41 protein-coding genes and 1 pseudogene are annotated in these 49861 nt (G+C 71.1%); 20 read left to right on the top strand and 22 right to left on the bottom strand.

The window, feature by feature from the left end; translation table 11 throughout:
- Positions 1-232 precede the first annotated feature (232 nt).
- Positions 233-595, top strand: coding sequence for a hypothetical protein (locus tag ABTU92_RS23260; RefSeq protein WP_408093998.1), 363 nt, complete (start codon positions 233-235; stop codon positions 593-595).
- 165 nt (positions 596-760) lie between these two features.
- A complete protein-coding gene (locus tag ABTU92_RS23255) occupies positions 761-1258 on the top strand; it encodes a DUF992 domain-containing protein (protein WP_408093997.1) in 498 nt (165 codons plus the stop codon).
- 638 nt (positions 1259-1896) lie between these two features.
- Here the strand turns inward: ABTU92_RS23255 and ABTU92_RS23250 are convergent.
- Complete coding sequence (locus ABTU92_RS23250) at positions 1897-2841, bottom strand: hydrogen peroxide-inducible genes activator (RefSeq protein ID WP_408093996.1); 945 nt, start codon at positions 2839-2841, stop codon at positions 1897-1899.
- 165 nt (positions 2842-3006) lie between these two features.
- Here ABTU92_RS23250 and katG point away from each other — a divergent pair, with 165 nt between their 5' ends.
- Both katG and ABTU92_RS23240 read left to right on the top strand, forming a co-directional pair.
- Entirely contained in the window at positions 3007-5217 is a 2211-nt protein-coding gene (katG, locus tag ABTU92_RS23245) for a catalase/peroxidase HPI (protein WP_408093995.1), read from the top strand.
- 374 nt (positions 5218-5591) lie between these two features.
- Positions 5592-6350, top strand: coding sequence for a carbonic anhydrase (locus ABTU92_RS23240; protein WP_408093994.1), 759 nt, complete (start codon positions 5592-5594; stop codon positions 6348-6350).
- A gap of 90 nt (positions 6351-6440) precedes the next feature.
- Here the strand turns inward: ABTU92_RS23240 and ABTU92_RS23235 are convergent, their stop codons facing one another.
- Positions 6441-8276: an ABC transporter transmembrane domain-containing protein gene (locus tag ABTU92_RS23235; RefSeq protein WP_408093993.1), complete on the bottom strand. Its 1836-nt coding sequence runs from the start codon at positions 8274-8276 to the stop codon at positions 6441-6443.
- Between the two features lie 303 nt (positions 8277-8579).
- Between ABTU92_RS23235 and rpmE the strand changes: the two genes are divergently transcribed.
- Positions 8580-8804 carry a 50S ribosomal protein L31 gene (rpmE, locus tag ABTU92_RS23230; protein WP_111360109.1) on the top strand — a complete coding sequence of 75 codons (225 nt, stop codon included), beginning with the start codon at positions 8580-8582 and terminating at the stop codon, positions 8802-8804.
- Positions 8805-9066: 262 nt separating this feature from the next.
- Here the strand turns inward: rpmE and ABTU92_RS23225 are convergent, their stop codons facing one another.
- On the bottom strand, positions 9067-9588 hold the full coding sequence (locus tag ABTU92_RS23225) for a DUF1465 family protein (RefSeq protein ID WP_408093992.1): 522 nt from the start codon (positions 9586-9588) through the stop codon (positions 9067-9069).
- 498 nt (positions 9589-10086) lie between these two features.
- Positions 10087-10281 (bottom strand): DUF1192 domain-containing protein, encoded by a 195-nt coding sequence (locus ABTU92_RS23220; RefSeq protein ID WP_408093991.1) that lies wholly within the window; start codon positions 10279-10281, stop codon positions 10087-10089.
- 245 nt (positions 10282-10526) lie between these two features.
- On the opposite strand from ABTU92_RS23220, the gene ABTU92_RS23215 reads away from it, so the two are divergent.
- Both ABTU92_RS23215 and ABTU92_RS23210 read left to right on the top strand, forming a co-directional pair.
- On the top strand, positions 10527-11525 hold the full coding sequence (locus ABTU92_RS23215; protein WP_408093990.1) for an NAD(P)H-quinone oxidoreductase: 999 nt from the start codon (positions 10527-10529) through the stop codon (positions 11523-11525).
- Positions 11526-11955: 430 nt separating this feature from the next.
- Complete coding sequence (locus ABTU92_RS23210) at positions 11956-14838, top strand: EAL domain-containing protein (protein WP_408093989.1); 2883 nt, start codon at positions 11956-11958, stop codon at positions 14836-14838.
- A 159-nt stretch (positions 14839-14997) separates the two neighbouring features.
- Here the strand turns inward: ABTU92_RS23210 and ABTU92_RS23205 are convergent, their stop codons facing one another.
- Both ABTU92_RS23205 and ABTU92_RS23200 read right to left on the bottom strand, forming a co-directional pair.
- The gene (locus ABTU92_RS23205; RefSeq protein WP_408093988.1) at positions 14998-15912 is read right to left on the bottom strand and encodes a DUF533 domain-containing protein; all 915 of its coding nucleotides are present in this window, start codon (positions 15910-15912) and stop codon (positions 14998-15000) included.
- Between the two features lie 289 nt (positions 15913-16201).
- On the bottom strand, positions 16202-16822 hold the full coding sequence (locus ABTU92_RS23200) for a YqgE/AlgH family protein (RefSeq protein WP_111360537.1): 621 nt from the start codon (positions 16820-16822) through the stop codon (positions 16202-16204).
- A gap of 183 nt (positions 16823-17005) precedes the next feature.
- Between ABTU92_RS23200 and ABTU92_RS23195 the strand changes: the two genes are divergently transcribed.
- Both ABTU92_RS23195 and ABTU92_RS23190 read left to right on the top strand, forming a co-directional pair.
- Positions 17006-17854 carry a protein-disulfide reductase DsbD domain-containing protein gene (locus ABTU92_RS23195; RefSeq protein ID WP_408093987.1) on the top strand — a complete coding sequence of 283 codons (849 nt, stop codon included), beginning with the start codon at positions 17006-17008 and terminating at the stop codon, positions 17852-17854.
- A gap of 183 nt (positions 17855-18037) precedes the next feature.
- The gene (locus tag ABTU92_RS23190) at positions 18038-18523 is read left to right on the top strand and encodes a peroxiredoxin (protein WP_408093986.1); all 486 of its coding nucleotides are present in this window, start codon (positions 18038-18040) and stop codon (positions 18521-18523) included.
- 224 nt (positions 18524-18747) lie between these two features.
- Here ABTU92_RS23190 and rnhA read toward each other — a convergent pair whose 3' ends face one another.
- The 3 genes from rnhA to ispH all read right to left on the bottom strand — a co-directional run bounded on the left by rnhA (position 18748) and on the right by ispH (position 21368).
- Positions 18748-19230, bottom strand: coding sequence for a ribonuclease HI (gene rnhA, locus ABTU92_RS23185; protein ID WP_408093985.1), 483 nt, complete (start codon positions 19228-19230; stop codon positions 18748-18750).
- A gap of 70 nt (positions 19231-19300) precedes the next feature.
- Entirely contained in the window at positions 19301-20269 is a 969-nt protein-coding gene (locus ABTU92_RS23180; protein ID WP_408093984.1) for a homoserine kinase, read from the bottom strand.
- 118 nt (positions 20270-20387) lie between these two features.
- Positions 20388-21368 (bottom strand): 4-hydroxy-3-methylbut-2-enyl diphosphate reductase, encoded by a 981-nt coding sequence (gene ispH, locus ABTU92_RS23175; RefSeq protein ID WP_408094001.1) that lies wholly within the window; start codon positions 21366-21368, stop codon positions 20388-20390.
- 247 nt (positions 21369-21615) lie between these two features.
- On the opposite strand from ispH, the gene ABTU92_RS23170 reads away from it, so the two are divergent.
- The gene (locus ABTU92_RS23170) at positions 21616-22323 is read left to right on the top strand and encodes a DUF1013 domain-containing protein (protein ID WP_408093983.1); all 708 of its coding nucleotides are present in this window, start codon (positions 21616-21618) and stop codon (positions 22321-22323) included.
- 417 nt (positions 22324-22740) lie between these two features.
- Here the strand turns inward: ABTU92_RS23170 and ABTU92_RS23165 are convergent, their stop codons facing one another.
- Positions 22741-23556: a response regulator transcription factor gene (locus tag ABTU92_RS23165; protein ID WP_408093982.1), complete on the bottom strand. Its 816-nt coding sequence runs from the start codon at positions 23554-23556 to the stop codon at positions 22741-22743.
- Positions 23557-24347: 791 nt separating this feature from the next.
- On the opposite strand from ABTU92_RS23165, the gene ABTU92_RS23160 reads away from it, so the two are divergent.
- A complete protein-coding gene (locus ABTU92_RS23160; RefSeq protein ID WP_408094000.1) occupies positions 24348-24779 on the top strand; it encodes an NUDIX domain-containing protein in 432 nt (143 codons plus the stop codon).
- Positions 24780-24798: 19 nt separating this feature from the next.
- On the opposite strand, the gene ABTU92_RS23155 is transcribed toward ABTU92_RS23160, so the two are convergent.
- Positions 24799-25782 carry a glutathione S-transferase family protein gene (locus ABTU92_RS23155; protein ID WP_408093981.1) on the bottom strand — a complete coding sequence of 328 codons (984 nt, stop codon included), beginning with the start codon at positions 25780-25782 and terminating at the stop codon, positions 24799-24801.
- 114 nt (positions 25783-25896) lie between these two features.
- Here ABTU92_RS23155 and ABTU92_RS23150 point away from each other — a divergent pair, with 114 nt between their 5' ends.
- Together ABTU92_RS23150 and ABTU92_RS23145 are read left to right on the top strand one after the other, a co-directional pair.
- Positions 25897-26403 (top strand): GNAT family N-acetyltransferase, encoded by a 507-nt coding sequence (locus ABTU92_RS23150; RefSeq protein WP_408093980.1) that lies wholly within the window; start codon positions 25897-25899, stop codon positions 26401-26403.
- Positions 26404-26465: 62 nt separating this feature from the next.
- Entirely contained in the window at positions 26466-27449 is a 984-nt protein-coding gene (locus ABTU92_RS23145) for a Bug family tripartite tricarboxylate transporter substrate binding protein (RefSeq protein WP_408093979.1), read from the top strand.
- Positions 27450-27712: 263 nt separating this feature from the next.
- Here the strand turns inward: ABTU92_RS23145 and ABTU92_RS23140 are convergent, their stop codons facing one another.
- From ABTU92_RS23140 to ABTU92_RS23115, 6 genes are all read right to left on the bottom strand, one after another.
- Positions 27713-28264, bottom strand: coding sequence for a sugar O-acetyltransferase (locus ABTU92_RS23140; RefSeq protein ID WP_408093978.1), 552 nt, complete (start codon positions 28262-28264; stop codon positions 27713-27715).
- A gap of 222 nt (positions 28265-28486) precedes the next feature.
- Positions 28487-29704 carry a LeuA family protein gene (locus ABTU92_RS23135; protein ID WP_408093977.1) on the bottom strand — a complete coding sequence of 406 codons (1218 nt, stop codon included), beginning with the start codon at positions 29702-29704 and terminating at the stop codon, positions 28487-28489.
- 360 nt (positions 29705-30064) lie between these two features.
- Entirely contained in the window at positions 30065-32137 is a 2073-nt protein-coding gene (locus tag ABTU92_RS23130) for a hypothetical protein (RefSeq protein ID WP_408093976.1), read from the bottom strand.
- A 148-nt stretch (positions 32138-32285) separates the two neighbouring features.
- Entirely contained in the window at positions 32286-35114 is a 2829-nt protein-coding gene (locus tag ABTU92_RS23125; protein WP_408093999.1) for a DUF4159 domain-containing protein, read from the bottom strand.
- Entirely contained in the window at positions 35114-36163 is a 1050-nt protein-coding gene (locus ABTU92_RS23120) for a DUF58 domain-containing protein (RefSeq protein WP_408093975.1), read from the bottom strand. Before ABTU92_RS23120 ends, ABTU92_RS23125 begins: the two co-directional genes overlap by 1 nt.
- Positions 36164-36167: 4 nt before the next feature.
- Positions 36168-37172: an AAA family ATPase gene (locus tag ABTU92_RS23115; RefSeq protein ID WP_408093974.1), complete on the bottom strand. Its 1005-nt coding sequence runs from the start codon at positions 37170-37172 to the stop codon at positions 36168-36170.
- A 391-nt stretch (positions 37173-37563) separates the two neighbouring features.
- Here ABTU92_RS23115 and ABTU92_RS23110 point away from each other — a divergent pair, with 391 nt between their 5' ends.
- The 4 genes from ABTU92_RS23110 (at position 37564) to ABTU92_RS23095 (ending at position 40537) form a co-directional block, all read left to right on the top strand.
- The gene (locus ABTU92_RS23110; RefSeq protein WP_408093973.1) at positions 37564-38184 is read left to right on the top strand and encodes a DUF1285 domain-containing protein; all 621 of its coding nucleotides are present in this window, start codon (positions 37564-37566) and stop codon (positions 38182-38184) included.
- Positions 38185-38206: 22 nt separating this feature from the next.
- On the top strand, positions 38207-38878 hold the full coding sequence (locus ABTU92_RS23105) for a CoA pyrophosphatase (RefSeq protein ID WP_408093972.1): 672 nt from the start codon (positions 38207-38209) through the stop codon (positions 38876-38878).
- Between the two features lie 115 nt (positions 38879-38993).
- A complete protein-coding gene (locus ABTU92_RS23100; RefSeq protein WP_408093971.1) occupies positions 38994-39257 on the top strand; it encodes a DUF6111 family protein in 264 nt (87 codons plus the stop codon).
- Entirely contained in the window at positions 39254-40537 is a 1284-nt protein-coding gene (locus ABTU92_RS23095) for a CCA tRNA nucleotidyltransferase (protein ID WP_408093970.1), read from the top strand. Before ABTU92_RS23100 ends, ABTU92_RS23095 begins: the two co-directional genes overlap by 4 nt.
- Positions 40538-40552: 15 nt before the next feature.
- Here the strand turns inward: ABTU92_RS23095 and ABTU92_RS23090 are convergent, their stop codons facing one another.
- From ABTU92_RS23090 to ABTU92_RS23075, 4 genes are all read right to left on the bottom strand, one after another.
- The gene (locus ABTU92_RS23090) at positions 40553-40909 is read right to left on the bottom strand and encodes a DUF1640 domain-containing protein (RefSeq protein ID WP_408093969.1); all 357 of its coding nucleotides are present in this window, start codon (positions 40907-40909) and stop codon (positions 40553-40555) included.
- A 53-nt stretch (positions 40910-40962) separates the two neighbouring features.
- Positions 40963-42135: an AAA family ATPase gene (locus ABTU92_RS23085; RefSeq protein ID WP_408093968.1), complete on the bottom strand. Its 1173-nt coding sequence runs from the start codon at positions 42133-42135 to the stop codon at positions 40963-40965.
- 50 nt (positions 42136-42185) lie between these two features.
- The gene (hemF, locus tag ABTU92_RS23080) at positions 42186-43136 is read right to left on the bottom strand and encodes an oxygen-dependent coproporphyrinogen oxidase (protein ID WP_408093967.1); all 951 of its coding nucleotides are present in this window, start codon (positions 43134-43136) and stop codon (positions 42186-42188) included.
- A 184-nt stretch (positions 43137-43320) separates the two neighbouring features.
- Positions 43321-43845 (bottom strand): tRNA (cytidine(34)-2'-O)-methyltransferase, encoded by a 525-nt coding sequence (locus ABTU92_RS23075; protein ID WP_408093966.1) that lies wholly within the window; start codon positions 43843-43845, stop codon positions 43321-43323.
- Between the two features lie 355 nt (positions 43846-44200).
- On the opposite strand from ABTU92_RS23075, the gene petA reads away from it, so the two are divergent.
- Positions 44201-44731, top strand: coding sequence for a ubiquinol-cytochrome c reductase iron-sulfur subunit (petA, locus tag ABTU92_RS23070; protein ID WP_111357433.1), 531 nt, complete (start codon positions 44201-44203; stop codon positions 44729-44731).
- A 42-nt stretch (positions 44732-44773) separates the two neighbouring features.
- On the top strand, positions 44774-46867 hold the full coding sequence (locus ABTU92_RS23065; protein ID WP_408093965.1) for a cytochrome c1: 2094 nt from the start codon (positions 44774-44776) through the stop codon (positions 46865-46867).
- 392 nt (positions 46868-47259) lie between these two features.
- Here ABTU92_RS23065 and ABTU92_RS23060 read toward each other — a convergent pair whose 3' ends face one another.
- Positions 47260-47676, bottom strand: coding sequence for a thioesterase family protein (locus tag ABTU92_RS23060; RefSeq protein WP_408093964.1), 417 nt, complete (start codon positions 47674-47676; stop codon positions 47260-47262).
- 280 nt (positions 47677-47956) lie between these two features.
- Here ABTU92_RS23060 and ABTU92_RS23055 point away from each other — a divergent pair.
- Positions 47957-49861 (top strand): annotated as a pseudogene (locus ABTU92_RS23055) (hypothetical protein); the annotation flags it as partial.

Raw genomic sequence — 49861 nt, 5'->3', positions numbered from 1 at the left:
CCTTCGGCCGGCCCGACGACAGGCTCCGCCGAACCCGGAATCCAGCCGAGCTTTCGGCGCTTGTCGCTGGACTCCGGGTTCGCGGCTTCGCCGCGCCCCGGAATGACAGCGGGCCGGTTCGCCCGGTCTGTGACGGAGCGCACGGTCGACACGTGGTATCTCGGTCCTTATCCTCCATCACGGCCGGTCTCGATCCTGCCCGGCCGTCCTGCCCCATGGAGAGATTCGAAACATGCGACGCACCCTCGCCGCGATCGTGATCGCGGGCGCCCTGATCTCCCCGGCCGCCGCCGAAACCCTGATGCTGGCCAAGAGCTATTCCGTCTCCGGCACCAACGGGGACGGGTCGTCCTATTCCGGCACGCTCGCCCTGCAGGTGATCTCCGACACCACCTACACGGTGCGCTGGTCGATCGGCGGCGACACCTACACGGGCTTCGGCATGCGGATGAACGACTACCTGGCCGCCACCTACACGATGGACGGCAAGCCGGGCCTCGTGATGTACAAGGTCGAGAACGGCGGCGTGCTGCGCGGCCTGTGGTCGGTGCGCGGCCAGAACGGCTCCGGCACCGAGACCCTGACGCCGCGCTGAGGCGGACGTCGCCGTCGGCCGGCCTCGCCGCCGGCCGGCGCGCGCATTTCTCGTCTTTCGCCTTTTCACCCGCCCGCCCAACCGCCCGCCCCGCACGGCGATTGCCGGGCCGGGCGGGCTCGCTGTATCAAGGCACCCGCCAATTCCGGCTGGAGGGGATATTCCATGCTCAAGACCTGCTCGACCCTGGCGGCGCTCGCCACCATCGCGGTGCTCGCCGCGCCGGCTTCGGCCCAGGCGCCCGGGTCCGCGTCGCGGTCCTGGACCCAGGTCGGCATGCTCGACTGCCGGGTCGACCCGAGCATCGGCTTCATCATCGCCGGCCACCAGTCGATGACCTGCCGCTTCTCGCAGAACGCCCCGATCCCGCCGCAGACCTATCAGGGCGCCATCAACACGGTCGGCATCAATATCGGCGTGTCGGCCGGCGGCCGCCTCGCCTGGGGCGTGTTCGCGCCGACCACCGGGGTGCCGGCCGGCGCGCTCGCCGGCGAGTATGTCGGCGCCAGCGCCGACGCCGCGCTCGGCCTCGGGGTCGGCGCCAACGTGCTGATCGGCGGCTCGAACCGCACCGTCGCGCTGCAGCCGTTGTCGCTCGAGGGCTCGGTCGCCTTCAACGTCACGCTCGGCCTCTCGGCCCTCAAGCTGCGCTACGTGAACTGATCGGGCCTTCGGCCGGTCGCCGGCGGCCGGGCGAGTGCCCGGCCGATACGGCCGGCCGCCCTCAGGCCGGTGGCAGGCAGAGCGCTCGGTCGCGGCACGCGTGAGGGCGTCCGAGGTGTCCGCATGCCGCGGTCGTCCCGCGGCGACGAACCGAGTGTCACCCGACACGATCTCGGTCTGGAAAGCCGCCGGTTGGATTCGAGTTGTTTGTGGTTGTAGTTTTATTGTTTTGCGGCTAAAAGCTGCATTGCGCAGCGAGGACGTCGTCGCGAGACTTGCGCCGCAGCCGCATAGTCGCGGGTCCAGATCCCGCCTCCTTCGAGGATGCCCGGCCCGCGAGACTCCAGTTTTTCCGGCCCGCCGTTGCGCCAGAGGCTGGAGATGCTCGGTTCTTTTATTCGTTCATTGCAACGCGCAATGGCCAAGTGGCGTGACCGAGATATTCCTTGGCACCATTACTCCACGTCGTGGGGTGAGATATTTCCGGACACGAATGTCGTCATGCGGCGCCGAATCGAGGGGCGCTGGGAGTACAGGCGCCTGACCGCGGACGAAGCCGAGGAATGGTTGAAGACCATAGCCTGGTGACGGCCAGCGCCGCTCGGACGGGCCGCCGCTCCGGCATGCGCGGCGTTTCCTCACGCCGGCACTGCGGCGCCGGCCCGGCAGGCCGCCGTCGGCAGCGCGCCGGCGTCGGAGACCCCGAGCGCCTCGGTGATGCGGCGGGCGAGAATGGAAAAGTCGGCCTTGCGGGGCGAGGTGCGGCGATAGGCGAGCGCGACCGTGCGGCCCGGCTCCGGCGCCGCGAAGCGCAACAGCTTTATGCGCGTGTTGTCGCGTTCCACCGCGGCGGCGACCTGCGGGAGCAGGGTCGCGCCGAAGCCGGAGGCGACGAGCTGCACCACGGTGGCGAGGCTGGTCGCGCCGAGCCCGCCGGCGTCGCCGCGGCCGTTGGCGCACACGGCGAGCGCCTGGTCGCGCAGGCAGTGCCCCTCCTCCAAGAGCAGCAGCCGCTCCTGCGCGAGCGCGCCCGCCGCGATCGGCGTCGCGGCGGAGCGCGGGTCGGCGGCCGGCACGGCGAGCACGAACGGGTCCTCGAACAGCGCCAGCGTCTCGATCTCGGGATGCTCGACCGGCAGCGCCAGCATCACCACGTCGATCAGGCCACGCCCGAGCTCGTCGACGAGGGTCCGGGTCTGGGTCTCGCGCAACGCCACGGCCAGCTCCGGATGGTGCCGCTGCAGGGCGGGCAGCACCTTGGGCAGCACATAGGGGGCGAGCGTCGGGATGACGCCGAGCCGCAGCGCGCCGGCGAGCGGGCCGGCGTGATGGCGGGCGAAGTCCTCCAGGTCGCGCGCGCCGGCGAGCAGCTCCTCGGCCCGGCGGGCGATCTCGACGCCGACCGGCGTGAGCGTCACGTCGCCGGGGCGGCGCTCGACCAGCTCGACCCCGAGCCGGGCCTCCAGGTCGCGGATCTGCATCGAGAGCGCGGGTTGGCTCACCGCGCACTCCGCCGCGGCGCGGCCGAAATGCCGGGTGCGTGCCACGGCCCCGAAATAGCGCAACTGCTTCAGCGTGATCATGTCGATAAGCTATCCTTATCGAGGTGTGCAGGCAATACGATTAGACCTGATCGAAAGAAGCTCCCATGGTGCCGCCATCCCGACGCCGAGGCGAACGCGAAAACGCGGGCCGCCGGCGCGAGACGAGCCGAAAGACCACAGCCCCACCCCCCGGGAGCGAGAGACATGGACGCGAAGACGGACGACAAGGGCGCGGGCAAGTGCCCGTTTTCGGGCGGCAGCCGCGGCCACCGGAACCGTGACTGGTGGCCGGAGGCGCTCGACATCGGCGTGCTCCACAACAATTCGAAGAAGTCGGACCCGATGGGCGACGGCTTCGACTACGCCGAGGCCTTCAAGAGCCTCGACCTCGCCGCCGTGAAGGCGGATCTCGCCACCCTGATGACGAGCTCGCAGGAGTGGTGGCCGGCCGACTGGGGCAACTACGCCGGCCTGATGATCCGCATGGCCTGGCACTCGGCCGGCACCTATCGGATCACCGACGGGCGCGGCGGCGCCGGCGCCGGCCAGCAGCGCTTCGCGCCGCTGAACTCGTGGCCGGACAACGCCAATCTCGACAAGGCGCGGCGCCTGCTGTGGCCGATCAAGCAGAAGTACGGCCAGAAGATCTCGTGGGCCGACCTGATGGTGCTGGCCGGCAACGTGGCGCTCGAGACGTCGGGGTTCAAGACGTTCGGCTTTGCCGGCGGCCGCAAGGACGTGTGGGAGCCGGAGGAGCTGTACTGGGGCCCGGAGGGCTCGTGGCTCGGTGACTCGCGCTACTCCGGCGAGCGCCAGCTCGAGGAGCCGCTCGCCGCCGTGCAGATGGGCCTCATCTACGTCAACCCGGAAGGCCCGAACGGCAAGCCCGACCCGGTCGCCGCCGCCAAAGACATCCGCGAGACCTTCTACCGGATGGCGATGAACGACGAGGAGACGGTGGCGCTGATCGCCGGCGGCCACACGCTCGGCAAGACCCACGGCGCCGGCGACCCGTCGCTGCTCGGCGCCGATCCCGAAGGCGCCGCGATCGAGGATCAGGGCCTCGGCTGGAAGAGCGGCTACGGCACCGGCTTCGGCGCCGACGCCATCACGGGCGGCCCCGAGGTGATCTGGACCCAGACGCCGACGACGTGGAGCAACCACTTCTTCGAGAACCTGTTCGGTCACGAATGGGAGCTCGAGAAGAGCCCGGCCGGCGCCTATCAGTGGCGCGCCAAGAACGCCGAGCCGTCGATCCCGGATCCGTTCGATCCGAGCAAGAAGCGTGTCCCGACCATGCTGACGACGGATCTCTCGCTGCGCTTCGATCCGATCTACGAGAAGATCTCGCGCCGCTTCCTGGAGAACCCGAAAGAGTTCGACGACGCCTTCGCGCGTGCCTGGTTCAAGCTCACCCATCGCGACATGGGTCCGCGGGTGCGCTATCTCGGCCCGGAAGTGCCGAGCGAGGTGCTGATCTGGCAGGATCCGGTCCCGCCGGTCGACCACGAGCTGGTCAGTCATCAGGACATCGCCGATCTGAAGGCGAAGATCCTGGCGTCCGGCCTCTCGGTGTCGCAGATCGTGTCGACCGCCTGGGCGTCGGCCTCGACGTTCCGCGGCTCAGACAAGCGCGGCGGCGCCAACGGCGCGCGCATCCGGCTCGCCCCCCAGAAGGACTGGGAGGTCAACCACCCGGACGAGCTCGCCAAGGTGCTGTCGACCCTCGAAGGCATCCAGGCGGGTTTCAACAACGGCCGGACGGACGGCAAGAAGGTCTCGCTCGCCGACCTGATCGTGCTCGGCGGCTGCGCCGCCGTCGAGAAGGCCGCCAAGGACGCGGGTGTGACCGTGACGGTGCCGTTCACGCCGGGCCGCACCGACGCGACGGCCGAGCAGACCGACGTCGAGTCGTTCAAGGTGCTGGAGCCGCGCGCCGACGGCTTCCGCAACTACATCGCCAAGCGCACGCAGTTCATGGCGCCGGAGGAGGCGCTGGTCGATCGGGCCCAGCTCCTCACCCTCACCGGGCCGGAGATGACCGTGCTGATCGGCGGCCTGCGGGTGCTCGGCGCCAACCATGTGCACACGACCCACGGCGTGCTCACCGATCGGCCGGAGCAGCTCACGACCGACTTCTTCGTCAACCTGCTGGACATGCGGTATCGCTGGGAGCAGTCGGCGACCGAGGGCGTGTTCGAGGGCCGCGACCGCAAGACCGGCGAGGCCCGGTGGACCGCGACGCGCGTCGACCTGATCTTCGGGGCGCATTCGCAGCTGCGGGCCTTCGCCGAGGTCTATGCCTGCGGCGACGCGCAGCAGAAGTTCGTGGCCGACTTCGTCGCCGCCTGGACCAAGGTGATGAACGCCGACCGCTTCGACATCGTCGGCGCCGGCACCCACAAGGCGGCGTGACGCCGCCCATGCGACACGACGGCGCCGACCCGATCTGATCAGATCGTGCCGGCGCCGAAAATCACCCCCGCCATCACCCCCGAACCCCCGCGTTCCGAACCCCCGCGGAGCGACCACGGAAGCGGCCGGAGCATTTGGGCTCCGGCCGTTTTCGTTCGTGCGGTCACGCGACGGGACGCCGACCTTCCGAACCGACTCGTCGGCAATTGACCGCGCGGAATTCTACAAAGTTCGATACGAATATTTATCGTCCATCAACGCGGACCGCGGACCCTGGGCCGGGGTGCCGTGTCGTGCCGACCGGTGCCCGTCCCCACCGACGCCCGGCCGTGCAGACGGCCCGACCAGCCCCGGCCCGAGAGGACGATCCTTTCATGTGTGACGACCCCCGCTGCACCCACGCCATGCCCTTCACCGCGCCGACCCGCCCTGCGCTGTCGCGCCGCGCCCTGCTCGGCGCCGGTGCTGCCACCGCGCTGGCGAGCGGCTTCGCCGCCACCGGCGTCGGACCCGCCTTCGCCCAGCCGGCCGCGACGCGGCCGAACGCCATCGGCCCGGACGCGGCGCTGAAGCGGCTCGTCGACGGCAATGCGCGCTACGTCGGCAACGCGATGGAGAACCGCGATTTCTCGGCCGGCCGCGTGGCGCGCGCGAGCGCCCAGTACCCGATCGCCGGGCTGGTGAGCTGCGCCGATTCGCGCGTCGCCCCCGAATACGCGTTCGATCAGGGACCGGGCGAATTGTTCGTCGTGCGGGTCGCCGGCAACTTCCTCGACGACCACGGCCTCGCCAGCCTGGAATACGGCGTCGCCGTGCTCGGCCTGCCGCTGATCATGGTGCTGGGCCACTCCGGCTGCGGCGCCGTCGACGCGACCATGAAGGTCATCAAGGACAAGACGGTGCTGCCCGGCCACCTGCCGCTGCTGATCGAGGCGATCCGGCCGGCGATCGAGACCGCCGAGAAGACCAAGGCCGCCAACCCGCTCGACGCGGCGATCGCCGAGAACGTCCGCTACAACGTGCGCCGTCTCGTCGACGCGAAGCCGATCGTCGCCGAGGCGGTGACGAAGGGCACGGTCAAGGTCGTCGGCGCCGTCTACGACATCGCCACCGGCAAGGTGGCGATGGTGTGAGCGCAGGCGACGTGCGGTCGCGCTGCGCCCGCGCTACGCCCGCGCTCCGGACGACGGAACGTGACGACGACGACGTGATCACGTCGCGCCTCACACCACCGGCACGGGCTCCGGCGTGGTGTCGAACTGCAGCCGGGCGAGGCGGGCGTAGAGGCCGCCCTGGGCGACCAGGCTGTCGTGCGTGCCCTGCTCGACGATGCGGCCCTGGTCCATCACGAGGATGCGGTCGCAGGACAGCACCGTCGCGAGGCGATGTGCGATCACCAGCGTGGTGCGGCCCTCCATCAGGCGGGAGAGCGCGGCCTTCACCAGGGTTTCGTTCTCGGCGTCGAGCGAGGACGTCGCCTCGTCGAGCAGCAGGAGCGGCGCCTCGCGCAGGATGGCGCGGGCGATGGCGAGGCGCTGGCGCTCGCCGCCCGAGAGCAGCACGCCGCGCTCGCCGATCTGCGTCTGCATGCCCTGCGGCAGCCGGGCGATGAACTCCGAGGCGGCGGCCAGCTCGGCCGCGCGGGCGACGTCGGCGTCGGACGCGCCGGGCCGGCCGAACCGGATGTTCTCGGCGATCGAGGCGGCGAACACGGCGGCGTCCTGCGGCACCAGCGCGATGCGCGAGCGGATGTCGCGCGGATCGGCGTCGGCGAGCCGCACGCCGTCGATCGTCACGGCGCCGGCCTGCGGGTCGTAGAAGCGCAGCAGCAGGTGGAACACGGTGCTCTTGCCGGCGCCCGACGGGCCGACGATCGCCACCTTCTCGCCGGGCCGCACCCGGAACGCCACGTCGTCGAGCGCGGTCGCGTCCTTGCGGGTCGGATAGGAGAACCGCACCTGCTCGAACGCGACGTCGCCGCGCGCCGGGGTCGGCAGCGGCACCGGATGTGCCGGGCGCTTGATCTCGGGCTCGATCGCGAGGAGCTCGTTGAGCCGCTCGGCCGCGCCGGCCGCCTGCGAGATCTCGCCCCACACCTGCGACAGCTCGCCGAGCGCGCCGGCCGCGAACACGGCGTAGATGACGAACTGGCTCAGCCGGCCGGCCGTGATGCGCTCCTCGTAGACGTCCTGGGCGCCGACCCACAGGATCACGACGACGCAGGCGAACACCAGGAAGATCGCGATGCCGGTGAGCCAGGCGCGCGCCATCGTGGAAGCGAAGGCGGCGTCGCAGGCGCGCGTCACCGCGCCGGCGAAGCGGGTCGTCGCCATCCGCTCGTTGGTGAAGGCCTGCAGGGTGCGGATCGCGCCGATCAGCTCGGCCGCGTAGCTCGACGCCTCGGCCAGCGTGTCCTGCGCCTCGCGCGAGCGGCGCCGCACCACCCGCCCGAAGGCGACCAGCGGCAGCACGATGATCGGGATCACGATCAGCACGAACAGCGACAGGCGCGGGCTCGTCACCACCATCATCAGGGTGGAGCCCATGAACAGCATCAGGTTGCGCAGCGTGATCGACACCGAGGCGCCGACCGCCGACTTGAGCTGGGTGGTGTCGGCGGAGAGGCGCGACACCAGCTCGCCGCTCTTCGAGGAATCGAAGAACGAGGCGGAGAGCCCGGTGAGATGGTCGAACACGCGGGTGCGCAGATCGGCGACGATGCGCTCGCCCAGCGTGGTGACGAGGTAGTAGCGCAGCGCGCTCGCCCCGGCGAGCACGGCGGCGAGCAGGATCAGCACCGAGAAGTACTGGTGGATCAGCCCGGCGTATTGCTCGGTGAAGCCGAAATCGATCATCCGGCGCACCGCCACGGGCAGCACCAGCGTCGCCAGCGAGGCGACCACCAGGGCGACCAGGGCGGCGAGCGCGCGGCCCTTGTAGCGCATCACATAGGGCACCACCGCGAGCAGCGGCTTGATGTTGCGCCGGTTGTCCTCCGGCTTCTGGCCGACCCGGGACGCGCTCGATCCGAGCCCGCGTCCGCCGCTGTCAAGATTCATGGGGCATCCCGCTCGACGTCGACACGACTGGAAAATCGATGAAACAGCAACTCGTCACGCGATCCAGCACCGGGCGGCGCCGTGGCTCGCGCGGCCGGACAATGACTCGCGCCGGCACCCCTGACAATGCGCGCAAAAGCCCGGATGCCGCCTTTTTGCGCTACCGTGGTTCGTGTCGGCACCCGGTCGGGCGGGGGCCGGCGCGCGGCCGGGGCAGGGCGGGGTGCCCCCGGCTTGTCTCGCCGGGGCCGCTGAGCTATAGACCCGGCAACTTCCGACAGATCGAGAATTTGGGATCGAGCGATGAAGGCCGACATTCACCCCGCGTATCATACCGTCAAGGTCGTCATGACCGACGGCACCGAGTTCGAGACCCGCACCACCTGGGGCAAGTCCGGCGACACGCTGCGGCTCGACATCGACCCGAAGTCCCACCCGGCGTGGACGGGCGGCTCGCAGCAGCTCCTCGACCGCGGCGGCCGCGTGTCGCGCTTCCAGAAGAAGTTCTCGGGCCTCGGCCTGAAGTGAGCCGGACGGCCGCGCGCCGTCCCGTCTCCTCGCCGCAGCATCGACAGGATCAGGCCGGGCCACCGCCCGGCCTTTCGGCGTTTTTTTCTCTTCGGCCGTTCGGAAAGCACTGCGCGCTCCCTCTCCCCGGTGGGGAGAGGGTTGGGGTGAGGGGGAAGCGGCGCTGATGAGTTGGGCCGTGAGGGGCGCACCCCCTCACCCGACGCGCTACGCGCGTCGACCTCTCCCCGCCGGGGAGAGGTGAAAGAGCCGGCGGCGCGGCCTAGTCGCCGTCGCGCTCGAAGGCGGCCTTCAGGAGGCCGAGCTGGCGCTCGAGCGGGTTGGCGACCGGCGGTGCCTCGGGCACCGGGGCGTGGATCGTCGCGTCGAGCCGGCGCACCTGGTCCTGCAGCTTGAGCGAGCGGTCGATCAGCGCGACCAGCGTCTCGGGCAGGAGCTTGAGGGTCTCCGGATCGGCCGGGTCGCCGATGCCGAGCTTCACCTTGGTCTTCTCGCGATTGGCCTGATCGAGGGACATCTCGCCCTCGTTGACGGCGCGGTGCAGCAGGAGCCACGAGGCGAGCTGCATCAGCCGGGTGGTCAGCCGCATGCTCTCGGTCGCGTAGGACAGCGCGGCGGTGCGCTCGAGCTGCTTCGACTCGCTGCGGCCGGGACCGTCCAGATAGGCGGCCGTCTCCTCGACCAGCTTCATGCCGTCGCTGAACAGCACCACGAAGGCCTGGGAGGATGCGAGCCGTGCGCCGAAGGACACCGGGCTCGCCATGATGGGCGATTGGTCGGACATGGGCACCCCTGTTGGCCCGAACTATGGCGAGGGGTGCGGGCGGAGTCCAGCCATCGCCGCGGCGCGAAATCGCAAGATTTCGCGACATAGTTTCCGCCAATTCGTCGCAACCGGGGCGGTGCGGTCGACACCACGATCGCGCAAGCCCCGCCACGGCCGTCGAAAAAAGGGGCCGCCACGAAGGCGGCCCGAAGTGTCAACAGGGAGGCGTCAAACAGAGTGGACAGGAGCCACTCGATGTCCACGAGGTGGACCTCAACAGTAATATTCGAGAAAGCTTAACGACCTCTTACCGGCCGGGTCGATCGGCGCGGGTCGGCCCTGCGGCCGGCGAGGAACGACCAGCGAGTAGCGAGTAGCGAGTAGCGAGTAGCGAGTAGCGAGTAGCGAGTAGCGAGTAGCGAGTAGCGAGTAGCGAGTAGCGAGTAGCGAGATCCCCCGCCCACGCTTCCTATTCGCTACTCGCCATTCGCTATTCGCCCGCGCGCAGCGCGCGCGTCACCGCTTGAAGAACAGGTCGGCGGCCGAGCGCGACGCTTGCTTGGAGGCGCGGGCCGCTTCCAGCCTTGCGATCTCGTCGCGCAGGAGGCCGATGCGCTCGTCGATCTCGGCGACCGACAAGAGCGCGAGGTCCTGGCCGATGTCGTGGGTGATCTTGCGCTTGGGCCGGTCGTCCTCGTCCGCGATCGCCATCCTGGTCCTCCGTCATTCCAGCCGCATTGCGCCGGCCGGTCCGGTGCGCGCGCCCGGCATGCGGGGCCGCGAAAACCGGATCCCTCTCGTCGGGATCATGCTCTAGTGTGCCGGCGGCCGATCCGCCGCCGTGGCGGGGCCGTCGCTGCTGCCGCGGCGACCATGCTCCTGCGACTCTCGGCCTGCAAGCGTCGCCGTCTCCCGGTGGCGCCCCGGACAATCTCGCTGACGGACCACGTGCTCCCATGACCGACCTGCCCGTTCGCATGACCGCCATCGGCATCTCGAGCCCCGGTGGCCCCGAGGTGCTCCGCCCCGAGGAGCGCCCCGTCCCGACGCCCGGCTCCGGCGAAATCCTCGTGAAGGTCGCCGCGGCCGGCGTGAACCGGCCCGACGTCGTCCAGCGCAAGGGCTTCTACCCGCCGCCGCCCGGCGCCTCCGACATTCCGGGGCTCGAGATCTGCGGCACCGTGGTGGCGCGCGGGCCCGACGCGACGAGCTTCGCGCTCGGCGACCGGGTGATGGCGCTGGTCTCGGGCGGCGGCTACGCCGAGTACTGCGTCGCCCACGAGAGCCACGCGCTCGCCGTCCCGCAGAACCTCTCGGACGCCGAGGCGGCCGCCATCCCGGAGACGCTGTTCACGGTCTGGCACAACGTGTTCGAGCGCGGCGGCCTGACCGCCGGCGAGACGTTGCTGGTGCACGGCGGCTCCTCCGGCATCGGCACCATGGCGATCCAGCTCGCCAAGGCCTTCGGCGCCAGGGTGATCGTCACGGCCGGCTCGGACGACAAGTGCGCCGCCTGCGTCAAGCTCGGCGCCGACGCCGCCGTGAACTACCGCACCCAGGACTTCGTCGCCGAGACCAAGGCGGCGACCGGCGGCAAGGGCGTCGAGGTGATTCTCGACATGGTCGGCGGCGACTACATCGACCGGAACTACGAGGCGGCCGCGGTCGACGGGCGGATCGTCCAGATCGCCTTCCAGGGGCCGTCCAAGGCGACCGTCGATTTCCGCCGCATCATGCTCAAGCGGCTGCACCACACCGGCTCGACGCTGCGCGCGCGCTCCGTCGCCGACAAGGCGGCGATCGTGGCGGCGGCCGGCAAGGCCGTGCTGCCGCTCCTCGCCGCTGGACGGGTGCGGCCCGTGATGGACACGAGCGTCCCGCTCGCCGAGGCGCCCGCCGCCCACGCCCGGATGGAATCGAGCGCCCATATCGGCAAGATCGTGCTGCTGGTCTGACGAAATCCCGCTCGTTCCCGCGACGGCGGGACCCCAGGGGCGCCACGCCGTATGGCTCTGGATGTCCGCTTGCGCGGGCATGAGTGGAGTTCGGGGCAGGCGATCGTGCTTCTGGTCTAGGCGCCGGGTGGCCGCGACGCAGGACCGCGGCGTGCGCGCCGGCGCGCTGCGGCGCGGCGCAATTACCGGTGGCGTTCCGGTCCCGGGAGTGGAATCCTTGCCCTCCCGGGCCGGCGCGGCTAGTGGAGGTCGGGGCCGCGCACCGGACCCGGACGGCATCACGGTGGGGCGCACCGTGGGGCCGGGCGGGCGTTTCGGTGCGGGCAGGCTCGACAGTGACGTCGACCGTGACGTCGAAACAACGATGCACGCGTGACGCTGCGGCCGGCCCTCGGACGGCGCGGCGCGCGACCACCGGGAGATCCACGTTTTGCGGACCTTGCGCGCGGCCTTTGCGGCGCTGGTGCTGGCGGGTTTCGCCCTCCTCGGCGCCGTTCCGGCCGCGCAGGCGGTCCAGGCCGTCAGCGTGCGGCCCGACATTCCGGCCATCGATCTCACCGAAGCGGTCGAGATGCAGCAGACCGACGGCGACCGCGTGCAGGTGTCGACCGCGCCGGGGCCGGACGGCATCGTCCGCCGCATCGAGGTGCGCTCGCGCGAGGGCGGCAGCAACTGGGCCGTGCTGGCGCTCGCCAACACCAGCGACGAGCAATTCGACCGGCTGATCGTCGTGCCGCATTATCAGATGGTCGGCTCCGGCCTCTTGTGGCCCGACCTCGGCCTGTCGCGCGTCGCCACCATCACGCCGAGCGTCGGCGATCGCCCGGACCGCCAGGACAGCGCCACGGCCGACATCTTCCGCGTCACGCTCGATCCCGGCGCCGTCGTCACCTATGTGCTGGAGTTGCGCACCAACCGCCTGCCGCAGGTCTATCTGTGGGAGCCGGAGGCCTACAAGGACAAGGTCAACTCCTTCACGCTCTACCACGGCATGGTGATCGGCATCGCCGGCCTGCTGGCGCTGTTCCTCACCATCCTGTTCGTCGTCAAGGGCAGCGTGATGTTCCCGGCCGCCGCGGCGCTGGCGTGGGCCGTGCTGGTCTATATCGGCGTCGACTTCGGCTTCTGGGGCAAGGTCTTCGACATGTCGGCCGGGGCCGAGCGCATCTGGCGCGCCTGCGGCGAGGCGATCCTGGCCGCCACCCTGGTCGTCTTCCTGTTCGCCTATCTCAACCTGTCGCGCTGGCACGTGCGCTACGCCCATGTGACGATCGGCTGGCTCGTCGTGCTGGCGGCGTTGATCGCCGTCGCGTTGTGGGATCCGGCGATCGCCTCGGGCATCGCGCGCCTGTCGCTGCTGCTCGCCGCGACGCTCGGCCTCGGCCTGGTGCTCTATCTCTCGACCCACGGCTTCGACCGCGCCGTGCTGCTGATCCCGACCTGGGTCCTCCTGGTCGTCTGGGTGGTCGCCGCCGGCATGACCGTCACGGGCGCCGTGACCAACGACATCGTCGGCCCGGCGCTGCTCGGCGGCCTGGTGCTGATCGTCATGCTGATCGGCTTCACGGTGATGCAGCACGCTTTTGCAGGCGGCGTGACCCAGGGCATTGTTTCCGACATCGAGCGCCGCGCCTTGGCGCTGACCGGCGCCGGCGACCTGATCTGGGACTGGGACGTCGCCGCCGACAAGGTGTTCACCAGCCCCGAGACCGAGCTGGCGCTCGGCCTCAAGCGCGGCACCCTCGACGCCCCCGCGGCGCAATGGCTCGAGGTGCTCCATCCGCTCGACCGCGACCGCTTCCGCGCCGCCCTCGACAGCGCCGTCGAGCAGCGCCGCGGCCGGCTGGTGCAGGACTTCCGCCTGCGCACCACCGACGGGCATTATCTGTGGTTCTCGCTGCGCGCCCGGCCCGTGGTCGGCTCCGACGGCGAGGTGGTGCGGCTGGTCGGCACGCTGACCGACGTCACCGAGTTCAAGACCGCCGAGGAGCGGCTCCTGCACGATGCCGTGCACGACAACCTCACCGGCCTGCCCAACCGCCAGCTCTTCCTCGACCGTCTGCAGAGCGTGTTCGCCTTCGCCAAGGCGGACCCGGCGATCAAGCCGACCGTCGTGGTGGTCGACCTCGACCGCTTCAAGCAGGTCAACGACTCGCTCGGCATGGCAGTCGGCGACTCGATCCTGCTGACGCTGGCGCGCCGCCTCGGCCGGCTGCTGAAGCCGCAGGACACGCTGGCCCGCCTCGCCGGCGACCAGTTCGGCCTGATCCTGCTGTCCGAGAAGGATTCGAGCCGCGCCATCGCCTTCGCCGAGGCGATGCGCAAGACCATCAACGCGCCGATCACCTTCAACGACCGCGAGATCATCCTGACCGCGTCGCTCGGCGTCGCGCTGCACGACGCCCAGGCGCCGCGCCCCGACGAGGTGCTGAAGGACGCCGAGCTGGCGATGTATCACGCCAAGAAGATCGGCGGCGATCGCGTCGAGATCTTCAAGCCGGCGATGCGGTCCCGCAAGACCGACCGGCTGACGCTCGAATCGGAGCTGCGCCGCGCGCTGGAGCGCGAGGAGATCACGCTCCTCTATCAGCCGATCGTGCGGCTGGAGGATCGCTCCGTCGCCGGCTTCGAGGCGCTGGCGCGCTGGGACCACCCCAAGATGGGGCGGCTGTCGCCGTCCGAGTTCATCTCGATCGCCGAGGAGATCGGCCTGATCGTCGATCTCGGCCTGTTCGCGCTGGAGCGCACCGCCCGTCAGCTCGCCATCTGGCAGCGCGCCGTGCCGACCCGCGTGCCGCTGTTCGCCAGCGTCAACGTGTCGTCGCGCCAGCTCCTGCGCCACGACCTGATCCACGACCTGCGCACCGTGATGGCGCGCTCCGGCCTGATGCGCGGGAGCCTCAAGCTGGAGATGACCGAGAGCCTGGTGATGGAGAATCCCGAGCTCGCCGCGCAGATCCTCACGCGGATCAAGGAGCTCGGCGCCGGGCTCGCGCTCGACGACTTCGGCACCGGCCACTCCTCGCTCGCCTATCTGCAGCGCTTCCCGTTCGACACCATCAAGATCGACAAGTCGTTCGTGCGCACGACCTCGAAGGGCACGCGGCCGGTGCTGCTGCGCTCGATCATCTCGCTCGCCCACGACCTCGGCATGGAGGTGGTGGCCGAGGGCGCCGAGACCGACTCGGACGCCGTCGAGCTCTATCAGCTCGGCTGCGAGTACGTGCAGGGCTACGTGTTCGGCGAGCCGATGCCGGCCGAGGCCGCCCGCGAGCTCCTGGTCGGTGACCGCCTCGCCCTGGCGCGGGGGTGAATTCCCTTTTTTGCTCGGTCGTCCCGGGTCGGCGCGCAAGCGCCGAGCCCGGGACCCATAGCCCCTGTCTGTCGTGAGTCACCTGCGCCGGGGATATGGATCCCGGGCTCGCGAACCTGCGGTTCGCGCCCCGGGATGACGTGAAGCGACGTCGACCGTCTACTTCTGCGCCGCAGCCGCCGCCGCTTCGAGGTTCTCCAAGAGCGCCGGGGCGAGCCTGAGGGCGGCCGCGAGCTTCGCCAGGAACGCCGTCTCGGCCGGGTTGTCGGGATTGATGGCGAGGCGGGCCGCCGCGTAGACCTGGGCGGCGACCGCCGGCGACGTCGCCTGTGCGGCCAGCGCCTCGGGCGGCAGCGGCTTGGCGAACGCGTTGACCAGGAAGGCGGTCGCGTCGGCGTCGAGGCCGGCCCTGGCGAGGCCGCCGACGATGTGGGTGCGCTCCGCCTCGTCGAGCACGCCGTCGGCCGCCGCCGCGGCGATCATGGCGCGCACCAGGAGGAGCGCGGTCGCCTGGTCGGTCGCCGCGTCGTCCGTCTCGCCGAACGGGCTCGCGGCGGGGGCCGGCGTGACGCCGCCGCCGAGATCGACCAGCGGCTTGCCGGCCTTGTAGGCCTCCAGCGCCCGGTAGGCGAGGCCGCCGATCATGGCGAGGCCGCCGAGCTTCGCCGCCGAGGCGGCGACGCCGCGGCCGGCGCCGGTGCCGAGCAGCAGCGCGGCGAGCCCGCCGAGCGCCGCGCCGCCGGCGAGCTGGTTGCCGGCGACCAGCTCGCGCGCCCGCGCGAGGAGATCGCCGGCGCTCGATCCGGTCGCCTGGGTGAGGGCCGCGTCCGCCTTGGCGCCGATGCCGGTGGAGGCCTCGACGTCGCGGGCCGCCTCCTGCACGCCGGTCTTGGCGGCGCCGAGGATCTGCCCGATCACGCTGGCGAAGCTGCCGGTGCCGACCGGTGCGCCGGCGGCGCCGTCGCGCATTCCGGCCTGCAGGTCGGTCGCAGCCTGCCCGAGCACGCTGCCGATTCCGCCGGCGGCGCCGTTCTTGCCGCCCAGAATCGTGTCGAGGATCGTCTTCGAATCCATGAGCTCAATCTCCTGTCGCGAGGTCCGGGCGCAGTGCTCTGTCCGGCGTGGTCCTGGCGCAAAAATCACCGCACGCTCGGCGGCGGCCCCACGGGCGTCGTCCGCCCGCAAGAAGGCGCCGCGCTGAAAACGACCGCGCGGGTGCCGGTAGTATAGGAAGATTTCAGCCGTTCGGCACGCGCCGCGACGCGCGTCCACACCCGGCGCATCTACACGCGCGCGACGCCGGACGCGGCGTGGCGACCGGGGTGGCAGTCGGGCTGGTCGGGAGAACGTCCGGGCCGACGCCTCAGGCGTGGCCGGCCTCGCTCGACAGCATGCCGGGCGGAATGCCGATCTTCTCCAGCGCGCGGTCGTACTTGCGCTCGGTGTCGGGGCCGAAGATCAGCTCCGAATCGGCGGCGCAGTGGAGCCAGCCGTTCGACTGGATCTCGGTCTCGAGCTGGCCCGGCGCCCAGCCGGCGTAGCCGAGCGCCAGCACGGCCGAGAGCGGGCCGTCGCCGCGGGCGATCGCCTTCAAAATGTCCAGCGTGGCGGTCAGGCAGATGCCGTCGTCGATCGGCAGGGTCGAGTTCTCGATGAAGAAGTCGGCCGAGTGGAGGACGAAACCGCGCCCGGTCTCGACCGGGCCGCCGCGCAAGACCTTCACGGCGCCGGCCCGTGGCGGCAGGATGATCAGATCGGAGGCGGGAATGACCTCGAGCTGCACCAGGAGGTCGGCGAACGAGATGTTCGGCGCCGGCTGGTTGACGATGATGCCCATCGCCCCTTCCGACGAATGCGCGCACACATAGATGAGGCTGCGGGCGAAACGCTCGTCGCGCATGCTCGGCATGGCGATCAGCATTTGTCCGTCGAGGTAGCCCCGCTTGGGCTCGTGCTGCTGCGCGATCTTCCGGGCGGCTTTCATCTCGGCGAGATTACTCCGAGGGGCGCGGGTTCGGCAACGCGGCTGGCCGTCGCCCGGGCCGCGACGCGCGCGCACCCCCTCTGCAGGACCTTTGAAATCCGGTCGGGCGTTCCGACCTTACGCGGGACACGAGACCAGGTGATGAACGGAGCGGCGACTCGCGCCATGCAGGCGGTCGGTTCCATGGGCAGATGGCTCGCACTCCTTCCGGCGCTGGGCCTGATGCTGGCTGTCGGGGCGGTGCCCGGACCGGCCGTTGCGGGCGGTGCCTCGGCCTCCGCCTGGGATGGCGACGATCGCGCCGCGGTTCGGCTCGTCGGCGGAACGCCGGGACCGGACCCGGCGTTCCTCGCGGCCGGCGCGGAAATCCGGCTCGCCCCCGGCTGGAAGACCTATTGGCGGTATCCCGGTGACTCGGGCGTGCCGCCGCGCTTCGACTTTTCCGCCTCCACCAACGTGCGGGCCGCCACGGTGCGCTGGCCGGCGCCGAAGCGGTTCGAGGACGGTGGCGGCACGGCGATCGGCTATTCGCAGCGGGTCTTGTTTCCGCTCGCGGTCGAGCGCATCGACCCGGCGAAGCCGGCGACCCTGGTGCTCGCTCTCGATTACGCGATCTGCGAGAGGCTGTGCGTCCCGGCCTCCGGGCGCGCCAGCTTGACGCTGCCGGCCGGCCCCGGGGAGACCGCCGCCGTAACGGCGGCCGCGGCGCCCGTGCCGGTACCGTCGACGGTCGGTGCCGACGGGCCGCTCGCGGTGCGCAGCGTGCGCATCGAGGGGGCGTGGCCGAAGCCGCGCGTCGTCGTCGCCGTCGCGGCGCCGGCCGGCACGACGCCCGACCTGTTCGCCGAAGGCCCGGGCGAGGACTGGGCCCTGCCGCTGCCCGAGCCGATGGGGGAGGGGCCGGACGGCACCCGCCTGTTCGGCTTCGCGGTCGACGGCGTGCCGCCCGGCACCGACCCGAAGGGCGCCACCCTGACCCTGACCGCGACCGCCGGCGACGCCGCCGTCGAGGTGAAGGCGCGGCTCGACTGACACGGCGTCTCGCCGCGGCCCGCCCGGGCCGCGCGTGAAAGGCTTGCGCCGTGTCGCACGGATGTTTCTATTCGCGACGTAACGGTATCGCGGCCCGGCGCGCCGGCCCGCGGCACCGGAATCCCCCTCCGGCCGGCGGTGCGTTCCGCTGCGCCGGGCCGCCCATCGAGGACGAGAGAGACCATGCCCATCACAGTCGGCGACCGCATCCCCGAGGCCAAGTTCCGCGTCATCACGGCGGAGGGACCGGCCTGGGTCTCCACCGACGAGATCTTCAAGGGCAAGACCGTGGTGCTGTTCGCGGTGCCCGGCGCCTTCACGCCGACCTGCTCCAACAACCACCTGCCGGGCTTCCTGCGCCACGCCGACGCCATCAAGGCGAAGGGCGTCGACACCATCGCGGTGACGTCGGTCAACGACGTCTTCGTGATGGAGGCCTGGAAGAAGGCGAGCGGCGCCGAGGGCAAGATCGAGTTCCTGGCCGACGGCAACGGCGACTTCGCCAAGGCGGTCGAGCTGACGATCGACATCTCGGCCGGCGGCCTCGGCGTCCGCTCCAAGCGCTACGCCATGCTGGTCGAGGACGGCGTCGTGAAGAAGCTGACGGTCGAGCAGGAGACCGGCAAGGCCGAGCTGTCGAGCGCCGATGCGCTCCTGGCGGCGATGTAGGACGGCGACAGTCGCGCCCGAGACACGACGTTCCCACGATCCGCAGCCTGCTCTCTCCCCCCTTGTGGGGGAGAGGTGGAGAGGGGGGTGAGCCGCGAACTCAGAGACCGTGGCTCACCCCCCTCCCTGTCCCTCCCCCACAAGGGGGGAGGGAACGCAGGAGGCGCGGCGCTTACCTAGAGAGCAGCCTAGTGATCGCGGCTGCGAGGTTCGAGGACGTCGCTCTACCCCCGCTCCGCCCGCTGGGCGGCGCGCAGCTCGGCGATCGCCTCGCGGGCGAGCGTGTCGGCGCGCTCGTTGAGGTCGTGGCCGGCGTGGCCCTTCACCCAGTGCCAGGCGACGTCGTGACGCCGGATCGCCTCGTCGAGGCGCTGCCACAGGTCGACGTTCTTCACCGGCTTCTTGTCGGCTGTCTTCCAGCCGTTGCGCTTCCAGCCGTGGATCCAGCCGGTGATGCCCTGGCGCAGATACTGGCTGTCGGTGTGGAGGTCGACCGCGCAGGGGCGCTTGAGCGTCTCCAGCGCGACGATCGCGCCCATCAGCTCCATGCGATTGTTGGTGGTCAGCGGCTCGGCACCCTTCAGCTCGCGGGTGCGCCCGTCCCACTCCAGGATCGCCCCGAAGCCGCCCGGCCCGGGGTTGCCCGAGCAGGCGCCGTCGGTGTGGATGATGACGCGCTTGCCTGCCGCGCCCGTGTCGTCGCTCACGCTCGTCGGCCTTGTCCTTGATGGAGCATGTCCTGATCGCAAAACCGGAGGCCACGTTTGCGGGACATGCTCACGCCGCGTCGACGCCGTAGTCGCGGGCGCAGCCCACCGTCTGATGGAAGCGGAGCTTGCGGTAGTATTCCATCGGGTCCTTCGGCTTGACCAACGCGCCGGCCGGCCTGGAAAACCAGTCGTACAGCCGGGTCAGCAGGAAGCGCAGCGCGGCGCCCCGGCACAGCACCGGGAGGGCGGCGCTCTCGTCGCGCGACAGCGGCCGCACCTTGCCGTAGCCGTCGAGCAACGCGCGGCCCTTGGTGACGTTGTAGGCGCCGTCCGGCTCGAAGCACCAAGCGTTGAGGCAGATCGCGACGTCGTAGGCGAGCGTGTCGGTGCAGGCGAAGTAGAAGTCGATCAGGCCCGACACCCTGTCGCCGAGGAAGAACACGTTGTCGGGAAAGAGGTCGGCGTGGATGACGCCGCGCGGCAGGGCGTCCGGCCAGGCGCCTTCGAGGCTCGCGAGCGCCGTCTCGACCGCCTCGGCGAGGCCGGGCGTCACCTCGTCGGCGCGCGCCTCGGCGGCCTCGAACAGCGGCCGCCAGCCGTCGACCGAGAGCGCGTTGCGCCGTTCCATCGGAAAATCGCGACCGGCGAGATGCAGGGCGGCGAGCGCGCCGCCGAGCGCATGGCAATGGGCGACGCCCGGCCGCCGCAGCCACATGCCGTCCAGGAAGGTGACGATCGCGCAAGGCCGCCCGGCGATCCGGCCGAGCGCCTGGCCGGCCCGGTTCTTCACCGGCTGCGGGCAGGTCAGTCCGCGCGCCGCGAGGTGCTCCATCAGGCCGATGAAGAACGGCAGGTCGGCTTCCGCGACCCGCTTCTCGTACAGCGTCAGGATGTAATGGCCGCGCGACGTGTGCAGGAGGAAGTTCGAGTTCTCGACCCCCTCGGCGATCCCCTTGCAGGACAGAAGGGAGCCGAGATCGTAGTCGGCCAGATAGGCCTGCAGCTCGTCGGCCGTGACGTCGGTGTAGACGGCCATCCCACCCCCAAAGAGCATTTGTCCGCGACATGGGCTGCGGCCCGTCGCGGAAAATGCACCCCCTTCGATACCACTCGGCCCGGCGCCGGCACCCGCCCGCCGCTCGCGCGGCGCGCCCTCACTCGGCGGCGGTGCCGGCGGCCTTGTCGAGCTCCCGGAGCTGCCGCGGCAGCGGGAAGAACATGCTTTCGGTGGCGCCCGACACGGTCTCGACCGCGACGTCGAAGCGCGCCGCGAAGGCGTCGATGATCTCCTCGACCACCACCTCGGGGGCCGAGGCGCCGGCCGTGAGGCCGAGCGTCCTGATGCCGCCGAGCTGCGACCAGTCGATGTCGGCGGCGCGGTCGACGAGCTGTGCATGCGGGCAGCCGTTGCGCAGGGCGACCTCCTGCAGGCGCTTGGAGTTCGAGGAGTTCGGCGAGCCCACCACGATCAGGGCATCGACGCGCGGCGCCACCGTCTTCACGGCCTCCTGCCGGTTGGTGGTGGCGTAGCAGATGTCTTCCTTGTGGGGCGCCGTGATCTGCGGGAAGCGCCGCTGCAGGGCCGCGATGATGCCGGTGCAGTCGTCGATCGACAGCGTCGTCTGCGTCACATAGGCGAGCTTCGCCGGGTCGCGCGGCGTGAAGGTCTCGACGTCCGCCACCGTCTCGATCAGCGTGATGGCGCCGGGCGGAAGCTGCCCCATGGTGCCCTCCACCTCGGGGTGGCCGGCATGCCCGATCAGCACGATCTCGAGGCCGCGCTTGTGGTGCACCTCGGCCTCGCGATGGACCTTGGAGACCAGCGGGCAGGTGGCGTCGAGGGCGAAGAAGTTCCGCTCGGCGGCGCTCTGCGGCACCGACTTCGGCACGCCATGGGCCGAGAACACCACGGGCGCCGTGGTGTCGGGGATCTCGTCGAGCTCCTCGACGAAGATTGCGCCCTTCTTCTTCAGGCTCTCGACCACGTAGCGGTTGTGGACGATCTCGTGGCGCACATAGACGGGTGGCCCGTACAGCGCCAGCGCGCGCTCGACCGTGTCGACGGCCCGCACCACGCCGGCGCAGAACCCGCGCGGCGAGCACAGCAGAATCTGCAGCGGCGGCTTGGTCTGCACGGCGGCATCGACGCCCGAAACGGCGTCCGTGGCGTCGGGGGCGGGCGGCATGGCTGGTCCGTGGCTCGTCATGTCGTCTCCTGATCCGTCGGTTTGGCCTCCCCCCGGAGCCCTGTCAAGGCAGGGGTCCGGGCGGGTTGCGCCGGGGCCGGCGTCTCGACTATATAGGTTCTGAATTCCGTCATTTCCTGAAATGACACAGGCTTCGCCTCCGAGGGGCGGGCGAGGCACAGAGGAGCTTTGACCCATGTCCACCCAGCCGCTCATGCCCAAGGCCACCGCCGTCTGGTTGGTCGAGAACACGGCTCTCTCGTTCGATCAGATCGCCGATTTCTGCAAGCTGCACCCGCTCGAGGTGAAGGCGATCGCCGACGGCGACGCCGCCCAGGGCATCAAGGGCCTCGACCCGATCGTCACCGGCCAGCTCAGCCGGGAGGAGATCGCCCGGGCCGAGAAGGATACCTCCATCCGGTTGCGGCTCGCCGAGTCGAAGGTGCGGGTGCCGGAGACCAAGCGCAAGCGCGGGCCCCGCTACACCCCGGTGTCGCGCCGCCAGGACCGCCCCAACGCGATCCTCTGGCTGGTGCGCAACCATCCCGAGCTGAAGGACAGCGCCGTGATGCGCCTGGTCGGCACCACCAAGGCGACCATCAAGGCGATCCGCGACCGGACCCATTGGAACTCGGCCAGCCTGACGCCGCTCGACCCGGTGACGCTCGGCCTGTGCTCGCAGATCGACCTCGACATGGAGGTCGCCCGCGCCGCCAAGGAGCGGCCGCCGACCGACACCGAGCAGGGCGTCACCCTGCTGCCCGCCGAGGTGACCACCGGGCCGGGCGCCGAGGAGGCCGACGAGGAGGAGACCCGGCGTCCGAGCGAGGAGCTCGACGTCGAGGCGGTGTTCGCCAAGCTCAAGCAGATCGGTGGCGGCAAGGCCGACGACGACGAGGATTGACCGACCCCGTGGGCGCCGGCTGCGGTCGTCGCCCGGTGGCGTGAGCGATGCCGGCGCTTGACGGCTGGACTTGCCCCCTGGACCTGCCCCTCGGTCTGGACTTGCTCCTCATGGTGACTTGCCCCTCACGGTGGTGAGGAGCGGCCGAAAGGCCGCGTCTCGCACCATGCGGCCCCTCGGGACGAGGTCGGAGCGAGCTGGCGACACTCCGACGTGAAACCACTCCGACGCGAAACGCGCGTCGCCGGTCGGTGAAAACGTTTCGGCCGACCGTCATGGTGTCTCGGGGGCCGCTCCTTGGCGTCCCCTTAATCGACAAGGAGGCCGAAACGACCGTCGCGGCGCCCGGTGCGGGACGCGATGCGATCAGGGCGGGGATCAGGGCCGCGACCAGGGCGGGGGATCAGGCTCGCGAGGTCAGGGGCGGCCGTCGGGGCTCGCCGCCTGCTTCTCGGTGCGGCCCTGGGTCAAGGCCCAGTGCACGGCTTGGGTGCGCGACGGCAGGCCGAGCCGGGCCAGGATGCCCGACACGTGGATCTTCACCGTGTTGGGGGATAGCCCGAGCTGGCGGGCGATCTCGACATTGGTGAGCCCGTTGGTCATCAGGGACAGCACCTGCCACTGGCGCTTGCTGAGGATCGGCTGGCGCTCGTCGCCGCTGTCGCCGCCGTGCAGGCGGTGGGCGAGGCCGCGGGCGGCCGGGCGCGGCGCCACCGCGCTCAGCACCGCCGCTTCGAGCCCGCCCGCGACGGCCGCGACCACGTCCGGCCGCTCGGTCCCGACATCCGCTGCTCCCGCGGCGTTCGGAGCCACGGCCGGGCCGCCGGCCCGCTGGGCCTCGGCCAGGGTGGCCGCCACCGCGGTGACGTCCACGTGCAGCAGGACGGCGCGGCTGCCGTCGGACACATAGGGCAGCCCGAGCAGCATGAGCGACGTGTTCTGGACCGGGGAGCGGCGTTGATAGACGATCGAGACGATATCGGTCTGGCCGGCGAGAAGCTGGGAGATGCCGGTGATCAGCCGAGGCGACAGGGGGTCCGCGAAAGCACAGAAGCGCAGATAGTTCTCGCCGATGCCGTAATTCGGTGGCGACCGATCCTCGAAGGGCAGCACCTGACCGCCGGCATCCACGAAGGATTTCCATTGCGGGTTGACCGCGAGAATGAACCCGAACCGATCCAGCAGCGCGGCGTAGACGGTCAGGTCGCGGAACAGTGCGTCGGAGGTGGTCACTCGCAATCCCCTACTGCGACTCGGGCTCGGCGATCCGTCGGGCCGGGAGACGACCCATGTCCGGGCCAATCCTCCGACCGCCGGGACAAGAAGTGTCACGTATTCGTGACACGCCCGGCGAGCGGAGCGTACTAGCCTCAAGTCTAATTCTCAATCGAACCCGTATTAGCCCGTCTGACTGTGCATTTTCGGACCTCGCCGACCGAGAACTTATTCCCTATAAACTTTAGGATGAGGGCGATATCGTTTCGATCTGCATGGGTGTACTTGTTTCGAAGCTACACAATCGCAATCCGCCACTCGAATCAATCCCGATCACCCACTAGAAAATCTGATTCAACCCCTCGTCTTCTCGAATTAGGAAACTATCTGTCACCTTTCTCTCCCAATCCTTGCCTGTGTCGCCGAGGAATGAGGTTTCAGGTCGTGAGCCCACGCGGGCTCACGTGATTGTGATCAGCTCGCCTCGAACGCGATGCGGGCGTTCTGCGATCGGTGCAATCGATCGCGCGCCGATCGGCGGGCCCGGTTCACGGTTCATCGCTGTTCGGCGGCCGTGACCTGGCCGCGGGCGACGCGGACGAATTGGCCGCGGACCGGCGCAGTTGCTAGCGTGCGCCGAATCATCGGCAGCACCGAATCATCGGCAGCCGAGCACAGCCATGGCGGAGCACGACTTGTCCCGATCCGGTCCGCCTTCGCCCCACGAGACGGGCGCCGGGCCGTCGGCTGCGCGGGAAAGCCGGGCGGCACGCCTGCGGCGCGGCGGTGAACGCGGCCTGCGCAGCGCCATGCATGTGTGGTGGCGGCTCAGCCGCGGCATGACCCTCGGCGTGCGGGCCATGGTGATCGACGGCGACGGCCGGGTGCTGCTGGTGAAGCACTCCTATGTCTCGGGCTGGTACCTGCCGGGCGGCGGCGTCGAGCCGGGCGAGACCCTGCACGAGGCGCTGGAGCGCGAGCTGCTCGAAGAGGGAAACGTCCGGCTGAACGGCGCCCCGGTCCTGCACGGCCTCTATCTCAACGCGCACGTGTCGCGGCGTGATCACGTCGCGCTCTACGTGGTGCGGGCGTTCGAGCAGCCGTCGGCGCCGATCCCGAACCGCGAGATCGTCGCCACCGGATTCTTCGCGCTCGACGCCCTGCCGGACGAGACGACGCGCGGCACCCGCGCCCGCATCGCCGAGGTTTTTCACGGCACTCCGGCGACCGGTCGCTGGTAGGGCGCGCCCTCCTGGATCCTCATCTCGCGAAGCGGCCGCGGTCGTGCGGGGCCGAGAAGTCGAGTTCCGGGCCGAGCGGCACGATGCCGGTCGGGTTGATGGTCGGGTGGCTGCCATAGTAGTGGCGCTTGATGTGATCGAGCGACACGGTCGCGGCGACGCCCGGCACCTGATAGAGGTCGCGCAGATAGTTCGACAGGGCCGGATAGTCGGCGATCCGCCGCAGGTTGCACTTGAAGTGACCGACATATACGGCGTCGAAGCGGATCAGCGTCGTGAACAGCCGCCAGTCCGCCTCGGTGAGCCGGTCGCCGACCAGATAACGTTGCACCGACAGCCGGACCTCGATCGCGTCGAGCGCCGCGAACAGCGCCCGGAACGCCTCCTCGTAGGCGTCTTGGGTCGTCGCGAAGCCGGCCCGGTACACGCCGTTGTTGATGTCGGCGTAGACGAAGGCGTTGATGCGGTCGATCTCGTCGAGCAGGTCGGCCGGCGCGTAGTCGTCCGTCACGTCCGTGAAGGCGTCGAAGGCGCGGTTCAGCATCCGCGTGATCTCGGCCGACTCGTTGTTGACGATGGTGGCCCGAACCGTGTCCCACAGCACAGGGACGGTCACGCGGCCGGAGTAGTGCGGCTTCGCCGCGACGTAGACGTCGGCGAGCGTGCGGGCGCCGAGGATCGGGTCGCCGGTCGATCCTTGCGCCGTGTCGAAGGTCCAGCCGGAGCGGCCCATCAGGGGCGACACGATCGACACCGCGACGACGTCGTCGAGCTTTTTCAGCGCCCGCATGATCAGGGTGCGGTGCGTCCACGGGCAGGCGAGCGACACGTAGAGCCGGTAGCGCCCGGGCGCGGCCGGGAAGCCGCCGTCGCCGCTCGGGCCGGCGGCGCCGTCGGCCGTCACCCAATGGCGGAACTGCGACTCGGTGCGGACGAAGCGTCCGCCCGTCTCCTTGGTGTCGTACCACTGGTCGTGCCAGATGCCGTCGACGAGCAGACCCATGCGTTTCTCCGCCTTCGCCTTCCCGGCCGCGCACGCTTCTCGGGCCGCCCGATGCCTGCTATCTAGGCGTCACGGCCGCGCCCGGCATCCCCTCCCGAGCCCGTTCCCAGTCGCATGACGGATCTGTCGCTCACCATCCTTCCCGAGACACCGGCCGACACGGCCGCGGTCGAGCGGCTGCACGAGCGCACCTTCGGCCCCGGGGCCTACGCCCGCACCGCCTACCGGATCCGCGAGCGGGCCGCGCATCACCGCGACCTGTCGTTCCTGGCCCGCATCGGCACCCTGCTGGTCGGCTCGGTGCGGCTCACCGCGATCCGCATCGGCGACACCAAGGCGCTGCTGCTCGGGCCGCTCACCGTCGAGCCGCCGTTCCGCGACCGCGGCATCGGCCTCGAGCTGATGGAGCGGGCGTTGGCCGAGGCGCGCGCCCGCGGCCACCGGCTCGTGCTGCTGGTCGGCGACGAGCCTTATTACGCCCGGGCCGGCTTCAAGCGCGTGCCGCGCGGCAGTGCCCTGATGCCCGGTCCGGTCGATCCCGCCCGCCTGCTCGTCGCCGAGCTCGAGCCCGGCGCCTTCGCCGGGGTCTCGGGTCCTGTCCGCCCGGACTGGGACGCCTGATCGGTCTGCGTCGTCGACGAGCGTCCACGAAGCCACGAAGAAGACTCGAACGAGGAGATCCCATGCTCGACCTGACGCGACGGCTGGCGACAGCCGCCACGGTGCTCGCCGCCAGCTTCGCTCTCGCGCCCGGCGCGCACGCCCAGGCGCCGGCCTATCCGGCCCAGCCGGTGCGCTTCCTGATCGCTTTCGCGCCCGCCGGCCCGGCCGACATCATCGGCCGCATCGTCGGGCTCAAGCTGCAGCAGCTCTGGGGCCAGTCGGTCGTCATCGAGAACCGCGGCGGCGCCGGCGGCAACATCGCGGCCGTGCAGGTCGCGCGCGGCCAGCCGGACGGCTACACGGTGCTGGTCTCGACCAGCGCCTTCGCGGTCAATCCGAGCCTCTACAAGAACCCCGGCTACGCCGGCGAGACCGACTTCAAGGTCGCCGGGCTCGCCGCGACGACGCCGAACCTGCTCGTCGCCGCGCCGGATCTCGGCGTGAAGACCCTGAAGGACGTGATCGCGCTGTCGAAGACCAAGAGCCTCGCCTTCGGCTCCGCCGGCACCGGCACGACACCGCATCTCTCGGGCGAGCGCATCTTCCGCTTCCTCGCCAAGGTCGACATTCCGCACGCGCCGTTCACGGGCGCCGGTCCCGCCCTCAACGCCGTGATGGGCGGCCACGTGGCGCTCGCCAGCGTCGCCATGCCGGCGGCGACCGAGCTCGCCAAGTCCGGCAAGGTGGTGCCGCTCGCGGTGACCAGCGCCAAGCGGGTCGAGGCGCTGCCGGACGTGCCGACCGTCGGCGAGGCCGGGCTCGAGGCGGTCGACGACGCCACCTGGGTGGCGCTGTTCGTGCCGGCCAAGACGCCGCAGGCCGTGATCGACAAGCTCAACGCCGACCTGAACACGGTGCTGAAGGAGCCGGATGTGAAGGAGCAGTTCGCCCGCATCGGCTTCTCGGCGCTGGGCGGCTCGCAGGCGGACGCCGAGCGCTTCGTCAAGGCCGAGATCGCCAAGTGGGGCGACGTCGTCAACCGCATCGGCCTGAAGATCGAGTGATCCGATCGGGACGGGGAAGGTCCCGACATCGCAGCGTCGTGCCCCGGACAAGGCGCAGCAGGCCGCAGGCGTGCTGCGCCGCGGAGCCGGGGCCCAGGGGCGCCACGGCACAGAGGCTTCGGCGCCACGGTAACGGTCGGGCCTGTCCGCAGGGCCCTGGGTCCCGGCTCGGGCCGCACCGCTTCGCGCTGCAGCCCGTCCGGGACACGGACGCAGCATGGCCGGGACAGGCCGGCGCCGACGAGCCCCGCTCTGCTTTCTGATCAGCGCCGCAGCACACGGGCCGGATTGCCGGCGACCGTGGCGCCTTCCGGCACGTCGCGCGTGACGATGCTGCCGGCGCCGATCACGGCGTCGTCGCCGATCGTCACGCCGGGCAGGATCACGGCGGCGCCGCCGATCCAGACGTTCCTGCCGATCACCACCGGCCGTCCGAATTCGAGCCCGGCGCGGCGCGTCTGCGGATCGCGCGGATGGTCGGCCGCGTAGATCTGCACGGCCGGGCCGATCTGCGTGCCGTCGCCGATCGTGACGGCGACCACGTCGAGGATCACGCAATTGTAGTTGAGGAACACGTCGCGCCCGAGCGCGATGTTGAAGCCGAAGTCGCAGAAGAACGGCGGCCGGATCACGGTCCCGTCGCCGACCGCGGCGAGCCTTTCACGCAGCACCGCGCGGCGCTGCGCCGCCGACAAGTCCAGCATGGCGTTGTAGCGCGCCAGCCAGGTCTTTGTCGCCGCCTGGTCGGCCTGGATCTCGGCGTCGCCGGGCCGATACAAGTCGCCGGCGAGCATCTTCTGCTTCTCGCTCCGCACGTTCCCTCGCCTTCTCTCGCGTCCTCTGACTACAAACAAAAGGGCCGCCGGTTCCGGCGGCCCTTTTTTTCCGTCATGGCCGGGCTTGTCCCGGCCATCCACGATCTTGCTGTTGCGAAGCATTCGGTTCGTGGATGCCCGCGACAAGCGCGGGCATGACGAGTCCGAGATTGTGACAGCTGGTATGACGGGTCAGAGTCCCGACGCTCGCCGGACGACGCCTCACGCCTTCACGGCCATCACGTCGCGGGCGATCTCGGAAAACTCCTCGTCCGTCACCAGGCCGCGCTTGGCGATGCCCTTGTCCTTCACCTGCTTCAGCATCTCGGCGACCAGTGCGTCGTCCGGAATGGGCAGGCCGAGCTTCTCCAGCGTGTAGGTGATCGACGCCTTGCCGCTCTTCTTGCCGAGCACCACGTCGCCGGCCCGGCCGGTGAGCGCCGGATGGGTGCCGAACATGGCGAGCGGCTCCTTCACGACGAGATCGACGCCGATGCCGGACTCGCGGGTGAAGTTCTTGGAGCCGAGGATCGGCTTGTTGGCGGCGATCGGCACGCCGGTGATGCGGCTCACGAGCGCGCCGAGCTCCGGCAGCTTGTCGAGCTTGTACTGCTTGTCGTAGCCGTACAGCACGTGCAGCGCGACCATCAGCTCCTCCAGGGCGGCGTTGCCGGTGCGCTCGCCGAGCCCGTTGGCGCAGGAGTGGATGCAGCTCGCGCCGGCCTCGACGCCGGCCAGCTCGGTCGCCACCGCCATGCCGAAGTCGTTGTGGGTGTGCACCTCCACGGGCAGGTTGGTGAGCGCCTTCACCCGGCGCACCATGTGCTTGATCGCCTCGGGCAGAGCGCAGCCCATGGTGTCGACGATGCCGATCGAGTCGGGCGGTGCCTCCTGCATCAGGCGCGTCAGCAGGTTCTCCAGATCCTCGGGCCGGGCGCGTGTCGTGTCGTAGGGGAAGTAGACGGCGTAGAGGCCGCGCTTCTTGGCGTAGTTGACGACCTCGATGCTCTTCTTGAGCACGTCTTCCCAGGTCCACTTGAACTGGTACTTGAGCTTCGGATAGCCGATCGGGATCTCGATGATCACGCCGTGGCAGCCGCAGTCGAGCGCCTTGTCGATGTCGACCGTGACGGCGCGCGCGAACGAGAAGATCTTCGACTTCAGCCCGAGCTTGGAGATCTCCTTGATGGCCGTGAAATCCATCTCGGAGACGGCCGGCATGCCGGCCTCGATGCGCTCGACCCGGACCTCGGCGAGCTTCTCGGCGATCGCCACCTTGTCGGCGACGTCCATGACGATACCGGGCGTCTGCTCGCCGTCGCGCAGCGTCGCGTCGTGAATCTCGACCTTGGCCGGGAGCTGTCGGGCCGCGACGACGTCGGCGGCGTTGTTGTAGGGGGAGACCCACCACTCGTTGTCGCGGATGTGAGTTTCGCTCATCGGATCACCTTGGTCGTCGAGGGTTGGTCGTCGCAGAGGCGCGAAGGATCGCAGATGCGCGCGTTCGTGCGACGGCACGATGCGGCGCGGAGGGAGACCTTGTGTTTAACGCGCGGCGCCGCGATCCGTCCATCGGGGCGCACGCAGGGCGGTTCCGCCGTTGCGACAGGAAGAACGGGGATGGCTCTTTCCCTCTCCCCGCGTGCGGGGAGAGGGTGGCTCGCCGCGCAGCGGCGAGTCGAGTGAGGGGGCCTCTCGTGGATACGGAAAACGCCCCCTCACCCGACGTCCGCGCTGATCGCGCGAACATCGACCTCTCCCCGCGTGCGGGGAGAGCGGAGAGCGGAGAGCGGGCCGAGCCTACCGTCCCTCGCGGGCCCAGGTCAGCGCGAGGCTGCCGACGAGGAGGAGAAGTCCCAAAAGGCCGGCGAACATCGGCAGCACGCCGACGCCGCGCACCACGCTGGCGTCGCGCATCCTCAGGCCGATCCACGAATCGCCCTTGAACGTCTCGGACGAGCGCACCGCGACGACGCGCGGCACGTCGATCTCGGCGCCGGCGCGCGCGGCGAGCCGCCGGGCGCTGCCGCCGGTCGCGTCGGTGAACGGCGCCATCACATCGGTCGTGGAGGTCACCTCGGCGAACTCGCGCGGGTTGGGTGGCCCGACATTCACCATCGCGGTGAGCGTGCCGTCGGACGCACGCCAGAGGCCGAGCTCGCTCGCCTCGATGCTCTTGCGCCAGACGCCGGCGTCGGCCGGGTCGAGCGCGAGCGTGCGGGTCGCGCCGGACGGCGCCGTCAACGTCACGGGCGCCGCCGTCTCGGCCATGGTCTGGCGCTGCACGACGATCTCGCGGCCGCGGGCGAACAGCCGCAGCGCCTCCTCCTCGAGGTCGGGCTGCTTCATCAGCCAGTGCGACAGCCGGCGCAGGAGGTCGATATGCGGCCCGCCGCCCTCGTAGCCGCGCGCCCACAGCCAGATGTGATCGGACAGCAGGAGCGCGACGCGGCCCTCGCCCTCGCGGGCGAGCACCAGCAGCGGCTTCTCCTCCGGCCCCTTCATCACCGTCATGCCCTCGATGGAGCGGGCGTCGACCAGGCGGAACCAGCGGCTCCAGGCCGGCGGCTCGGCGCCGGCACCCTCCAGGGTGCGGGTGACGGGATGGCGCTTGCCGAGGTCGGTCAGCGCGGCGTGGAACGCCTGCTCGGTGACGCGGCCGTTCGGCTCGGCCGGCAGGATCGCCTCGAGCGGCGTGCGCCACAGCGAGGTCTGGCTCGCATAGTCGGGACCGGCCGCGACCAGCACGGCGCCGCCGTCGCGCACGTAGCGGGCGATGTTGTCGAAATAGATGATCGGCAGCACGCCCTGGCGGGCGTAGCGATCGAAGATGATCAGCTGGAACTCGTTGATCTTCTGCTGGAACAGCTCGCGCGTCGGAAACGCGATCAGCGACAGCTCGTTGATCGGCGTGCCGTCCTGCTTCTCGGGCGGCCTGAGAATCGTGAAGTGGACCAGGTCCACGTTGGCGTCGGACTTCAGCAGATTGCGCCAGGTGCGCTCGCCGGCATGCGGCTCGCCGGAGACGAGCAGCACGCGCAGCTTGTCGCGCACGCCGTCGATCGAGACGACGGCGCGGTTGTTGAGCGGGGTGAGCTCGTCGAGGATCGGCGACGCCTCGATCTCGACGATGTTCTGGCCCGGATGCGGGATCGGCACCTGCACGCGCACCTGATCGCCCGACAGCACGCTACGCCGCTCGATGGTCTCGCCGTCGCGGCTGATCCGCACCTCGGCGGGGCCGCGCGGCGCGCCCGTGTCCTCGACCCGGAACGTGATGGTCTGCTGCTGGCCGACGATGCCGAAGCGCGGCGCCGAGACGAGCACGACGCGGCGGTCGCGCTCGCCCGGATGGCCGGTGACCAGCGCATGCACGGGCGCCGAGAAGCCGAGCGCGCCGGTGTCGGCGGGCACGTCGTGGACGCGGCCGTCGGTCAGCATGACGGCGCCGGCGACACGCTCCGGCGGCACGTCGGCGAGCGCCGCGCCGAGCGCGTCGAACAGGCGCGTGCCGTCGGTCTCGCCGTCGGCCTGGCCGGCCTCGACGGTGCGCAGCTCGAGCCCCGGGATGCGCGCCAGCCGCTCGGTCAGCGCGGCGCGCGCGGCTTCCGCCTGCTTGGCACGCTCGCCGAAGCCCTGGCTGGCGCTCTTGTCGACCACCATGACGGCGACCGACGACAGCGGCTCGCGGTCCTCGCGGGTGAAGGAGGGGTTCGCCAGCGCCAGCACCAGCAGCGTCAGGGCCAGCGTCCTGATCAGGGCGCCGCGCATGCGGGCGACGATCAGCAGGAGCGCGATCACGGCAGCGACGGCCGCGGCGACCCACACGACGTAATCAGGAACGAGCGGCGCGAACGAGAGGCCGAAGGTCATGCGGTATCCGGTGCTGCGACGTTTTCAGCGTCGTCATGCCCGGGCTCGTCCCGGGCATCCACGCCTTCGGCCGCTGTTGAACGCAACCACGTGGATGGCCGGGACGAGCCCGGCCATGACGGGCGAGACAGGTCGTCTAGTCCGTCTCTCATTGCCCCAGGCGCTCCAGCAGCGCCGGGACGTGGACCTGGTCGGCCTTGTAGTTGCCGGTCAGGGCGTACATCACGATGTTGACGCCGGCCCGGAAGGCGTGCTCGCGCTGGCGCGGCTCGCCCGGCACCAGCGGCAGCAGCGCCTGGCCGTCCGGCCGTGTCGCCCAGGCGCCGGCGAGATCGTTCGACGTGATCAGGATCGACGAGACGCCGTCGCCGGCGCGCGCCGGGCGGCGCTCGTCCGGCCCGTCCGGATCGGCGGCCGGCATCGCCTCGACCCATAGCCGCCCGGCCGTGAATCGGCCCGGGAAGTCGCGCAGCAGGAAGAACGTCTTGGTCAGCACGTGCTCGCGCGGGATCGGCTCCAGCTCGGGAATGTCGAGCGACGACAGGATGCCGCGCAACGCCACCATGCCGGGGCTCTGCGTCTCGGCTCCGGGCGCCGCTTCCACGGCGTCGCGGGTGTCGAACAGGATGGTGCCGCCCTGCTTCATGTAGGCGTCGACGCGGGCCAGCGCCGCCGCGGTGGGCTTCGGCGCGTCGGGCACGATCGGCCAGTAGATCAGCGGGAAGAAGGCGAGCTCGTCGCGGGCGATGTCGAGGCCGAGCGGCTCGCCGCCTTCCAGCGCGGTGCGCTGGCCGAGAAACACCGTGAGGCTCTGCAGCCCGGCCTTGCTGATCGCGTCGACCTCGGCATTGCCGGTCGTCACATAAGCGAGGCGGGCGCCCGAGGTCGCCTTGGCCGCGAAGGCGTCGGCCTGCGGGTCGGCGGGCCGCGGCTCGGCCGCCTGCGCCGGCGGTGGCGCGACGGTCGTGAGCGCCACGGCGAGGCCGACGAGGATCGCGGCCGGCGCGCGGCGCCAGCCGGTCAGGCGGGCGAGCCCGCCGGCGAGCCAGAACACGATCAGGGCGTCGACCAGCGCCAACGCCATGGCGCCGACGAGGATCGGTCCGCGCAGGTCCTGCGGTTCGGTCGCCCGGTAGGGCTCGGTGCGGGCGCCGAGCGGGGCGATGTCGAGCGGCTTCGGGCGGTCGGTGGCGAGGAGCGTGTTCACGGCGACGAGGCCCTCCGGCGGCCCGTAGAAGCCGGGCGGATTGTCGGCGGTGGCGCGGCCGGCGAAGCCCGCGGCCACCGGGCGGGCGGTCGGCGGCGGCGGGCCGAACACGCCGTAGCCGTCGAGCAGCCGGGTCGGCGCGACCGTGTCGGCGGTCCCCTGCGCCTTGGCGCCGGCCTCCGGCCCGACCGACGTGCCGGACAGGCCGACGACGCGGCGCAGCATCTCGACGAAGGCGCCGGACAGCGGCAGGTCGGACCAGCGGGTGTCGGCCGTGACGTGGAACAGCACCACCATCCCCTTGCCGCGCTTGGCGGCGGTGACGAGCGGCGTGCCGTCGGCGAGCGCCGCCCAGGTGTGATCGACGAGCGCGGAGTCGGGCTCGGCCAGCACCTGCCGCTTGACCGTGACGTCGTCCGGCACCGGCAGGCCGGCGAACGGGCCGTCCGCCGCGAAGCTCGCGAGGCGCTGCGGCTGCTCCCAGCTGAGACTCCCGCCGAGCACGCGGCCGCCGCGGCGCAGCCGCACCGGCACGAGGTCGTCGTCGGCCGCCGCGAGCCGCGGCCCGGCGAAGCGCACCAGCACGCCGCCGTCCTCGACCCAGCGGGTCAGCGTCTCGCGCGCCGGTCCGGCGACGTTGCCGACATCGGCCAGCACCAGCATGGGCAGCCGCTGGTCGACGAACTGGCTGACCGCCTCGGCCGGTGATCCGCGCTCGGCGATGCGGGCGTCGGCGAACGGGGCGAGCGCCCGGCCGAGATAGAACGTGGAGGCGAGCAGCGGCTGCGCCGTCTCGGTGGTCGAGCCGGTGACGACCCCGACGGTGCGGCGGCGCCAGCGCTTGTCGAGCAGCTGCACGGCGCCGGCCGAGGCCTCGCCCATGATCTCCAGCCGGGCGATGTCGTTGCGCAGCTCGACCGGCAGGTCGAAGCGCGCCTCGGTCTCGGTGGCGCTGCTCGCGAAGCCGAACGACGTCTCGCCGAGCGGCAGGCCGCGCAGGTCGAGCGCCCGCACCGTGCCGGCGGTCGGGCCGTCGGCGGTGGCGCGCAGCACCTTCACGGAGAGGCCGCCGGCGGCGTTGTCGGCGCCGGCGAGCGCCAGCGCCGGCCGCACCCCACCGGTCACCACCGTGATGGCGCGGCCCGCGGCGAGCCCCTTCAGGCCGTCGACGAACTCCGCGCCGCGGCCGAGATCGACGTCGTCGGCGAGCCAGACGAGCTCCGCCTCCGGCGTGCCGGCGACGAGGCGGCCGATCGCCGGCAGCGCGTCGGCGCGCTCCACCGCGTGCGGCTTCGGCCGGATGGTGCGCAGCCGCGCCGCGGCGGCGTCCGGCGGCTCGAAGGAGAGGTCGCGGGTCGGCTCGGAGAGCGGCACCAGGGCGACGCCGCGGCCATCCGCCTGGGCGCGGGCGACCAGCTCGGTCGCGGCGCGCATCCGCGCGTCGAACGTGGAGGCCGACGACCAGCCGTCGTCGATCAGCACGACGAGCGGCGCCTTGGCCGTGGCGGTCGAAACCGGCGGATTCCACAAGGGACCGGCGGCGGCCAGGATCACGAGGGCGGCGAGCGTCAGGCGCAGGAGCGTCAGCCACCACGGCGTGCGGGCCGGCGTCTCCTCCTTGGGGGCGATGTCGAAGAGAAGCCGGGTCGGCGGGAAGTCGACCCGCCGCGGGCGCGGCGGCACCAAGCGCAGCAGCCACCACAGCAGCGGCAGGCTGACGAGCCCGATCAGCACGAGCGGCGAGGCGAAGGCGAGCGGCAGCCCGGGGATCATGCGGACCTCGCGTCGGCGAACGCCGCGGTGTCGGCTTCGGCGCCGGCGTCGGTCTCGTCGCCGCGTTCCGCGCCGGGTGCCGGCTCGCTGCGGGCGGCCGGCGACACGGCGCCGCGGCCGGCGGAGAGGCGGGCGTGGAGCTGCAGCATCAGGTCGGTCGCCGGGCGGTCGGTGCGGTGGATCACGAAGCTCCAGCCGATGCGGTCGGTCTCGGCGCGGATCTGGCTGCGGTGGAGCGCGATGCGGGCCGTGTAGTCGTCGCGCCACGCCTCGGCGCGGCCGGCCGTGACGGCGCCGAAGCCCTCCGGCTCGACGAACTCGACGCGGCCCGAATACGGGAAGGTCTCCTCGGCCGGATCGACGATCTGCACGACATGGCCGTGCGCGCCGGCGGCCGAGAGCCGCGCCAGCGTCTGCCGGATCTCGCCGATCGGGCTCCACAGGTCGGCCAGCACCAGCACCTCGGAGAGCGGCGACGGCGAGAAGGCCGGCGGCAGGCTCGCCCGTTCGGCGGCGTCGTGCAGGAAGGCCTGCACCATGCGGTCGATGACGTTGCGGTTGGCCGTCACCGGCATCAGGCCCGGGATGCCTACGCGTTCGCCGCCCTGCACCAGCACCTCGCCGAGCGCCAGCGCCATCACCAGGGCGCGCTCCAGCTTCGAGTCGGTCGCGAGCCGCGACCGGAACGCCATCGAGGGCGAGCGGTCCGGCCAGATCCATACCGTATGGGCGGCCTCCCATTCGCGCTCGCGCACGTAGAGGTGCTCGTCGCGCGCCGAGCGCCGCCAGTCGACCCGGGCCGAGGACTCGCCGGAGACGAAGCGGCGGTACTGCCAGAAGTTCTCGCCGGGGCCGGCGCGGCGGCGGCCGTGCAGCCCGTGGATGACGGTCGCGGCGACGCGGCGCGCCTCCAGCACCAGCCGCGGCATCAGCGCGGCGACGCGCCGGCTCGATGCGCCGGCGCGATCGAGCGCCTGCTGCTCGGGTGTTCGCGTCTCGGGCGGCCGCGTGTCGCGACCCGGCGAGGCGGTGGGGGTTGCCGCCATCGGCCTATCCGATCCGGCCCTTCAGCCGGCCGATGATCCCCGGTACGGTCTCGCCGTCGGCACGCGCCGCGAAGGTGAGCGCCATGCGGTGCTTGAGGATCGGCTCGGCGAGCGCCAGCACGTCGTCGATCGACGGCGCGTAGCGGCCTTCGAGCAGGGCGCGGGCGCGCACCGCGAGCATCAGGGCCTGGCTGGCGCGCGGGGAGGGGCCCCAGGCGATCAGCTTGCCGTCCGGGCCTTCGGCGCCGGGGCGGGCCGAGCGCACCAGCGCGAGGATCGCCTCGACCACCGACTCGCCGACCGGCAGGCGGCGCACCAGCCGCTGCGCCGCCATCAGGTCGTCGGCGCTCATCGCGGGCTTCGCCGTGCCTTGCTCGGCGCCCGTGGTGTCGAACAGGATCTTTCGCTCGGCGTCGAGATCGGGGTAGTCGACATCGATCTCCATCAGGAAGCGGTCGAGCTGCGCCTCGGGCAGCGGATAGGTGCCCTCCTGCTCCAGCGGGTTCTGGGTGGCGAGCACGTGGAAGGGCTTCGGCAGGTCGTGGCGGACGCCGGCGACCGTCACGTGCTGCTCCTGCATGGCCTGGAGGAGCGCCGACTGGGTGCGCGGGCTGGCGCGGTTGATCTCGTCGGCCATCAGGAGCTGGCCGAACACCGGTCCCGGGATGAAGCGGAAGCTGCGCTTGCCGCCGGGATTCTCCTCCAGCACCTCGCTGCCGAGAATGTCGGACGGCATCAGGTCCGGCGTGAACTGGATGCGCTTGGCGTCGAGGCCCAGCACCGTGCCCATGGTGTCGACCAGCTTGGTCTTGGCGAGTCCGGGAACGCCGACCAGCAGCGCGTGACCGCCCGACAGGATCGTGATGATGGCGTGCTCGACGACCCGGTCCTGCCCGAAGATCACGGTGCCGACCGCGGCGCGCGCGGCCCGCACATGGCTCGCCGTCGTCTCCGCGGCGCGCACGATCATGTCTTCCAGCTTCTCGAGATTCTCGCCGCTCGGCACCATGCCGTGCTCCTCGTCGAGGCCGCCCGACGGGTCCGCCGGGCCGGCCGATCAATCATTCCGGATCTGGTCCGGACACCACTCCGGACAGGGTCCGGGGACACTCCGGACAGGGTCCGGGGACACTCCGGACAGGGTCCGGGGACATCGAGTCACGGCGCCCTTCAGGGTCGACCGACCCGTGCGACACCAGCCATGCATCAACCGGGCCAGCCCGCCGTTGCGTCCGGCCGTTCCCACTCTCACCTATGCACCATAGGCTGTCGAGATGAGTCGGGCTGGGACACCACCGCATCACGTTCGCGCGACCTTTCGGGCAGGCGGACGAGGGACGGGGACCGGCGTCGCCGACCGCGCAGCCGGACAGAGCAGCCCGACAGAATCGAGGCGAACCGTGGCGAAGGAAGGGCAGAGCGGGGCGGGGCAGGGCGGAGACGGACCGATCGCGTCCCTCGCCGGTGCCGTGGCGGCCGCGGCCGGGCGGGGGCCGCCGCCCGTGCATCTGTGGAATCCGCCCGACTGCGGCGACATCCCGATGCGCATCGCCGCCGACGGCACCTGGTTCTATCAGGGTAGCCCGATCGGCCGGGCCGCGCTCGTCAAGCTCTTCGCCTCGGTGCTCCGCCGCGACGGCGACCGCTACGTGCTGGTCACGCCGGTCGAGAAGTGCGGCATCGTGGTCGAGGACGCACCGTTCCTGGCGGTCGAGATGGTGGCCGGGCCGGCGCCCGAAGGCGGCGCGCCGGTGCTGCGCTTCCGCACCAATGTCGACGACTGGGTGACCTGCGACGCAAACCATGCCCTGCGCTTCGAGCCGGAGCCCGGGACCGGCGGGCTCAAGCCCTACCTGCACGTGCGGCGCGGCCTGTGGGCTCGCGTCGTCCGACCGGTCTATTACGACCTGGTGGCGCGCGGTGAGGAGCGCGCGGTCGACGGCCGCGCCATGTTCGGCGTCGCCTCCGGCGCCGCCTTCTTTCCGATGACGTCGGCCGACGCGCTGAAGGATCACCTGTGACGATGATGGGGGGCAGACGCCGATGACCACGACCGACCAGCCGGCGATCGACCCGCTCACGCTCGGCCACGCCTTCTTCGATCGGGCGCGCGAAAAGCTCGACATGGCGGTGCCGGCGGCGCTGACCGATCCGGAGCAGCCGGCGACCCGCGGCGACATCGACCTCGATCCCGACCTGTGGACGGCGGCGGGCGTCATCCCGGCGCGGCCGGCGGCCGTGCTGATCGGCATCGTCGACCGGCCGGAGCCGGGCATTATCCTGACCCAGCGCACCACGAGCCTGCCGAGCCACGCCGGCCAGATCGCGTTTCCGGGCGGCAAGATCGATCCGGGCGACGCGACACCCCTCGACGCGGCGCTGCGCGAGGCCGAGGAGGAGGTCGGGCTCGACCGCGGCCTCGTCGATCCGATCGGTTATCTCGACCTCTACTGTACGTTCTCCGGCTTCCGCATTCTTCCGGTGGTGTCACGGGTCGCGCCCGGCTATACGCTGACCCTCAACCAGGCGGAGGTGGAGGACGCCTTCGAGGTGCCGCTCGCGTTCCTGATGGACAAGCAGAACCACGCCCTGCACAGCCGCGAGTGGAAGGGTCTGCGGCGGCGCTTCTACGTGATGCCCTATCAGGAGCGATACATCTGGGGCGTCACGGCGGGGATCCTCCGCAATCTCTACGAACGCATCTACGAAAAATGATCAGGTCCGAAAAATGATCAGGGGGGCGATCGGGTGGTCGCGGACGCGCTGCGTTGTCGCGACGGTGATGATCGCGAGTTTGATGATGTGTGACGTGCATGATGTGTGACGTGCGATGATCCGCCCGATTCTCACCGAGCTCGCGCTCTTTCTCACGCCTTTCGTGCTCTACGCGGCGTTTCTACTGGCGACGCGCCGGGGCCTGATCCATCCCGACTCGTGGCGGCTTCCGGTGCTCGGCTGGCTGACGCTCGCGGCGCTGGCGCTGATGATCGCGAGCCTCGTCGTGTTCGCCGAGTTCAGCGGTGCGCCGCCGCACTCGAACTACGTGCCGGCCCACATGGAGAACGGCCGGTTCGTGCCGGGCACGACGCAATGACCACGCGCCGCATCGCCGCCGCGTGGCTCGTGGCGGAGCCGCTCGCCGCCGTGCTCGCGATGCTGGACCGCGACGGCGAGGAGGCGCGCGTCGTCGGCGGCGCGGTGCGCAACACGCTTCTGGGCGAACCGCCCGGCGACACCGACATCGCCACCACGGCGGCGCCCGACGAGGTGATGCGGCGGGCCCGGGCGGCCGGCTTCAAGGCGGTGCCGACCGGCATCGACCACGGTACCGTGACGGTCGTCGCCGCCGGCACGCCGTTCGAGGTGACGACGCTGCGCGAGGACGTCGAGACTTACGGCCGCAAGGCGACCGTGGCGTTCGGCCGCGACTGGGGCGTCGATGCAGCGCGGCGCGACTTCACCATGAACGCGCTGTCGCTGTCGCCGGACGGCACGCTCCACGATCCGGTCGGCGGCCTGCCCGACCTCAAGGCGCGGCGGGTGCGCTTCATCGGCGATCCGGCGCGCCGCATCGACGAGGATCATCTGCGCATCCTGCGCTTCTTCCGCTTCCAGGCGGCCTACGGCAACGGCACGGCCGATCCGGACAGCCTGCACGCCTGCATCGTCGGACGCGAGAAGCTGCGCGGGCTGTCGCGCGAACGGGTGCGGATGGAGCTGATGAAGCTCGTCGCGGCACCGGCCGCGGCGTCGACCCTGCAGACGATGGCGGACACCGGAATCCTCCAGCTCGTGCTCGGCGGCATCGGCCGGCCCTGGGATCTGTCCGTCATGGCGGCGCGCGAGCGCGATCTCGGCCTGGCGCCGGACCCGACGCGCCGGCTCGGCGCGCTCGCCGTGCTGATCGCCGAGGACGCCGAGCGGCTGCGCGAGCGGCTGCGCCTGACCAATGCCGAGAGCGAGCGGCTCGCCGCGATGGCGGAGGGCTGGTGGCGGCTCTGCGCCACCACCTCCGAGGCCGAGGCGAAGGCGCTGCTCTACCGGCTCGGGCCGGTGCCCTATGCCGACCGCATGCTGCTCGCCTGGACGCGCGCCGGCGCTGGGGCATCGGCGACCGACGTGCCGGCGGAGGGCGCAGCCGATGCCGCGGCCTGGACGTCGCTCGTGACGTTGCCGCAGCGCTGGTGCGCACCGCGCTTCCCCATCAAGGCATCGCGCTTCATGGCCCGCGGCCTCGCCGGCCCGGCGCTCGGCGCCGCCATGAAGGCCGCCGAGGCAGCCTGGATCGCGGCCGGTTTTCCGATGGACGCCAAGGCGCTGGACGGGATCGTGGCGACGGTGCTCGTCGGCCGCGGCGGAGACCGGACGGCGTAGGTCGCGGGCACCGAGTCAGGGCCGCAGGCCGCGCGACAGGGCCAGCACGGCGCCGAGACTGATCAGCGTCTGAAACCCGATGGTGCCGAACATCCATTTGAGGATCTCGGCCTTGCTCGCCTCGATCTTCGCCTCCAGGCGAAGTTCGGTTTCCTTGATCCGCTGCTCGGTCTCCTTGATCCTGCCGTCCAGTCGTGTCTCGACGTCGGCGAGATCGCGTCGCACCGCCGTCACGTCGGCCTTGCTGGCGAGGTCGCTCTGGATCGCTTCGGAGACCGCATCGGCGAAGCCCTCGGCCTGCTCGGCCGACATCTTCGCCTTCTCGCGCAGGGCGCGGGCGAACTTCAGGCTGTCGAAGGTCGCGATCGTCATCGAAAAATCATACCGGAATGCGCGGCTTTCGAGGAGAGGGGCGACACCGCGCCTCACGCCCCCTCGGCGTCCTCCCCAGCCTCCTCCTCGTCGTCATCTGCAAAATCGCCGCCGAGGCGCAGGCCCTCGATCCAGGTCTCGCCGTCGCGCTTGATCACGGTGCGGGGTTGCACGCCGCCCTGCGTCGCGAGCGCCTGCGCCAGCGGCTGCGAATGCGTGACCACCCAGATCTGGGTGCGGCGCGCGGCGCGCACGATCAGCCGCGCGAGCGGCTCCAGGAGATCCGGATGCAGGCTCGCCTCCGGCTCGTTGAGGGCGACGAAGCCGGGCAGGCGGTAGCCGAGCAGCGCGCCGGCGAGCGCCAGATAGCGCAACGTCCCGTCGGACAGCTCGCCGGCCTCGAACACCCGCTTCGGGTAGTCGGGGAAGATCAGGCCGAACGCGGCGGTGCGCTCCGGCGGCGGCACCACCAGGCGGGCGCCCGGAAAGGCGTCGTCGATCACGGCGTCGAGGTCGGCCGTGTCGCCGCGGATGTGCACCAGCGTCGCGAACACGGCGGCGAGGTCGGCGCCGTCGGAGGATAGCGTCGGCGTCGTCACGGCGAGGCAGGGCCGGCGCAGCGGCGAGTCCCGGTCGCTGCGCAGGTCGTGATAGAAGCGCCAGTCCAGCATGGTCCGGCGGACCCGATCGATCTCCGGGCAGCGCGCCGCGTCCTGGATGGCGCCGAGCGCCGTCTCGGAGGCGAGCAGGGCGGCGCCGAGCGCCTGCTTGCGGCCGTCGTCGTCGATCGCCCAGGCCTTGGGGCCGCGCCGGTCGAGCAGGGTCAGCGGGCGCCGCCCGCCATGCTGGACGAGCGCCTCCTCCTTCACCTGCGGCTCGAACGGGAAGGCGGCGCCCATCGGCGGCACCAGGCCGATCTCCACCGCGTAGGCGAAGCGGGTCGCATCGCCGCGCGTCGAGTCGTCCGCCATCTCGACAGCGAGCTTGATGCGCACCGGCGCGCCGGCGGCGCGTCGGCCCGCCCACAGGGCCGACTGCATGCCGCCCTCGGCGGCGAGCTCGCGGGCGAGCATGCCGGCCGCGGTCGCCTGCAGGAGCTGCAGGGCGCGATAGAGATTGCTCTTGCCGACGCCGTTGGCGCCGACGAGCACGGTCAGGGGCGCGACCGGAAAGCGGATCCCGCGCAGCGACCGGTAGCCGGCGATCGCGACCTCGCGAATCTGCATCGTCCCGTCACCACCGTGGTCCCGTCACCGTCGCGGTCGCTCGTCGGGCCTCACGGCCATTTCACCAGCGGCGGCATCGAGGAGAGAATCGACTCGACATTGCCACCGGTCTTCAGCCCGAACACGGTGCCGCGATCGTACAGCAGATTGTACTCGACGTAGCGGCCGCGGCGCACCAGCTGCTCGTCGCGCTCCGCCTCGCTCCAGGGTGTCGCGAGATTCCCCCGCACGATCCGCGGATAGGCGTCGAGGAAAGCGCGGCCGACGTCCTGCGTGAAGGCGAGGTCGGCGGCCCAGTCGCCGGAATCGAGCCAGTCGTAGAAGATGCCGCCGACGCCGCGCGGCTCGTTGCGGTGCTTGAGGAAGAAATACTCGTCGCACCACGCCTTCAGCCGCTCCCACGAGGCGACGTCGGAATGGGCGTCGCAGGCGCGCTTCATCGCCGCGTGGAACGTCACCGTGTCGGGATCCGCCTGGGTGCGGCGGCGCTCGAGCACGGGCGTGAGATCGCCGCCGCCGCCGAACCACGCCCGCGTGGTGACGACGAAGCGGGTGTTCATGTGTGCGGCCGGCACATGCGGGTTGCGCGGATGGGCGATCAGCGAGATGCCCGAGGCCCAGAAGCGCGGGTCGTCGAGGGCGCCCGGAATGTCCTTGCGGAACTCTGGGGCGAACTCGCCGTGCACGGTCGACACGTGGACGCCGACCTTCTCGAACACCCGCCCGTGCATCATCGCCATCACGCCGCCGCCGCCGTCCGCCCCGGCGTGGTCGGTGCGTCGCCACGGGGTGCGCACGAAGCGGCCCGGCGGGTCCGGATAGAGCGCCGCCGGCGCGTCGTCCTCGATCGCCTCGAAGGCGGCGCAGATGTCGTCGCGCAGCCGCTCGAACCAGGCGCGCGCCTCGCGCTTGCGGGCGTCGAGCACGGCGGGCTCGGGCAGCGGCGAGGAGACGGGGCCGGGCGCCGTGGCGGTGGTGGGCTGCGAGACGGGGGTGGTCATGTGATCATATCCGGCTTTTGACATATGACAGGAGCGGCGGGCGGAGCATCGGACGGAGCGGCGAGTCGGCGTCGCGGCCGGTCGGACGAAGGTCTCGCGGGCGCCGGGTCGAGAGCGACGGGTCGAGAGCGACGGACCGAGCACACGCCGGCGGCGTTCCTGCTCCGGGGCTAGTCTCGGAAGACTAGAGCGCGACCGGGGCGGAGGAAAGCGGCTCCGGCGCGCAGGACAGCCGGTCCGGCGTCGCGAGGGCCGGGGCGAAGCCGCCGGTCTGGCGCAGCGCCTCGCCGGCCACCATGGCGCAGGCCATGGCGACGTTGAGGGAGCGCAGCCCCGGCCGCATCGGGATCGTCACCCGCACATCGGCGCCGGCATGCACCCGCTCCGGCACGCCGCCGGTCTCGCGCCCGAGCAGCAGCACGTCGTCCGGCGCGAAGCGATGCGCCGTGTAGGGCGTCGCCGCCTTGGTGGTGAGCAGCACGAGCCGCCGCCCCCGCGTCCGCCGGTCCGCCTCGAAGGCGTCGAACGAGGCGTGCCGTGTCAGGTCCACGTAAGCCAGATAGTCCATCCCGGCACGCCGGAAAGCACGGTCGGTGGTGGGGAAGCCGGCCGGCTCGATCAGGTCGACCGGCACGCCGAGACAGGCGGCGAGCCGCAGGATCGTTCCGGTGTTCTGCGGGATGTCGGGCTCGTAGAGGGCGATGCGCATGCGTCAACGGACCGTCGCGTGCAGCCGGGCGAGGGCGCGCCGCGCGGCCGCCGCGGCGACCCTGTCGCACCCTGCATTCAGAACCTCGATGATCATGGGATCACCTCCCGGGACAGGTTCGCCGCCGCTTCGTTAATGCGCCGGACCAGGACCCCTCTCATCCTATTTGCCATATGACGCCGCAGGCAACCCGACGGGCTTGCGCTTCCCGCCCAAAGGGTGCCAATAGAAAGAATTCAATGTGGCGCGGATCGCGCCGCACGCGAGGTCGGCCGCGGCCGATCCCGCCGCCGACTTCGCCAGGGTCGGCCCTCGCCGGGTTGCCCGCCCATCGTATCGAAAGGGACCGAAGACTGTGACCAATCCGTCATTGCCATCAGAGCCGACCCGGCGCGATTTCCTCTATATCGCCACGGGCGCGGTCGGCGCGATCGGGGTGGGGTTCACGTTGGTGCCGCTGATCGCCCAGATGAACCCCGATGCCTCGACCATCGCGGCCGGCGCGCCGATCGAGGTCGACCTCGCGCCCATCTCCGAAGGCCAGGTGATCAAGGTGACCTGGCGCGGCAAGCCGATCTTCATCTCCCATCGCACCAAGCAGGAGGTGACGCAGGCCCAGGCCGTGCCGATGAGCCAGCTCAAGGATCCGCAGACCGACCAGGACCGCACCAAGCCGGGCCACGAGCAGTGGCTCGTCGTCATCGGCATCTGCACCCATCTCGGCTGCATCCCGATGGCCAAGTCGGGCGAGTACAATGGCTGGTTCTGCCCGTGCCACGGCTCGGTCTACGACGACTCCGGCCGCATCCGCCAGGGACCGGCGCCGCTGAACCTCGCGATCCCGCCCTATCGCTTCGTGTCCGATTCCAAGATCGAGATCGGCTGACGCGGCCTGCGGCCCGCAGTGCCCTCCGGACAGAGACCCAAAATGAGTGGACCTTCCAAGTTTCAGCCGACGCATCCCGCTCTCAAGTGGTTCGAGGCGCGGCTTCCCATCGTCAGCCTGCTGTACGACTCCTTCGTGTCGTATCCGACGCCCAAGAACCTGAACTTCCTCTGGACGTTCGGCGCGATCCTGTCGTTCATCCTGATCATCCAGATCGTCACCGGCGTCATCCTGGTGATGCACTACACGCCGAACGTCGACCTCGCCTTCACGTCGGTCGAGCACCTGATGCGCGACGTGAACTACGGCTGGCTGATGCGCTACGCGCACGCCAACGGCGCCGCGATGTTCTTCTTCGCCGTCTACATCCACATGTTCCGCGGCATGTATTACGGCTCCTACAAGGAGCCCCGCGAGGTGCTGTGGATCATCGGCGTGATCATCTACCTGCTGATGATGGCGACCGGCTTCCTCGGCTACGTGCTGCCGTGGGGCCAGATGAGCTACTGGGCCGCCACCGTCATCACCAACCTGTTCTCGGCCATCCCGTGGGTCGGCGAGCCGATCGTCACCTGGCTGTGGGGCGGCTACTCGGTCGGTGATCCCACCCTGACCCGGTTCTTCTCGCTCCACTACCTGCTGCCCTTCGTGATCGTCGCCTTCGTGGTGCTGCACGTGTGGGCCCTGCACGTGGTCGGCCAGAACAACCCGGCCGGCGTCGAGCCGAAGTCCGACGACGACGTGGTGCCGTTCACGCCCTACGCCACCATGAAGGACCTGTTCTGGTTCTCGGCCTTCCTGCTGCTGTTCTTCTGGTTCCTGTTCTACCTGCCGAACTATCTCGGCCACGCCGACAACTACATTCCGGCCAACCCGAGCGTCACCCCGGCCCACATCGTGCCGGAGTGGTACTACCTGCCGTTCTACGCGATCCTGCGCGCCATCCCGGACAAGCTCGCCGGCGTCATCGCGCTGTTCGCGTCGATCCTGATCCTCGCCTTCCTGCCCTGGCTCGACACCTCCAAGGTCCGGTCCGGCACCTACCGGCCGCTGTTCAAGATCTTCTTCTGGATCTTCGTGGCGGTCTGCATCGTGCTCGGCTGGCTCGGGGCCAAGCCGGCGGAAGGCGGCTACGTGATCGCGTCGCAGATTCTCACGGCCTACTACTTCCTGCACTTCATCGTCGTCCTGCCGGTGATCGGCCTGATCGAGAAGCCGCTGCCGGTGCCGGACTCGATCTCCGAGGCGATGGCCGGCGGCAAGAAGAAGGTCGGTGCGGTCGCGGCGATCGTCGCGCTGGTCGGTCTGGGCGCGCTGGCGCTCGGCACCGGCACGGCGCAGGCGGCGGGCGAGCAGCCGAAGCCGCCGCAGCAGAAGTGGTCCTTCGCGGGTCCGTTCGGCACCTTCGACCGGGCCCAGCTGCAGCGCGGCTTCCAGGTCTACAAGGAGGTCTGCGCGGCCTGCCACGGCCTCTCGCTGGTGTCGTTCCGCAACCTCGCGGAGCCGGGCGGCCCCGGCTTCACCACCCAGCAGGCGGCCGCCGTGGCGGCCGAGGCCAAGGTGAAGGACGGCCCCAACGACCAGGGCGAGATGTTCGAGCGCGCCGGTCGCCTCGCCGACCGCTTCCCGTCGCCCTATCCGAACGCCCAGGCCGCGGCGGCGGCGTTCAACGGCGCGGCGCCGCCCGACCTGTCGGTCATGGCCAAGGCCCGCACCTACGAGCGCGGCTTCCCGACCTTCGTGTTCGACATCCTGACCCAGTATCAGGAGGCCGGGCCCGACTACATGGTCGCCCTGCTGACCGGCTACGAGGATGCGCCGGCCGACTTCAAGCTGCCGGACGGCTCGAACTACAACAAGTACTTCCCGGGCCACGCGATCGCCATGCCGGCGCCGCTCGCCGACGGCATCGTCACCTACACGGACGGCACGCCGCAGACGACCGAGCAGTACGCCAAGGACGTCACCGCGTTCCTGATGTGGACGGCGGAGCCGCACCTCGAGGCGCGCAAGAAGCTCGGCTTTCAGGTGATGATCTTCGTCCTGGTGCTCACCGGCCTCCTGTACTTCACGTACCAGAAGGTCTGGCACGACGTGAAGCACCCGAAGGCGTCGGGCGACTCCAAGAGCGCCTGATCTGATCACGACGCCTCGCTCGCGAGGCGTCGCCGATCACCGGACATCGATCAGCCGGCCCGCTTTCGCGGGCCGGTTTCGTTTCGGTGGGAGACATCGTCGAGAGGGGTGCCCGAACGCGGATGATGCCGCCGCGTGGATGCCCCGCCAGTCCAGACACGCGGTGTTCCGCTGCGTCGCCTCGGCGGAGGCGTCGTGTCCCGGGCGCGGCGCGACGCGCCGCGAACCGGGACCCAGGGCGATCCGGCGCGGCGGTCGGAGGACCGTTTGCCGCACGGCCCCCGTTGCCGCTCGCCGTGCCGCCCCTGGGCCCCGGCTCTGCGGCGCATCAGGCCTGCGGCCTGACGCGCCTCGTCCGGGGCACGAGGCCGACGTTGGCGGCTGTCTCGGCCTCAGCCGGCGGCGGCCGCCGCTTTCTCGGCGAGGCGCTGGTCGAAGCGCGCCGTGTCGATCACGGCCCGCACATGCGTGCCCGCGCCGATCGTCTCGACCGCGTCGCGCGCCGTCACCCTGAAGGTCAGCGTGCGGCCGTCGATCGCGACCAGCTCGGCCTCCGCCTCGACCCGCATGCCGCGCGGCGTCGCGGCGCGGTGCTCGACGTCGAGCTTCACGCCGACGCTCTGCCGGCCGTCGGGCAGCGCCGCGGCCACGGCATCGACGGCGGCCGCCTCCATCAGCGTCACCATCACGGGCGTGGCGAGCGCCGTGACGCCGCCGCTGCCGACCCGCACGGCGGTGTGCTCCTCGTCGACCACCAGCGCGGCGCGTCCCCTCAGTCCGACGAAAAGCCCCGATGTCGCGCTTGTCATGTCACACCCGTGTTCGTGAAATCATGATCAGGAGATCCGCCGCCGGCACCGCCGCACCGCCGCCGTGTCGTCGACGCGCCGTGGCAACCATGGCCGCGGTGTCGCACCGCCCCGAATTCGCGCTCCGGTGAGCCCGGCTTAACCGCTTCTTTACCGTGACCCGTGGAAAGTCGGGTGGAGGATCGCCGATCGCGTCCCGATTCCATCGTTCGTTAACGACCGGATGTCGGCGCAAAACCTTGTCGCGGTTCCGTTCGATGCGTTTGGGCCGGGTATCCACATGACAGGCGCGCCAGGTTACGTCAAAGGGGGTCGCCGCGACGCGCGGGACGACGCTCCCGACAAGGCGCACCGCACCGGATCGTCGTTCCGGCGGTGGCTCGGCTCGGTCATCCCGGACGAGCGCACCCCCGATCCGGCCGACTTCGCCACCACGGCGGCGGCACCCGAGGTCTCCTCCGCGCCGGCGGCGGCTGCGCCGACGGCCGCGGCCGTGGATCAGCGCGCGCCGACGGCGCCCGCGCTGCCGGGCCGCGCGCTGCCCGACCGCGACCTCGTCGCCCTGTGCAACCGCTTCGAGGGCATCACCCGCCAGCTCGAGCGGCTCGTCCACACCACCCTCGACACCACCGAGGCCACGGTGCCCGTGACGGCGCCGGCCAGCGCCCCCGGCGCCAGCCCGCTCGACCGCGCCGTCGCCGAGATCGCGGCCCGCCAGCGCGCGCTCGACAGCGAGGGCGCGCCGTCGGTGCCGAGCATGTTCGCGCCCGTGATGGACCCGGCCGCGCTCGCCCCGCCGCCGCTCGACCTGTCGCGGCTGGAGGAGCAGCTGCGGCTGATCACCACCCAGATCGAGACGCTGCGCTCGCCGTGCCGGGCCGAGGAGATCGCCGCGGAGCTGCGCGAGGAGCTGCGCCGCATCGGCCGCGCCGTCCACGATCTCGTCCCCCGCCACGCCTTCGAGGCGCTGGAGGGCGAGGTGCGGGCGCTCGCCTCCAAGCTCGACCAGAGCCGCGGCGGCGGCTTCGACCCGGCCGTGCTGGCGCCGCTCGAGCAGGGCCTCGCCGAGGTGCGCGACGCGCTGCGCGGGCTCGGCCCCGGCGAGCTCGCCGGCTCGGTCAACACGCTGTTCCACAAGATCGACGAGGTGACGGCCGAGGGCCTCGACGCGACCGTGCTGCACCAGCTCCAGGACGCGGTCGGCACGCTGCGCGGCATCGTCTCGACGGTCGCCTCGGGCGACGCGCTCGCCGCCCTCGTCGCCGAGGTGCGGGCGTTGTCGGAGAAGATCGAGCAGGCGCCGCCGGCGCCGCCCGTGCCCGCCGCCGAGGCGGGCTTCGGCTCGCCCCAGCACGAGCTGCTCGCCAGCCTGGAGCGCCAGATCTGCGGCATCGCCGAGACGCTCGCCGCCCAGAACGCCGCGCAGACCACGGCCCAGAACGCCGCCCGCACCGAGCCGGCCGCGGCCGGCGACGCCGCGCCGCCTGCCGCCGTGCCGCCGACGCTCGAGCCCCTGATGGCGTCGATCGCCGAGCGCCTGGAGAAGTTCGACCTGTTCGCCGACGAGCGCCCGTCGCTGGCGCCGATCGAGGACAAGATCAGCAAGCTCGACGACAAGCTCGATCGCCTGGGCGCCGGTGCCCTCGACGCCGCCATGGTGGCGCAGGTCGAGGATCGCATCCGCCTGCTCGCCGACAAGCTCGACCGCATCGAGCGTTCGGCGCTCGATCACCCCGGGCTCGCCCCGCTGGAGAGCCGCATCGTCGATCTGGTGCGCAAGATCGAGCAGTCGGAGCAGCGGCTCGAGATGCTGCCGGCGCTGGAGCGCGGCATGGCCGAGCTGCTCGCCCATGTCGAGGCGCTGCAGGCCCAGCAGGCCGCGCCGGCCGAGCCGAGCCCGGCCCTGACGGCGCTCGCCCGCGACGTCGAGAGCCTGCGCCGGAACCAGGAGGACGCCGACCGCCGCACCCGCGAGCAGCTCGATGCGGCGCACGGCACGCTCGGCCGCATGGCCGACCGGCTGGCGTCGATCGAGCAGGATTTGCGCGGCACCCCGCGCCGCCCCGCCCCGCCCCCGGCCGACGCGCCGACGGCGCCGGAGCCTGCGGCTGCCGCGATGCTGCCTGCTGCGATGGCGCCTGCTGCGATGGCGCCCGCCGCGATGGCGCCGCTGCCGGCGCCGCCG

The organism is Rhodoplanes sp. SY1, from assembly GCF_046000175.1.
In the GTDB taxonomy this organism is placed as follows: Bacteria; Pseudomonadota; Alphaproteobacteria; order Rhizobiales; family Xanthobacteraceae; genus Rhodoplanes.
The sequence above is the reverse complement of the archived record's forward strand: the minus strand, read 5'-3'. Positions and strand labels throughout refer to the sequence as shown.

What these genes read in the sequence shown, in the direction of transcription:
- ABTU92_RS23180 (WP_408093984.1), bottom strand. Translation starts at nt 20,269, where the DNA reads ATGGCCGTCTACACCGACGTCACGGCCGACGAGCTGCAGGCCTATCTG.
- ABTU92_RS23075 (WP_408093966.1), bottom strand. Translation starts at nt 43,845, where the DNA reads ATGCGCATCGCCCTCTACGAGCCCGACATCCCGCAGAACACCGGAACG.
- ABTU92_RS23120 (WP_408093975.1), bottom strand. Translation starts at nt 36,163, where the DNA reads ATGGCGGCAACCCCCACCGCCTCGCCGGGTCGCGACACGCGGCCGCCC.
- ABTU92_RS23235 (WP_408093993.1), bottom strand. Translation starts at nt 8,276, where the DNA reads ATGAATCTTGACAGCGGCGGACGCGGGCTCGGATCGAGCGCGTCCCGG.
- ABTU92_RS23220 (WP_408093991.1), bottom strand. Translation starts at nt 10,281, where the DNA reads ATGGCGATCGCGGACGAGGACGACCGGCCCAAGCGCAAGATCACCCAC.
- rpmE (WP_111360109.1), top strand. Translation starts at nt 8,580, where the DNA reads ATGAAGGCCGACATTCACCCCGCGTATCATACCGTCAAGGTCGTCATG.
- ABTU92_RS23130 (WP_408093976.1), bottom strand. Translation starts at nt 32,137, where the DNA reads ATGACCTTCGGCCTCTCGTTCGCGCCGCTCGTTCCTGATTACGTCGTG.
- hemF (WP_408093967.1), bottom strand. Translation starts at nt 43,136, where the DNA reads ATGACCACCCCCGTCTCGCAGCCCACCACCGCCACGGCGCCCGGCCCC.
- ABTU92_RS23095 (WP_408093970.1), top strand. Translation starts at nt 39,254, where the DNA reads ATGACCACGCGCCGCATCGCCGCCGCGTGGCTCGTGGCGGAGCCGCTC.
- ABTU92_RS23250 (WP_408093996.1), bottom strand. Translation starts at nt 2,841, where the DNA reads ATGATCACGCTGAAGCAGTTGCGCTATTTCGGGGCCGTGGCACGCACC.
- ABTU92_RS23215 (WP_408093990.1), top strand. Translation starts at nt 10,527, where the DNA reads ATGACCGACCTGCCCGTTCGCATGACCGCCATCGGCATCTCGAGCCCC.
- ABTU92_RS23255 (WP_408093997.1), top strand. Translation starts at nt 761, where the DNA reads ATGCTCAAGACCTGCTCGACCCTGGCGGCGCTCGCCACCATCGCGGTG.
- ABTU92_RS23205 (WP_408093988.1), bottom strand. Translation starts at nt 15,912, where the DNA reads ATGGATTCGAAGACGATCCTCGACACGATTCTGGGCGGCAAGAACGGC.
- ABTU92_RS23150 (WP_408093980.1), top strand. Translation starts at nt 25,897, where the DNA reads ATGACGGATCTGTCGCTCACCATCCTTCCCGAGACACCGGCCGACACG.
- ABTU92_RS23090 (WP_408093969.1), bottom strand. Translation starts at nt 40,909, where the DNA reads ATGACGATCGCGACCTTCGACAGCCTGAAGTTCGCCCGCGCCCTGCGC.
- ABTU92_RS23100 (WP_408093971.1), top strand. Translation starts at nt 38,994, where the DNA reads ATGATCCGCCCGATTCTCACCGAGCTCGCGCTCTTTCTCACGCCTTTC.
- ABTU92_RS23060 (WP_408093964.1), bottom strand. Translation starts at nt 47,676, where the DNA reads ATGACAAGCGCGACATCGGGGCTTTTCGTCGGACTGAGGGGACGCGCC.
- ABTU92_RS23225 (WP_408093992.1), bottom strand. Translation starts at nt 9,588, where the DNA reads ATGTCCGACCAATCGCCCATCATGGCGAGCCCGGTGTCCTTCGGCGCA.
- ABTU92_RS23260 (WP_408093998.1), top strand. Translation starts at nt 233, where the DNA reads ATGCGACGCACCCTCGCCGCGATCGTGATCGCGGGCGCCCTGATCTCC.
- ABTU92_RS23115 (WP_408093974.1), bottom strand. Translation starts at nt 37,172, where the DNA reads ATGGTGCCGAGCGGCGAGAATCTCGAGAAGCTGGAAGACATGATCGTG.
- ABTU92_RS23135 (WP_408093977.1), bottom strand. Translation starts at nt 29,704, where the DNA reads ATGAGCGAAACTCACATCCGCGACAACGAGTGGTGGGTCTCCCCCTAC.
- ABTU92_RS23145 (WP_408093979.1), top strand. Translation starts at nt 26,466, where the DNA reads ATGCTCGACCTGACGCGACGGCTGGCGACAGCCGCCACGGTGCTCGCC.
- ABTU92_RS23160 (WP_408094000.1), top strand. Translation starts at nt 24,348, where the DNA reads ATGCATGTGTGGTGGCGGCTCAGCCGCGGCATGACCCTCGGCGTGCGG.
- ABTU92_RS23200 (WP_111360537.1), bottom strand. Translation starts at nt 16,822, where the DNA reads ATGAAAGCCGCCCGGAAGATCGCGCAGCAGCACGAGCCCAAGCGGGGC.
- ABTU92_RS23105 (WP_408093972.1), top strand. Translation starts at nt 38,207, where the DNA reads ATGACCACGACCGACCAGCCGGCGATCGACCCGCTCACGCTCGGCCAC.
- ABTU92_RS23170 (WP_408093983.1), top strand. Translation starts at nt 21,616, where the DNA reads ATGTCCACCCAGCCGCTCATGCCCAAGGCCACCGCCGTCTGGTTGGTC.
- ABTU92_RS23240 (WP_408093994.1), top strand. Translation starts at nt 5,592, where the DNA reads ATGTGTGACGACCCCCGCTGCACCCACGCCATGCCCTTCACCGCGCCG.
- katG (WP_408093995.1), top strand. Translation starts at nt 3,007, where the DNA reads ATGGACGCGAAGACGGACGACAAGGGCGCGGGCAAGTGCCCGTTTTCG.
- ABTU92_RS23190 (WP_408093986.1), top strand. Translation starts at nt 18,038, where the DNA reads ATGCCCATCACAGTCGGCGACCGCATCCCCGAGGCCAAGTTCCGCGTC.
- ABTU92_RS23085 (WP_408093968.1), bottom strand. Translation starts at nt 42,135, where the DNA reads ATGCAGATTCGCGAGGTCGCGATCGCCGGCTACCGGTCGCTGCGCGGG.
- ABTU92_RS23065 (WP_408093965.1), top strand. Translation starts at nt 44,774, where the DNA reads ATGAGTGGACCTTCCAAGTTTCAGCCGACGCATCCCGCTCTCAAGTGG.
- ABTU92_RS23195 (WP_408093987.1), top strand. Translation starts at nt 17,006, where the DNA reads ATGGGCAGATGGCTCGCACTCCTTCCGGCGCTGGGCCTGATGCTGGCT.
- ABTU92_RS23155 (WP_408093981.1), bottom strand. Translation starts at nt 25,782, where the DNA reads ATGGGTCTGCTCGTCGACGGCATCTGGCACGACCAGTGGTACGACACC.